This is a genomic window from Morganella sp. HMSC11D09, from assembly GCF_001807955.1.
Classification (GTDB): domain Bacteria; phylum Pseudomonadota; class Gammaproteobacteria; order Enterobacterales; family Enterobacteriaceae; genus Morganella; species Morganella morganii.
Genome location: NZ_KV791697.1, coordinates 63,684 through 121,001, shown reverse-complemented (window position 1 = coordinate 121,001; position 57,318 = coordinate 63,684). Strand labels below are relative to the sequence as shown.

The window sequence follows — 57,318 nt, the reverse complement described above, 5'->3', positions numbered from 1 at the left end:
AATGCTATCCCCACTGCGTCCGGCCGGGCTCACCTGCTTCGGTTGTTGTTATCGCTGTGATGCACAAAAGCGCCGTCAGGTTTCCCTGACAGCGCAAAGCACAGACGCGTCGTTAAAAAGTTTCCCAATTGTCATCATCTTGATGATTCTTCGATGATATTTTGCTGAGATCCGGGGTTTTCACGACATTGGAAATCGTTCTTGCCGCCGGTTCAGTGTGTTTATCGTCCCTGTGCTTCAAGGCCGGTAAGCGGAAAATGGCTATCAGCTGTGACAGTTTCGCCACCTGCTCTTCCAGCACATTTGCCGCCACCGCAGACTGCTCAACCAGTGAGGCGTTCTGCTGCGTCACTTTGTCCATTTCAGCAACTGCAATACTGACCTGTGAAATACCTTTGCTCTGCTCATCGGATGCCGTGGCAATGTGCGCCATGATGTCGGTGACACGGGTAACGGATTCCACGATTTTGGTCATGGTTTCGCCGGCATCTTCTGCCTGACGGGCACCGGTTCCGGTACGGGATACCGAGTCTTCGATGAGGATTTTGATCTCTTTTGCCGCATCCGCGCTGCGCTGCGCCAGGTTACGGACTTCATCCGCCACCACCGCGAAACCACGGCCGTGTTCACCGGCACGGGCTGCTTCAACTGCCGCGTTCAGGGCCAGGATATTGGTCTGGAACGCAATGCTGTCAATAACGGCAGTGATATCGGAAATTTTCTGTGAACTGTCAGCGATATTCAGCATGGTATTCACCACGTTGGACACCACTTTGCCGCCTTCACGGGCGATGTCAGAGGCCTGACCGGCAAATTCACTGGCCTGATGAGCGTATTCAGTGTTCTGTTTCACTGTCGCGGTCAGCTCTTCCATGCTGGCAGCGGTCTGTTCCAGACAGGCAACCTGCTCCTGGGTACGGGCAGACAGATCATTGTTACCGGCGGCGATTTCGCTGGTACCCTGATAGATGTTTTCGCTGCCGTCGCGCACACCGCGCACCGTATTAATCAGCTCCTGCTGCATGTGCTGCACACCGCGACCCAGATCAGCGATTTCATTTTTACCGTTCACCGCAACTGTCGGGGTCAGGTCACCGGCAGCAAAGATTTTGATGCGGTCTACCAGGCCATTGAGAGGGTGAATAATGCCGCGCTGTACATAGCGGTAACTGATAAGACTGATCAGCGCAAGGATAATAGCCAGGGCAATCAGCATATACAGGGATTCACTGAAGTTATCTTCCGCATTCTGTACTTCACCCCGGAACGCCGCAGAAATACTGTCGAAATACGAATTAAACTGCTCTTCGAACTTCATCTGATAACCGGATGTGGCATAGGTGTAGAACTGTTCCAGCTGATCTTCCCGGACATAGGACATCAGCCGGGTCAGTGCATTACGGTAGGTTTCATAGGTGGAGAGCAGCTTTTCAAACTTCGCCTTGTCGTAACTGGTGCCTTCCATCATTTTCATGTAGCGGGCATACGCAGCGTCTGCATCCGCTAACTGACGGGTGGCCTGTTTGATCAGCTCATCCGGGGTGGCATCGTCTTTAAAGGTGTGCTCTCTGAGCAAAAAGCCGTTTGCCGCCCGGTTTAAATTGGCGCGGGCCTGGATCAGATTAACCCAGCTCTGGGTCAGAACCTGTCTCTGACTCTGGAGTGAATCCAAAAAGTGAATACTGTCGCGGTTTTCACCCAGTTTGCTGAACATCAGCCCGCTGGATGCCAGCTGCAACAGTACAAATATAAGAATAACGGATAAAAGCCCTGATACAATTTTAATTCTGCTATACATAATTTTCTACTGGCATAGTGTTATTGTATTTTTGATATCGGTCACACGACAAAAAACTTTAGTGATGGCTTAACCAAAACCATTTGGCTGAATTATTATTCAGCCATGCTGTCGATGAGTGCCATTTCCTCGCTGGAAAGCAGCTTTTCGATATCCACCAGGATCAGCATCCGGTCACCGATGGTGCCCAGGCCGGTCAGATATTTGGTTGATAAGGTGACCGCAAAATCCGGCGCCGGGGCAATCTGCTCATCTTTGAGCACCAGCACGTCAGACACGCCGTCCACCACAATCCCCACCACGCGATCTTTCAGATTGACCACAATCACCACGGTGTTGTCGTTGTAAGTGACGTTCTGATGGGAGAACTTCACACGCAGATCGATAATCGGGATAATCACACCGCGTAAGTTAGTGACACCCTTGATAAAATCCGGGGTATTCGCAATACGGGTAACCTGCTCATAACCACGGATTTCCTGTACTTTCAGGATCTCAATGCCGTACTCTTCTTCGCCCAGGGTAAAAATCAGGTACCCTTCGCCGTTTTTCTCTTCATCGAGTTTGTTTAAATCTTCATCCATCATCGACATGGTTATTTACCTTTGTTTATTGCATCACGACGTGTGACGTGTTCATTTTCTTTTTGCACAAAATTTCGTTGTTCATCCGCTGCAGTTCCGCCACATCAATAATCAGTGCGACAGAACCGTCACCCATAATCGTGGCGGCAGAGATCCCCGGAATTTTGCGGTAATTACTTTCAACATTTTTCACCACCACCTGCTGCTGTCCGATCAGTCTGTCAACCAGCAGGGCGTAACGGTTACCGGCGTTCTGAACAATCAGGGCGATACTTTTCGCCAGATCACGCTCCGCCTCTTCGATACCGAAGACCTGATGCATTTCCACCAGCGGCAGATATTCGCCGCGCACCAGCAGCATTTTTTCCTCACCGGCAAGGCGGTAAATGTCTTCCTGACGCGGCTGGAGTGTGCTGATAATGGCGCTGAGCGGGACAATAAAGACATCATCGGCCACTTTGACGGACATACCGTCGAGGATAGCCAGAGTCAGCGGCAGCAGGATGCGGGTCACGGTGCCGCGCCCTTCGGTGAAACCAATCTGAATACGGCCGCCCATGTCCTGAATGTTCCGTTTCACCACATCCATACCCACGCCGCGGCCGGACACATCGGTGATCACTTCGGCAGTGGAGAAACCCGGTGCCATAATCAGCATCGCGATTTCATCGTTAGTCATGTTGTCGTGCACATCCATGCCCTGCTGACGGGCCTTGGCCAGGATCCGCTCCCGGTTCAGACCGGCACCGTCATCCCGCACTTCAATGCAGATATTGCCGCTCTGATGTTCCGCCGCCAGGGTCAGAGTCCCGGCTTCCGGTTTGCCGTTTGCCGCGCGGACGTCCGGTTTCTCAATACCGTGGTCGAGGCTGTTGCGCACCAGGTGGGTCAGCGGATCGATAATCCGCTCGATCAGGCTCTTATCGAGTTCGGTGGAGCTGCCCTCCACTTTCAGCTCAATTTTCTTATTCAGTTTTGAGGCGATATCGCGCACCATGCGCGGGAAGCGGCTGAAGACATAATCCATCGGCATCATGCGGATAGACATGACAGATTCCTGCAGCGCCCGCGAGTTGCGTTCCAGCTGAACAATCGAACTGAGCAGTTCCGCATATTCGGCCTGATCCACCTGCTGGCTGTGCTGAGTCAGCATTGACTGGATAATCACCAGCTCACCGACCAGGTTGATCAGCTGATCCACCTTTTCCACCGCCACACGGATGCTGCCGCTGTCACCTTTATTTTTTGCCGCCGCAGCCGGTGCTTTGCGCGCCGCCGGAGCAGATGACGATGCTGCTGCCGGTGCCGGTACAGCAACCGGTGCGCTGACGGTTTCTTCTTCCGCCTCTGCCGGGGTATTGTCTGCGGCCAGCATGGCGGTTAATTCCGCTGCCGGTGTTTCCTCATACGCAATCTGAGAATCATCCACCACAAAGCAGAGCACGCCGCTGATGTCATCAATCGCGGTATTGGTGCCCAGCCAGACTTTCAGGGTATCGGTACCCTGTTCAGTTTTGTATACCGTGCCGAACAGCGACAGCTCATCGGCCAGCAGAGCGACTTCGCTCTCCTTTAACTTACTGAGCGTGAACGTGAAATGATGTGAAAAACCGGTTTCCGGTACTGTGCTGCTCTCTTCTGAGCCGGCAGTAATTTCTGCGGTTTCACTGACCGGTTCCGGCGCGGCGGTTTCCGTGACAACAGCGGCGTCCGCCACACTCTGCTCCACATGCCCCAGTACTTCACAGATGCGGTTAAAGCTTTCTTCATCCGGCAGTGTGTCGCTCTTATAGGCATCCAGCTGCGAGCCCATCACATCTTTGGTATCAAGGAAGACATCAATGATATCCGGCGTCAGCGTCAGCTCATCATGGCGGGCTTTATCAAGCAGGTTTTCCAGGGGGTGTGTGGGTTTCTGCAACAGCGTGAATCCGAATGTTGCCGCACCACCTTTAATGGAGTGCGCGCTGCGGAAGATAGCATTGAGCTGTTCACTGTCCGGATCCCGGGGATCAAGCTCCAGCAGATGCTGTTCCATATCCCGGAGCAGCTCGTCGGCTTCATCGAAGAACGTTTGATAAAACTCGGTTATATCCATCGCGGTTATCCAATTTTTTTCTTGTGTTACGGCTGACAGGTACTGCCGGCAATCCGGCAGTACCTGTCCATCCTGTTTATTGTGTTGTATCTGCCGCCGCAGCGCTGTTCTGCGGCGGTGTCTGATCCGGTGCCGCCGGTTCCGGCACTTTTTCCGGCGGGATCTCCGGCGGAGCCGGTGTCTCTGTATGCGGCGCCGGTAACTGCTTCAGCTGCTGTAAATCGGTAATGGGAACAGCACCCTCATATTCATGGAGAATATTTGCCATCTCCGACTCATTCAGAACAATGATGCTGATACGGCGGTTCACCGGCGCAAGTCCGTCGTTTTTATCCAGATGGATAGAGGATGCCATCCCGACCACCCGCAGAATTTTGTTCTCGGCCATACCACCGCGCACCAGTTCACGGCGCGAGGCATTGGCGCGTTCGGCAGACAGTTCCCAGTTGCTGTAATTACCGCCGTTGGCATACGGCAGGTCATCCGTGTGACCGGAAATACTGATGCGGTTCGGCACGTCATTGAGGATCGGCGCGATAGCCCGCAGAATGTCCCGCATATACGGCTCAACATGAGTGGATCCGACCATAAACATCGGGCGGTTGGCACTGTCGACAATCTGGATCCGCAGCCCGTCATCTGTGGTATCAATCAGCAGATGCGGCTTCAGTTCATTCAGACGCGGGTCTTTGAGAATCGCCTGCTCCAGATCCTGTTTCAGTTTCTCAAAACGACCGGCTTCATCCTGCCCCTGCTCTTCCTGCATGCTGTCCGGGTCCGGCAGTGTGTCACCGTCTTTGTAAATGATGTCTTTGCCGCCGCCCGGAATCGGGTTAGTGGCATCCCCGGTTTTTGTTCCCGGGTTGATCGCTGTTTTCAGCGGTGTGCGGAAGTATTCCGCAATCTGAGTCAGCTCCTGCGGGCTGGAGATAGAAATCAGCCACATCACCAGGAAGAACGCCATCATGGCGGTCATAAAGTCAGCGTAAGCAATCTTCCATGACCCGCCGTGTCCGCCGCCGTGCCCGTGACCGCCCCGCTTTTTGACGCGGATAACATGCGTATTGCCCGGTTTCATCGTCGGTTTACTCCCCGTCCTGTGCTTCGGTACGGTGGCTGACTTTTACTTCACGGACTTTGTCTTCCAGCTCGGTAAAGGAAGGACGGTCGGCGCTGAACAGGACTTTACGGCCGAATTCAACCGCGATTTGCGGCGGATAACCCTGTAAGGATGAAAGGAAAGTGACTTTGATACATTCCAGCATTTTCAGCTGTTCACCACTGCGCAGACGAATCAGTGACGCCAGCGGTAAAATAAAGCCATACGCGACGAGAATACCGAGGAATGTCCCGACCATCGCATGCGCAATCAGCGCCCCCAGCTCACCGGCCGGACGGTCAGCAGAACCCAGCGCATTAACCACCCCGAGAACGGCGGCAACAATACCGAATGCCGGCATGGAATCCCCGACCATATTCAGGCCGGAAGCCGGCACTTCGCTCTCCTGACGGAAGGTTTCCAGTTCCTCATCCATCAGGGCTTCAATTTCGTGGCTTTGCAGGTTACTGGTGATCATCAGACGCAGATAATCCACCAGAAACATCAGTGCAGCCGGATCTTTGAGAATGCGCGGGTACTGGGAAAAAATATCGCTTTCCTGCGGATTTTCGATATCTTTTTCCAGGGCAAGCAGCCCCTGCTGGCGGGATTTATTGAGCAACTGGAACAACAGCGCCATCAGATCCATTGACATCGCTTTGTTGTAGGAGGAGCGCCGGAACAGACGCGGCAGTACTTTACCCAGGGCAACAATGGATTTTCCGCTGTTACCGACGACAAATGCACCAAAACCGGCACCTAAAATAATAACAAATTCAGCGGGTTGATAAAGTGCGCCCATATGGCCGCCAACCATCAGATAGCCGCCGATGACCGTGCCCGTAACAATGATGTATCCGATGAGTATTAACACACTATTCCCTTTAACTCAGTTAGGTATCGGATGGCAGTCAAAGGGAATTTTCAGGAAGGACAGGCAAAACGGATTTGCCTGTTTACCAAATCAATCCAGTCACATTACCGCTTTGGCAATGCCATCCTCTCGATATAGCGTAATATCGGCGGGAAGCGCGGAAAGTTTACGTTTTTTTATTGCCCGTGACGGCGGCTGGCACAAACTGCAGGTAAAACTGTTTTCAGGGATGTGCGCGTAGGTAACAAATGACCCGCTGCAGCAACTGCAGACCGAGCGCTGAAGCATCCCGCTCTCCACAAAACGCACCAGGGTCCAGGCGCGGGTCAGTGCCAGCAGCGGCTCTTCACCGGGCGCCGGAGGACACTGCTCCAGGTACAGCCGGTAAGCCTTTACTATCACATCAACACCGGTGCACTGTCCGCTGTTCATCAGAAACTCATAGGCGTTATAAAACATGGAGGCGTGAATATTTTGTTCCCACGTCATAAACCAGTCGGTGGAAAACGGCAGCATACCTTTCGGGGGCGGACATCCGCGCAGCTCTTTGTAGAGGCGGATCAGGCGTCCGCGGCTGATTTGCGTTTCGCTTTCCAACATCTGAAGACGAGCACCCAGAGAGATTAATTCCATCGCGAGACGGATATCCTGAGCCTCTTTGATGATACTTTTTTCGGCCATGATACTTATCTTTTTCTTGCGTGTGAGTCAGTGCCAGCCGCGCCGTGCGTTTGCAGCAGACGGGTTGACAGTAAAATTCCGGTATGAACCTGTTGTAATTCATCCACGCGGGAATCGCGTGTAAGTTTTTCAATGGTTTCGCTGCTTTCAAATCTGAACTGACAGATTAGCTGGTTGGTTTCCGCTAATTTGACCAATTGAGAGAGCGTAAGGTTTGCTAACGTAGTTGCCATTGCATCGTTAATGCCTAAGCGGAACATGGCAGAAGCTTTTTCCTGAGCAATAAGTTTTTGGGCTAACAGCAGGTATGAGAGGTTAATATCATAAATATGCTTCAGAAAATCAGTCGTCTGGCTCATTTTTTTTCCTTTCCGAATATCAGCAGCAACAAAGTACAGCAGAAACTATCTCCGGCGCTGTGTGATACCGGAGATCCTGTTTTACGTAATGTAATAAATACCGGAGAAGCTCATTCCATTGTTTACTGCCAATCCATATAAATATCCGGCATGCGTGCGAAACACACAAAAGTAAACTTAAATTAAATACATATCAGGAATACCTGTAAACAATAAAGGTAACGATTAAAATCAGCACCAGCTTATTTAATGTCTGAATCATCTTATATCATTTATAGACGTTATTTATTATGCACCACAAAATTAACTATTCAAGCCACTGATGTTTGTTTTTGGCAGAGAAAGATAAACATCCCACCATGCATTAGTACAATTTTACTATTAATTATATTTTGTCTCACCATATCCCAAATACTCACCGTACTTATCACTCCCATAAGTCAAATGTCAATAATCTTCAGGCGAATACGACTCAAAATGTGTGTGACTCAAGTCCATTGCACCAATCATATAATGTGACTGCCTATATTGATCCAGATCAATGAGCTTTATTGGGAAACTCTGCTTTACCCTATCTATCGAAGGTATACTTAGCAAAAATAGCGGTACAAAACTCTTATTTTTCACCTAAATGGTTATATAAAGTTCGATTTTGTTCATTTTCACCCGGTTTATGACCCTGCAATAACAATGTGAAATTGTGAGCATTACATAACATCCCCGCTGATCAATGTTTAGTTATTTTTAACAAAAAATAGCCATTCATGATGATAAATCATAAGATAACTTTATGATATAGCCAAGGGGTTATTTGGAAGGAAGGTAACTGAAGATTAAATGAATTTAATTCATTGTTGTGGTTTTCAATTCAGGCTGTCTTTATTTCTTTTTAAAAATAATGGCTCTCTCTTTTTATATGCTCACTTATTTGTCTTTCCGGAGCTGATAAGGTTATGTATATACCTTCGGATGATACTTTTATAAACTCGCCGCCTCTTTGATAAACCGGTTACTGTTCTGAAAAACACACTGACATGCTTCTGTCACAGAAATGGCATCATACCATCACAATCCCGGCATTTTCCTATTAGCAAAGTCGTTAATTAAATGTAGCATTAAAAGATAGGATCGTGTCTGAAGTAATAACCTACAATATAGTAACATATAGTTACTATATACTTTTGTTTTTACAAATTAAAAGTGTATCGCAGTCATGTGACGATTCAGGGTAATTATTTCACGCTATTCAGTCCCGCAGAACAGTGCTCTTTATCCCGCAGCACTGAAAATCAGTAAGCAGATCAAAATTTGCGATCCTGCGCTTTTTACACCACCACCTGATTAGCGATAAAATGTTATCAAATTGTGATTACCATCACGGTTTATTGCTGATTTTCTGAAAAGTTTCTGAAATCCGGGCCGATATTTATGACAGACGTCACGCTCTCCACCCCGTAACCTCACTTTACTGCCACAAAAAATCTGCCGTAGTGTGACACTAATCCGGCACTTTCCATCAAGCGGATAGCTGAAGATTTAGTTCTTTATTCTTAAAATAAGCTAAAAATCCTCTGCCTCTTCCATCAAAAATTATCACTAAATATAAATATTCTGTTGATACACAGAATAAAGCCGGTGGAATAACCACCGGCACAAACCTTAAGGCTTTATTAAAAAAAGATCGATAGTTGCTGACCCGCGTACAGAAAGGCATCAGACCGGCAGTTCAGAGGCAATCATCCAGTTGACCGCACTGACACTTCTCTCCAGACTGACCCGGCAAACAATGCCTTCTATCTCCTTCTGCTCTGCCGGTGTGGCACGCACTTCCGCACAAACCTCCAGTTTTCCGCCGGAAGTATCCGCACTACTGAGTGAGTGCAGCCGGACATGTGAACCATTCAGCGCCTGAAGGATCACGGTTCTGACCAGAATTTCATCTTTTTCATGACAAACGGCACGGATTTTATAGTCCTGCACCAGGTCCGTGGCGTGAATGACCGGCCGGGCATTGATGCGCTGCGCAGCTTCCCGCAGCAAAATATTGGCACATAAGATAACCAGTGCTGCCGTCACTGCCGGGCCAAATTCCCCCAGTCCGCACAGCACACCTATACCGGCTGAGCACCATAATGTCGCGGCGGTATTCAGCCCGCGGATATTCATGCCTTCACGCATAATAACGCCGGCCCCGAGAAAACCGATGCCGGAAACCACCTGTGCGGCTATACGTCCCGGGCTGTCCGGTGATGTGGTCACCGAACTTAAGATAAATACAGCGGCACCTACAGCCACCAGCGCATTGGTACGCAGACCGGCCATCCGCTGACGCCACTGGCGCTCCGCACCAATCAGGGCGCCGAGTGCCAGCGCAGCCAGTAAATTGAGTAAATAAGGAATTGCAAACAAAGTAACCTCCACCCGAAAGACGCAATGGCGTCAGGTGTTAACAGCAGAAAAAGTAAAAATGACTGAAAATTCTGCTCAGTAACCAGGAGGAAAAAGTGCGTGAGAAACAATAAACATACTGCATACCTGTAGCAGTGATACGACCGGGAACCGGCGGATCATCTGTATCAATAAAAAAGTGCAGTACCGCAGGAAAGGTGCTGCCCGCCATTATCATTCCGGCAGACAGGTTTCAGAAGAGAAAGGTGTGCCGGATCAGTTAATTGAGTTATAACTGTGACTGTCCAAATCCGGGTCCTCTGTTCAGAAAAGATGCGCGGAGTATAGGATGTCCGCGAAAATATGTAAAGTCAGAAATTATTTTTCGGCGTGATGAATACACCATCCCCGCCCTCTTTTTCATTGAAAAACCAAATCCCCTCCGGATATTCCGGTAACGCCACCAGATACATCACACCTTCACTGAACGGTTCGATCAGCAATATCCGGCCTTCACGCGGCTCATCCGCATCGGTTTTGACATAAACTGTGTCGTCAATCTGCATCATCCGGCTCCCGGTCGTCACGATAGTGTGATTAGCATAAAAATTAAGTATAAAAAAAGCCCGCCACTTACGCGGCAGGCTTGGAATTCGGTTTGGCTATATCTTACAGCGGAGTTACGTTAGCTGCAGCCGGGCCTTTAGCACCATTCTCGATGGTGAATTCTACTTGTTGGCCTTCGCCCAGGGTTTTGAAACCTGCGCCCTGAATGGCAGAGAAGTGAACGAAAACATCTTTGCTGCCATCAGCTGGAGTGATGAAACCAAAGCCTTTAGATTCGTTGAACCACTTAACTTGACCTTTCATTTTGTCAGACATGTGACTTTCCTATATATAAATAAATGCATTGCCATTTTGGCAGGTACTGGCCGGAAGCAAAAACTAAATGGAGGCACACAGCATATGAAACGGTCAAAGGCTATCCTGGATAACACTCAACTTAAACGCTCAAACTCAGTTGTCATACATAAAGCTGCTCTTTTTAGGGCCGCAAGCATTAACTCATGAGTAGGGATGAATAGCAACTGATTTATTGCCGTGAATTTTAAAAAAAGTGAAAGAGCTCATATTTATTAACTTTTGTTTGGTTAATTGTCTGCGATTTCAGCGTATTGAACTGACAATCAGGCCAGACTTAAGCCAAATAAGACTATTCTTAATAATCCCCGCATCATAACAGTTATCCCTCACAAAGCCCGTAACTGTTCTGCGCGGTTGTGTACCGGACATGTTAATATAATGTATCAGAATAGTCAGCAGACCTGCGGAGGTCATTCATATGGATGTCGTCAGAACACTTATTACCGGCGCTCTTGATAATATCAACCAGCGTGAGAAACGGGACGGAAAACCCCGTTTCAGCAGTCATTTTATCCGCACCTATCCTTATTTATGTCTGGCGATGGTGGTGTCCTATCTTGTTCTGGGTGTTCTTATTTATTATGCACCCTACTTCGGCTTTTACTGGCTGCTCGGTTTCAGTGCTCTGTTCCTGGTAATGGCTGCGGTTCTGCTGTTTGAGGTCAGACCGGTTTACCGCTTTACGGATATCGGCGTGCTGGATCTGCGGGTGTGCTACAACGGCGAATGGTTTGTCAGTGAAGTTGTGCCCCCGGAAACCCTGGCGGCGTTACTTGACCACCCGCAGGTCAGTGATTCACTGAAACAGGAGATCCGCCATATGACAGAAACAAAAGGTACCGTGTCATTTTATGATCTGCATCTGATGGCGTACCCGGAAGCGCATCCGGAAAAACCACGCTCTCACTGGATGAAAGGTGCAGCTTAAGCCACTGTTTATGCCTGTTTTTCACTCACCCGGGTTACTTGCTGAGCAAACAGAATAAAATTGCCTTTTTCCCGTTGACACAACCGGGGCACCCCGTTAATATGCGCCTCGTTCCCAAGGGAACACGCTTCCTCCATAGTTCAGTCGGTAGAACGGCGGACTGTTAATCCGTATGTCGCTGGTTCAAGTCCAGCTGGAGGAGCCATATTTAAGAGCCCGCTCACTGAGCGGGCTTTTTCGTTTTTGTCCCTGCTTATCCGCAATTGCTCAAGCCTTAGCCACTCAGTCATTTTTTTGCATTTTGCCCTTTACAAGCTGCCGCAGGATAGCTATGATTCACCCCGTTCTCACGAGAACGCGATTCCTCCATAGTTCAGTCGGTAGAACGGCGGACTGTTAATCCGTATGTCGCTGGTTCAAGTCCAGCTGGAGGAGCCAAATTTAAAAGCCTGCTCACTGAGCAGGCTTTTTTCATTTCTGCTGTTCTTCTTTTTCCGCACGGTTTCTGATGAATTCCCTGAGGGTGAAAATCCGGATTTATACCTATTAAGCCCGTGATTTTGATGGTTATTCCGCCGGAATGCTCATAAGTACGGCAAACAGATCACAATCTCTGATTTTCGCTTTGACAATCCGTTCTGACCACATTACTATGCACCCCGTTCTCACAGAGAACACACTTCCTCCATAGTTCAGTCGGTAGAACGGCGGACTGTTAATCCGTATGTCGCTGGTTCAAGTCCAGCTGGAGGAGCCATATTTAAGAGCCCGCTCACTGAGCGGGCTTTTTCGTTTATGCCATCCGGTAATTTCTGTCTGCCTGTTTTTATTTTTCATGACTGACTGATTTACAGGCAGAAATTATGCTTTTTGCTGTTATTTCCTGCAAAGTGATCACAAACAAAGCAAACGATTCAAAAAGTCATTTTTCATTTTGACAAACCGGCCCCGCCGCACTACTATGCACCCCGCGTTGAAGATGTTCCTCCATAGTTCAGTCGGTAGAACGGCGGACTGTTAATCCGTATGTCGCTGGTTCGAGTCCAGCTGGAGGAGCCAACGTTTACCTCTCCTGTTTATTTCTCTGTTTTATCCGCAGTATCCCGTATCAGACCCGGAACATATAATGCGTGCCGTCCGGCAGTTCAACATCAATATTCAGTTTTCCGCCGATGGCATCCACATAGCGTCTCAGCGTGGATAATTTGACATCACGCCCCGGTTTTTCCATCCCTGCGACTGTCGGCTGTTTTATTCCCAGTGCCTGCGCCATTTCCACCTGTGTTTTCTTCACTTTCTCCCGCAGCTCCGCCAGATGGATATTCAGCAGGATCTCATCCGCCTGAACCCGTGCAGCAGCCGCGACTTCCGGCTTTTCCTCAGCCAGCAGTTGTCTGAGTGACTTTCCCATTGTTAACTCCTGTTTTTGCAAACCACGCTGCAAAATTATCTGTTGTGACTATCTTCCGCACGTTATGTCCCTCCAATATAGATCAGATGCTATATAGGTGCAAAGCAATAAGCACCACAGAGCGCAAATTAACATGGTATTTACCGGCGAATCGTTCTATCATTCTTTTCCGGCTTATGGCACCCGCCATCAGGTTATCCTTTACTTATTTCGGAGCCGGTTCAATGACTCATCCTGTTACTTCCCTGAAAATCCGCCGCCCTGACGACTGGCATATCCATTTCCGTGATGGTGCGATGCTCGGTACTGTTGTGCCTTTCACCAGTGAATTTTTCGGGCGCGCCATTGTGATGCCGAACCTGGTTCCGCCGGTCACCACCACCGATGCCGCCATTGCGTACCGCGAACGCATTCTGGCCGCCGTACCGCAGGGGCACAGTTTCACCCCGCTGATGACCTGCTATCTGACCGATAACGCAGACCCGGCTGAGATTGAACGCGGTTTCCGCGAAGGTGTGTTTACCGCCTGTAAACTGTATCCGGCGAATGCGACCACCAACTCCGCACACGGCGTGTCAGATATCCGCAATATTTATCCGGTGCTGGAGATGATGTCCCGCAATGGTATGCCGCTGCTGGTACACGGTGAAGTGACACACGCCGATATTGATATTTTCGACCGTGAAGCCCGTTTTATTGATGATGTGATGATCCCGCTGCGCCGTGATTTCCCGGCACTGAAAGTGGTGTTCGAGCATATCACCACCAAAGAAGCTGCTCAGTATGTGCTGGACGGGGATGATAATGTCGCCGCCACACTGACACCGCAGCATCTGATGTTTAACCGCAACCATATGCTGGTCGGCGGTGTACGTCCGCATCTGTTCTGCCTGCCGATTCTGAAACGTAATGTACATCAGGAAGCACTGCGTCAGGCAGTGGCCGGCGGCTGCAAACGGTTCTTCCTCGGCACGGACAGCGCTCCGCATGCCCGTCACCGCAAAGAGTCCTCCTGCGGCTGTGCCGGGGTGTTCAATGCCCCGACCGCACTGGCCGCTTATGCCACGGTATTTGAGGAGCTGAACGCGCTGGAGCACTTTGAGGCATTCTGTTCACTGAACGGCCCGGCGTTTTATGGTCTGCCGGTCAATGACGGCTTTATCGAATTAACCCGTCAGGAAGTCATCACCCCGGAAACCATTAACGGTGCAGAGGATGTTTTAGTGCCTTTCCTGGCCGGAACTGATACCCGCTGGGATGTTAAAATCTGTCGTTAAGCAAAATAAACCAGGTATAAACACTCAGGCTTTTAGTGCAATAAGGTAAAAACCATCTTATTGCACTACTATTATGTTCAGAGAAGGCGTTTTTGCCGTTTTTTGCATAATAAAAGTCTGATCCCCCCTTTTTACTTTGCAAAAAGACCTTATACTGATATCACCCGTTGTTAACGGGACGTTAGCTCTTAGTCAGAGATACTTAACCATCTTGCCGTATGATTAGGAGGTTCCATGAACGATAAAAAAGCCGTGATCCAGACTCATCCGGTTATCGGATGGGATATCAGTACCGTCGACAGTTACGACGCCATGATGCTGCGCCTGCATTATCTGCAGGATCAGTCCCAGTCTCCCGAACATGCAGAAGTGGATAAAACTATGTGGCTGACGACCGATGTCGCCCGCCAGTTGATTGACATACTTCAGGCCGGTATCGATAAAATTGAGTCCGGCGAATATTATAATCAGTCAGACAATATCAGACACTGACACGCAAAGACTGCACAAGAGGGACACCATTTGGTGTCCTTTGTGTTTTCTGCGGTAAAAAAAAAGACCACCCGGAGGTGGTCAGAGGTATTGCATTACGACTTATTATAATTGTTGGATGATGGGTTGAGGCAGACAGTGTTATCAGGCTGCGGAAATCCGTTCCACTTTCGCCGGCAATCCCTGCCGTACAGACGCTCCGGTTACCCAGTCCAGCCAGGTGTTAGCCACCTGACGGGTCGGATCAGCGAAGCCGAGGTCGTTGATATTAATACCGGACGCGATGCGTTTATCCATCGCCAGCGCTTCGCCGTCAAGATAGTGCTGACGCGCACCCATTTCGTGATGTCCGTAACCGTGTTCAATCGCCACCACACCCGGCATCACACCGGTCAGCAGGCTGATCTGCGCTTCGACACTGCCGCCCGGCGTGGTGATACGCACCAGATCCCCGTGCTGCACGCCGAACTTCTCGCCGTCCGCCGGGTTGATCGCCACCAGGTTTGACGGTTTCACATGGTGCAGACGCTCAATCATGGTGGTTGAACTGCTCATCACATGGGATTTAAAGGACATCAGTTTCAGCGGCCAGCTTTCCGCCGGATAGACACGGTCAATATCACTGCCGTCAGACAGGCGCGGCGGATAATAGGCCGGACACCCGCTGAAACGCTCGCCGGTGATGGCATGGCGGTTCTGCGCCACTTCCGCGTTCCAGATCTGCAGCGGCTGTTTCCACTGCGGCCCGGTTTTCTCCCCGTCCCAGCCTTTTTCATACGGCGCAAAACGGCCGCCGCGGCTGAAGAGATAAGCAACACGGCTGATTTCCTCTGCTTTCAGCACCTGCTGCATGGCAGGCATGATGCGATCCACCCCGGACAGGCGGATATCCGCCTCTTTGGCTTCCGGCCCCGGTTTCTCGCCCATAAAGGCGGTATTGGCCGCCACACGCAGATAGTAATCCTCCGCCGTATTCAGCGGATAAGTGTTACCGTCATTGTCCGCGATAGCATTGTCACCAAATCCCGGCAGGTTCAGGGCTTTCGCCACCGCAATACAGAAGGATTCCATCGCTACCGGCTGGCCATCCGCTGTTTTTGCCACACGGGGCTCAACAACCGGCCAGCGGGCAGTGGTGGCTTTGGTCTGCACACCGGACCACGGCGCACTGAATCCCCAGCTTTCAAAGTTGTGGGTATCCGGCACAATGTAATCCGCCAGCGCGGTGGTTTCATTCATAAAGGCATCGATACCGATAATCAGCGGCAGATGCGCCGGGTCTTTCAGTTTCTCTTCCATCACCTGACGGATCCCCGCAATGCCGTACAGCGGGTTGGTCATATTGGTGATCCAGGCTTTCAGCTTGTGCGGATACCCTTCCAGTGCAGAGCCGAGCTGTTCGGTCAACTGACCGGCTGCCAGCGGATACCACGGTGCTTTGGCCGGATACGGGTTCTGACCGGCGGAAACCTTGTTTTTGTATTCATCGGATTTTTCATAGACCGACTTACTGCGCGCCAGGTTCATGCCTTTCGGCTTCACTTTGCCCGGGAAGCTGTCCATTTTGTAGCACGGCCCGTCATTAGCGCCGTTAAACTTGCCGCCGCCGACAGACACGCCGCCTTTCAGGTTCATGTTACCGATCAGCGCATTCAGCATGATCACCGCCCAGGCGTTATAGAATCCGTTACCGGACATCATCCCGCCGTGCGAAATGACCGCCGCCTGACGGCCGTATGAGGTCAGTGTTTTCGCCAGTGCGGCAATCGTTTCTTCCGGCACACCACAGCGGGCGCTGTATTCTGCCGGGGTAAAACGTTGTGCGGATTCTTTCAGCAGCAGGAAACTGCTCTTCAGATTCACCATGGTGCCGTCTGCCAGCGTGACCGGCTGGCTGACTTCAAGTACCGCACGGTCACAATTGTCCGCCGGAACCAGCTCACCCTGCTCTGTCAGTACCATATACACCGGCTCTTCGGATGTTTGTCCGCTCAGGGCTTCGGCTGTCAGATGCTGACCGGCCAGCGGATGCGCATCATCGGTGATGACAAGATGAGCCGCGTTTGTCCAGCTGCTCTCACCGGCACGCTTCATGGAGGCTTCCCCCGGAACGGCGAGATACTCCGCGTTATAGCGGTTATTCTCAATCATCCAGCGGATCATACCCATGACCAGCGCGGAATCGGTGCCCGGTGTGATTGGGATCCAGTGTCCGTGGTCATTGGCAAGCGTAGTGGTCAGCGGCAGTGCCGGTGAAACCACCGCATAGTTAAAGCTGTCGCGGATCCGCGCATTGGCCAGCTGACGCCCCTGGCGTTTGAACGGGTTACCGGACTGCGCCGGAGAGGTGCCGAGGAACAGGGCAAACTTCACATAATCCCAGTCCGGTTTGACGTGGGCGTTTTTGTCCAGGTCGTTCATCAGCGCACCGGAGCCGGCGCGATAGGCCAGTCCGCAATAAGCGCCGTGTGCGCCGAAGTTTTTGCTGCCGAAGGCATTCTGGGCAAAACGGCGGATAAAGGTATCGCGCCCGTCATCCCCGGCGTTGGTCACCAGTAACTGGTTTGCCACCGGGCCGAGTGCAGGCTGTGCCGGGTCAATCAGCGTATCGAGGTCACGGATAGCACGCAGCCCGTCCACATGACCTTCGCCGAACAGATCACCGCCTTCCGTCACTTCTTTTATCAGCTGTTCAAAGCTGATGCGCTGCCATTTACCTTCGCCGCGTTTACCGGCGCGCTTCATCGGCTCCAGGATACGCAGCGGGCTGTGCAGCCCTTCCATCAGTGTCGCACCACGGGCACAGGCGGTGGAACGTCCTTCCAGGCCGCTTTCGCCGCCCATGTTTTTCAGGGCTTCCGCCAGCGGCGTGTTATAGGCGATGTGGTGGTCGTGAGAGAGCGGATGATACGGGTTACCGGCAATGCGGATCACCTGATTGGTTTCGCGGTCAACACGGGCACGGATCCCGCACTGCGTCCAGCAGCCGAAGCACTGGGTCATCGATACCGCCTGTGCGTTTTCCGCCTGCCAGCCTTTCAGGGCATTCCCTTCCGGGATCAGCGAGTTACCGTTAATGCGGTGCAGAGTCACTTTACCGGAAGTACCGTTCATCAGCCCGTCGACGGCGCGTTTCGCCACATCGCGGTAACTGTAACCGAACGCTGCCAGTCCGCCGATCGCCAAACCTGCTTTTAACCACTGACGTCTTGTTGACTTAGCCATGTTGTACACCCCCGTCCTGCGCGACTTTCTGTTGATTCTGTACTTTGTTATTAACCCAGCGGATACCTTCACGGAATATAATCACCAGAGCTATCCATAAACCGATCGTGCCGATAATGGCCTGAATACCATCCGTGCCCATCGGCAGGCTGTACGGATTGTGCATGACATTGTATTTCGGCAGCGTCTGTACCTGCATCAGCAGCAGCCAGCGCAGCGACCAGGTCAGGAACAGTGTCAGCAGCGCATGAACGGTGATATACGCGACTGAGCCACGGCGGGTCAGCAGACGGACCGCCAGCACCATCAGCGCAATCCACAGAACGATTTCACCCATCGCCAGTGTCCACCCGGTTGTGCCGAAACGGAGCTGTGCGCGGATAGCGGCACCGGAAATGGTGTCACCGGCGATCCAGAAGCCCATGCATACCGCCAGCAGCAGTAAGGAAACCACCTGTAAACGCGCCAGTTGTGCCTGATACTGCGGCTCACGGCGGGCACCCAGCATCATCAGGGCAGGCAGTGCCTGTAATGCACTGAAAAAGAGCAGCACCGGGATCCAGTAACTGAACCAGATCGGATGCGCACGCACCACTGAAACCTCACGGCCGGTATACAGCAGCAGGCCGATGGCGAATGCGGCACTGCCGAGTGCCACCCAGCGGGTCAGTTTAAATTGCTTATACCAGATTTTGTCCGCCACCAGCGCCAGGAAATAGAGACCGATACAGCCGGTAAACGCCGGCAGGAACAGAGCGCCCCACGGCATCCACGACCACGGCGTCGGATAAGCATAGAAATGCCAGACACGGGCGGTCTGATGCAGATCCGCTGTCAGTGCCATCGGCGCGGCGATCCCGAGGGTGATGCTGATAAAGACCGCGAGCATCTCGAGGCGGGCATCCCGTTTGTCTCCCCGCCAGCGCTGCCAGCAGGCGTACAGGGCTGCACAGGCGGCGATCCCTATCATAAAGAAGTATTGCACCGCCCACGGCAGCCAGGTGATTTCCTGCGGCCGGGCCAGCACTTCCTGAATTAACATCGTTTGTTCAGTCATCAGTGGATCTCCTGCCATAATGCGGGCTGTCCGCGGTTTTCCAGCGGATGGACGAAAGCCTCATCCAGTCCCAGATAGAACACCTGCGGCAGTGTGCCGTTTTCCGGTTTCAGCACTTTAATCGCGGCTTCATGCTCCCTGAGCATTTTGCTGATGGTGCCGGACGGATCTTTCAGGTCACCGATAATACGTGCGCCGCCGACACAGGATTCCACACAGGCCGGTAACAGCCCCGCTTCCAGACGGTGGGCGCAGAAGGTGCACTTATCTGCGGTCTGTGTGCTGTGGTTAATAAAGCGGGCATCGTACGGACAGGCCTGCACACAATAGGCGCAGCCGACACAGCGGGTGTTATCCACCACCACAATGCCGTCTTCGCGCTGGAAAGTGGCCTGCACCGGACATACCGGCACACACGGCGGATTATCACAATGGTTGCACAGACGCGGCAGAAGCACGTTGGTGGTCGCCTCTTCATTGCGGATCTGAATCTGATACTGGCTGACACTGGTGCGGAACTGCCCCTGCGGGCTCTGGTTTTCAACTGAACAGCTGACGGTACAGGACTGACAGCCGACACAGCGGCGTAAATCAATCAGCATACCGTAGCGCTTTGACGGGTCGCCTTCACGGCGGGTCGGCGAAAAATGCAGACCTGCCTCCGCCATCGGAACCAGGGCCGTACCTGCTGTCAGGACGCCCAGGTTTTGCAGAAATTTTCGTTTGCCAAGATCCATACTGCTCTCCGGTGTATTTGGAACTTCATTGCTCGTCGTATTCAAACTCAACCAAAAAGGAATAAACATGTTGTTGAGTAAAGGGATATGTCATTATGGGGATTGTAAAAATTGCCGGAGACTCCCCCTATTGTGGTTAACCACATAACGGGGAATACATTGATCTAAAACAACAGATTTTTCTCAGAAAACGGACACAGGACGCACTGACCCGGGGACACATGCAGATAGCCGCACGCACAGGTTTGCTGACCGCACTGTTATTTTTCACCTCTTTTTCATTTGCCGCACAGTGGACCATCGGTGTGCTGGCACTGCGGGGGGATGCACCGACACGTCATTACTGGGAGCCGCTGACAGAGCAGCTCAACCGCGCCCTGCCCGGTGAACACTTCACCCTGCTGCCGCTGACGCTGGATCAGATGCGGGAAGCGCTGCACAATAATGAGATACAGTTTGTCCTCACCAATCCGGCACAATTTATCCAGCTGGACAGCAACTTTCCCCTGCGCTGGCTGGTTTCCCTGCGTTCGGCTTATGAGCCGGATAACGCCACCCGTAATGTGATCGGCAGTGTATTACTGGTGCGCAAAGAGAGCCCTTATCAGACTCCGGCGGATCTGACCGGTAAAAAAGTCGGGGCGGTCGCGCCCGATGCCTTCGGCGGCTATTTATTAGGCTATAAAGCCTTGCGTGATGCGGGTATCGACCCGCCGCGTGATTACCATCTTCAGTTCTCCGGTTTTCCGGCCGATGCCCTGCTTTATCTGCTGCGGGATAAGGCAATTTCCGGTGCGATTGTTCCGGCCTGCCTGATTGAATCCATGGATAAAGAGGGACTCATTCACCAGGATGATTTCCGGCCGCTTCTCGGACGGGACAGCACCATTCCCTGCTGGACCAGCAGCGAGCTATACCCGAACTGGTCATTTGCGGCGGGCAGCGGTGTACCGGACGAACTGGCGGATGAAGTCACCCGGGTGCTGCTTAACAGCCACGGCGAAAAAACCATGCGCTGGGGTGCGCCGTCATCCACCCGCCAGGTGGAAAATCTGCTGAGGGAAGTCAATCAGCACCCGCAGCAGCGGCAGTTCTGGCAGGAGATTATCAGCTGGAGCCGGAAAAACAGCTGGCTGTTAGGCTCGGTTGCCCTGGTTTTTCTGCTTCTCGGTATCAATCATGTGTGGATTGCTTTCCGGGTGCGCCGCCGCACCCGCCAGCTGGAAGCCGCCCATTCACAGTTACAGCGCCAGCAGCAGGATCTGGAAAAAGCCCAGCAACTGAGTGTGCTTGGGGAGATGGCCTCCGGTTTTGCGCATGAGCTGAATCAGCCGCTGTCCGCTATCCGCCATTACGCCCAGGGCTCGCAAATCCGGCTGGAGCGGGAAGATCCCGCACATCCGCTGCTGCCGGTCATGTCGCAGATTGACAGCCAGGCCGAACGCGGTGCCAGTATTATCCGCAACCTGCGGCTGTGGGCGGGAAACAGCCCGTCCTCCCCGGAAGGTGCACCTGTGCCGCAGAATGTGGCGGCGGTACCGGAACTGGTCTGGAAACTGCTGCGGGTTACAGAACGATATCCTTCTGCAGTTTTATATAACACCGTTGCTCATGATGCCGTATTACACTTACCGCCGGCACTGCTGGATCAGGTGCTTTCCAACCTGTTCAGTAACAGTTTGCAGGCCGGGGCGGACTGCATCCGTGTGATGCATCACCACACCCCCGGCGGACAGATTCTGGTGGTGCAGGATAACGGCGGCGGGATGGATGAAACACAGCTGACGCAACCTTTTGCCCCGTTCCGCTCCACCCGGGCCGAAGGACTCGGGCTCGGGCTGGTGATCTGCCAGCGCCTGATGCGCGGCCAGGGTGGTGATATTCATATGGAAAATTGTTCCGGCCCGGACGAACAGCCCGGCTTATGTGTTACCCTTATCTTCAGTGAACCGACAAAGGAATCCCCATGCCCGTGATCCACCTGGTTGATGATGATGTTGCTGTGACACAGGCGTGTCAGTTTTTGCTGGAGAGCCTCGGCTATGAGGTGTGTGTCTGGAATGACAGCCGGACATTTGTTGCACAGGCACCGCTGCACACTTACGGTATTGTGTTACTGGATATGCGCATGCCGCATTTTGACGGCTGCCGTGTGCATCAGATCCTTCAGGAGCGGCACAGCACGCTGGCGGTGATATTCCTGACCGGCCACGGCGACCTGCCGATGGCGGTTGAACAGATGAAACTCGGTGCGGTGGATTTTCTGCAGAAACCGGTGGCCACACAACCGTTGCAGGCAGCACTGACCCGCGCCGCCGCGGTAACCGGCAAAGCCGTGGCCTGTGCCCGAATCCGTGACCGTTTTCAGACTCTGACGCCGAAAGAGCGTCAGATCGCCGGTTTTGTCGCACAAGGACTGATGAACCGGGAAATCGCTGATATTGCCCATGTTGCGGTAAGAACCGTCGAAGTGCACCGCGCCAAAGTGATGGAAAAAATGGCGGCGGGCAGCCTCGCGGAGCTGGTCACGCAGCTCAACAGCATTACGGACGCTGAAAACAGCACCGCAGAGCACTAACATCTGCAACCGATACCACGTATAATTTAGTGTTATATCATTTACATGAACCCGCATCTACTGATGCTTTAAACAATAACGATGTCTGACTATGATTACAGCTCCTGAATTTCAACGCTCGTTTCTGCATCCCCGCTACTGGCTGACCTGGCTTGGCCTGGGTGTACTGTATGTGCTGGTGTTGCTGCCGTATCCGGTGATTTACCGGCTGGGCACCCGTCTGGGTCGTCTGTCCATGCGTTTTCTCAAACGCCGCGCGGAGATTGCTGACCGCAATCTGCAGTTGTGCTTTCCGGATATGCCGGAAGAAAAGCGCAAAGCGATGGTGGTGGCAAATTTTGAATCCGTCGGCATGGGGCTGTTTGAAACCGGCATGGCCTGGTTCTGGCCGGACTGGCGGGTAAAACGCTGGTTTAAGGTGGAAGGCCGCGAACATATTCAGAAAGTACAGGCATCCGGACAAGGTATTATCGTGATAGGCATCCATTTCCTGACCCTGGAACTGGGCGCACGGATTTTCGGTATGCTCAATCCAGGCATCGGGGTTTACCGTCCGAACGATAACCCGGTGATGGACTGGATGCAGACCACCGGTCGTTTGCGATCCAACAAATCCATGCTCGACCGCAAGGATGTCAAAGGGATGATCCGCGCCCTGCGTGACGGACAGATTTTGTGGTATGCACCGGATCACGATTACGGCCCGCGCAAAAGTGTGTTCGCACCGCTGTTTGCCGTGGAGAAAGCCGCCACCACCACCGGTACGTCTATTCTGGTCAAAGCCGGTCGTGCAGCACTGATCCCGTTCACACCGCGCCGTCTGCCGGACGGAAAAGGCTATGAACTGCTGATCCAGCCCCCTGCGGACGGTTTTCCGGAAGATGATGATGTGGCTGCCGCAACCTTTATGAACCATGTTGTGGAAAAAGAAATTTTACGCGCCCCGGAACAATATATGTGGCTGCATCGGCGCTTCAAAACACGGCCGGAAGGTGAACCGTCCCTCTATCATGACCGGGACAAAGTCCATTAAAAAAGGAATTAAATTACTACCCTGATGCAGAACAAAGCCCCCAACCGTAACTGGAAACGAAATCTTTATGTTGTGTGGTTCGGCTGTTTTCTGACCGGCGCCGCCTTCAGCCTGATCATGCCCTTTCTGCCGCTCTATGTGGAAGAGCTCGGGGTGACAGACCATGAGGAACTCAATCTGTGGACGGGGGCGGCATTCAGTATTACCTTCCTGTTTTCCGCCATCGCTGCCCCTTTCTGGGGCAAACTCTCTGACCGCAAAGGCCGTAAGCTGATGCTGCTGCGCTCCGCGCTCGGTATGGCGATTGTCATGCTGCTGATGGGCTTTGCACAGAATGTCTGGCAATTGCTGTTCCTGCGCGCCCTGCTGGGGCTGCTGGGCGGCTTTGTGCCGAATGCCAATGCCCTGATTGCCACTCAGGTACCGGTCAAACGCACCGGCTGGGCGCTGGGCACACTCTCCACCGGCGCTGTCAGTGGTGCACTTATCGGTCCGCTTATCGGCGGTTTTCTGGCGGATCACACCGGACTGCGTCCCGTCTTCTATATCACTGCCAGCGTTTTGTTTATCTGCTTTTTTGTGACACTGTTTTTTGTCCGCGAAAACTTCACGCCGGTGTCACGCAAAGATGCGCTCAACACAAAGCAGGTTTTTGCGGCGATAAAAAATCCGCGCCTGGTGATCTGCCTGTTTTTCACCACCATGTGTATTCAGATTGCGGCGGGCTCGGTCAGCCCGGTTATCACCCTGTATATCCGCGAGCTGGGCGGACATACTGAAAACCTGGCGTTTATCAGCGGGTTAATTGCTTCTGTGCCGGGGCTGGCCGCGCTGATCAGCGCCCCGCGCCTCGGAAAACTGAGTGACCGGATAGGGCCGGATAAGGTACTGATCGCCATGCTGGCAGTGTCTGTGTTTGTTATTCTGACGATGGCCTGGGTCACCCATTACTGGCAGCTGGGTGTCCTGCGTTTTCTGCTCGGCGCCGTCAATGCCGCTCTGCTGCCCGCCGTCCAGACCCTGATTATTTATCATATCACCCATGAAATTGCCGGACGGATTTTCAGCTATAACCAGGCACTGCGCGACGCCGGTAATGTTACAGGACCGTTAATGGGCGCCTGGGTGGCTGCGCATTTCGGCTTCGCATCTGTCTTTTATTTCACCGCTGCGGTTGTACTGTTTAATCTGTTTTATTCGTGGTGGTGCATAAAATCGCAGAGCGCCCCGAAAATTAAACCGGCCGATATCGGGTAGATATCGCCGGTTTTCATCCGGTTACTTTTGGCTGTCAGCAATTTGTTACTGAAATTTCATCTTTCCGTTATGAGTCAACTTTAACTGGTTGATTTAAAATAATTTTGCAAATATACGTAAGCCTCATAATCCACATCTTCTGTCAATAGACCTCATCACATTTTGTATAAATAAGTCTTGTGAAATGAGATTTTTGTCGACATTTCATCTAAAAAATGGTTTATAAAATAGAAAACGTGCTTTAAGTGAATACGATTCACGATAAGTGTGTTAATAATACTTTAATAAGACAGGATGTTTATTGATACACAAAAGTATCATTTTGTTAACAGGAACTGTTTATCCTTACCATTTTCAGGCTTATTCTCCGGAATAAACCTTTGGGAAATTACAGATGCAATCAACAACAAACAAAAAACGTACTTTCTTCGGGCACCCTTACCCGCTCAGCTCGCTGTTCTTTACCGAGATGTGGGAACGCTTCTCCTTCTACGGTATCCGTCCGTTACTGATCCTGTTTATGGCAGCCACCGTCTATGAAGGCGGGATGGATATTCCGCGTGAACAGGCTTCCGCTATCGTCGGTATTTTTGCCGGTGCGATTTACCTGACCTCCCTGCCGGGCGGCTGGCTGGCGGATAACTGGCTCGGGCAGCGCATGGCGGTCTGGTACGGCTCAATCATTATTGCACTCGGTCACCTCTCGATTGCCCTGTCGGCAATCTGGTCACCAAAGCTGTTCTTTGTCGGTCTGCTGTTTATCGTTATCGGTACCGGGTTATTTAAAACCTGTGTGACGGTCATGGTCGGTACGCTGTACAAACAGGACGATACACGCCGTGACGGCGGTTTTTCCCTGTTCTACATGGGGATTAACATGGGCTCCTTTATCGCGCCGCTGGCGACCGGCTGGTTAGTCCCTAACTTCGGCTGGCACTGGGGCTTCGGTATCGGTGGTCTGGGGATGTTAGTGGCCCTGCTGGTGTTCCGCTTCTACGCGGTACCGCTGATGCGTCAGTATGACGGTGAAGTGGGTCTGGACTCCAGCTGGGATCGCCCGACTGTCGCGCGCAAAAATGTCGGTAAGTGGGTTGGCCTGGCGGCTGTGGTTATCGCCGCTGTCACTGTCCTGATCGCCTCCGGCGTTATCCCGTTCAACCCGATGCTGGTTGCCACCAACATGGTTTACCTCATCTCCGGGATGGTTATTCTCTACTTCATCTACCTGTTTGTGTTTGCCGGTCTGGAAAGCAGTGAACGCATCCGGTTATTTGTCTGTTTTATTCTGTTAGTCACCGCCGCCCTGTTCTGGTCTGCGTTTGAACAGAAACCGACGTCATTCAACCTGTTTGCGAAAGATTACACTGATCGTAACCTGTTCGGTTTTGAAATCCCGACCGTCTGGTTCCAGTCCATCAACGCCCTGTTTATCATTATACTGGCCCCGGTGTTCAGCTGGTTATGGCCTGCCCTGGCGCGCCGTAATATGAACCTGAGCAGTATCACCAAGTTTATGTTCGGTGTCCTGTTCGCTGCGGGTGGTTTTGCAGTGATGATGATGGCGTCCGAGCGCGTGATTGAAACCAGCGCCGGTGTCTCCCCGATGTGGCTGACCTTCAGTATCCTGCTGCTGACCCTGGGTGAGCTGTGCTTAAGCCCGATTGGTCTGGCGACCATGACACTGCTGGCACCGATGAAAATGCGCGGCCAGGTGATGGGTCTGTGGTTCTGTGCCAGTGCGCTGGGTAACCTTGCAGCCGGTATCATGGGCGGTAATGTCCGTCCGGATCAGCTGATGAACCTGCCGGGCTTCTTCTCACACGTTTCTGTTGCCCTGCTTATCTGTGCCGCAGTGCTGTGTGTGCTGATTGTGCCGGTACGCAAAATGCTGCAAAGCGCAGACAACAAATCTGCCTGATTGAAATAATGTACAAAAGCAAAAAGGGTGAGCTCCGGCTCACCCTTTTTTTATGCGCAGGCTGGCCGGTGTATCGCCGTAAAAGCGGCGGAAAGCACTGGTCAGGGAAGATTGAGTACTGTAACCACAGCGCAGGGCAATTTCCGGCAGTGTCAGCGGAGTATGGCAGATAAGATGATGTGCCCGGCGCAGACGTATTTCAGTCAGAAAAACCGCCGGGGTTTTACCGGTGGCCGTCAGCAGACGGCGCTGAAGAGTACTGGCCGATAGTGCACAGCATGACGCCATTTCACTGACCGTCCACGGGTAATCAGGACGCGCGGTCAGCTGTTGTGTCAGAGTATGCAGCCAGCGCCTGTCCTGCCCGTCCGGCTGCAGTTGCGCCGCAAGCTGCTCTGCCAGCAGAATACGCGCACTTTCCGGATGCTGTTTAATCATCTGCGGATAACTGATAAGCCAGTCTACATAAGCACGGGTGGCATCCGGCAGCACAGACCACAGAGAATCAGGGGAAGTGAAGAAGAGGCTGTCCGCAGGCAGTTCAAGTACCACCTGGCGGTTATGGCCGGTGCCGCAGAAACGGTGGTGATACCCCGGCGGGATCGCCGCCATCCGTCCCTGCTCCACCGAACCGCTGTCGCTGCCGACAGTCAGTTCCATTGCGCCGCTGCCGCCCAACACCAGTTGCCACATGTCATCATGACTGTGCTCCAGGGTTTCCTGCCGGTAGGTACGTAATGAGATAACAGGTCGTTTCATGGAATACCCCCTGAGAGTACGGAAAACGACAGGCGGCGGGGTGTTACATCAGGCGGTGACCGGCAGGTACCGGCAGGGAAAACTCCGCGAGAACGATATCCCCGTCCGCATTAGCGGCACCGGTGATCAGCACTTCCGATTTCACACCGGCCACCCGTTTCGGGGCAAAATTACACACACATAATACCTGACGCCCGGTTAATTCTTCCGGTTTATATAATGCGGTAACCTGTGCGCTGGAGGTTTTCACACCGTACTCCCCAAAATCCACAGTAAAGATATAAGCGGGTTTGCGGGCTTTCGGGTTAAGCTCTGCGGTCAGTACCACACCGACACGCAATTCCACTTTTTCAAAATCGGCCCATTCAATTTCTGCTGATGTCATCGGTCTCTCCGGCTGCTGTACAACGGTTAATCAGGGTAATATTCCGCATCATTATACCGGTGATCAGACACCGCCGCTGTTGCCGGACAGTCAGATTTTATCGCCGGACAGGCAACTCAGCGGTAAGCCTCTGAGCCCGGCAGCGATTCACGGGTCAGCCCGAGAGAGCGCATCATCTCCTCAACCTCTTCATCCAGACGGCTGAGATGCAGCACACGATCCACAATAATGTCTTTCTTATCATTATTCAGCAGAACCACCGGCACCGCGCGGTAGCTGTTGATCATCTCAATCGCTTCTGACAGCGGGATATTATTCAGCACCAGTGAGCCGGATAACCAGTCGATATCGGTGTACTGGCGCTGAAATACTTTTGCCCGGCCTTCCGGCAGAATTTCCAGACGCTGTCCCGGCCCGACCGTTTCGGTTTTACCGTTAAAAAACGTGGTTACGGTTTCATCCAGCGGGCAGACGGAGACTTTATTATCCGCAATATCCACCACAAAGTTGCCGTTACCGGACTCCACCCGCACACCATTGGCGGTGACCCGGAACGGACGCTGTTCCTCACGGTTTTCGCTGACGGCAAAACGCGCCCGTCCGGACAGCAGTTCTACCGCCCGGCTGCCGTTATCATAGGCCACCACAGCACGGGATTCGGTATCCAGCTTCAGCTGGCTGCCGTCACGGAGAGAATACTGTTTAATCTCTCCGCGGTGAGTGTAATGTTCTTCAACGCCTTTTGCCTTCATCAGAATGGCGTTGTATACCCCGTAACCTGCCAGAATCGTCAGGAAAACAAGTAATATGATGAGCAAACGGCGTCGCCGTTGTCTGAAAAATAGGCGTTTCAACTGCAATCTCCTGCGGATTGTAAGCGCCGGAATCTGTTTTTCCGGCGTCACATATATCGTCGGGTAACCGACGGCTTCCGGTCACCCGTTGATAAGAAATTCCGATTAATCACTGCCGTTATTGTCACTAATCAACGGTATCAGGTTGTTATTATTGTTTATCCGCATAAACCGCGCATACAGTGATAAGTATCAGATAATTATCATTTACAATGAAAAATAAGTTCGCAGATATCCGGCGATATCCACAATAAAAACAAGGCCAAAAGTAAAATATCATCTTTTAATTCAGCTAATTAATTGATGATACAGTACCATTGGTGCAGCTGAGTATAATACACTTTACCGGATGTAAAGCCGTGCTTTTACGTTTTGTTACACTATCTGCCATCCGGAAACACTCTTTTGATGCGTACTCTTTTTCCGCCCGTTTTTTAACACTGATAAATTATAAAGTGAGTAATTCATTATAAATATTGAACAAGTTTATATAATTCAGCAAATCAATATACGCGTATAAATAACCGGCAAAAATGTCATTTGCCAGCGGATCATACTTAATGGCATTATATCCGCCATAATATAACGTTTTCTCTGACTCCGGAGGGCTGTCACATGCTGGATATTATCCATTACCCGCTGTTTTTACTGTCCGTTTTTATCTTTGCAGTAACGCCGGGGCCGGATATTGCCTATGTACTGGGACAAAGCCTGGCCAACGGCCGCAAAGCCGGTATTTTGTCCGCGCTGGGGGTGATGCTCGGCAGCAGTGTGCATGCTGTTGCCGGGGCTGTCGGGCTGGGGGCGATTATTGCCGCATCGCCGACACTGTTTACCGTGATTAAGTATCTCGGTGCGCTGTACCTTGCGTTCCTCGGCGCCAAAATGATCCTCGGCACACTCAGAAAGCGCGGGCAGACCGCTGATGATAATGAAGAAGTGGTGATTCAGAAGGCAGCCGCAAAATCGATTCTTATCCGGGGGTTTATCACCACACTGACCAATCCGAAAGTGCTGCTGTTTTTTATTGCCTTTTTCCCGCAGTTTATTGCGGCAGGCGGCAGTTATTATGCGGAATCTTTCCTGCTGCTCGGCGCAACCTATGCCCTGCTCGGGTTCTGCACTGATACCACGCTGGCACTGATTGCCGGGACACTGGCTGCACGGATCTCCGGCAGCACGAAAGCGCATTACTGGATTGACCGCCTCGTCGGTACCACCTTTATCGCTCTCGGTCTGCGCCTGGCATCAGTGGCCCGCTGAGGGTTCAGCCTGCGATATTCACATCCAGGTGAGCCAGATAGCGGCAAATATCCGCATCAATATGCGGGTTTTTAACCACGTCAAAACAGGAAAATGTCGGCAGTGATGTCATCCCGGTAAACTGATTGGTTTTGTGGAGCGGGAAATACACACTGTCGATACCCCGCCCCTCAAAGAACTGCTTTTCATCCTCAAAGGCTTCCTGCGGTGCGTTCCAGGTCACGGATAACATGTATTTTTTACCGGTCAGCACACCGCCGGAGCCGTATTTTTTACTGCTGTCACGGCGGCTGCGCCCATCATTAATATGAAAACGGTCATCAGACTGTGTAAATACCTCATCAATGTATTTTTTCACAATCCACGGCCCTTCCATCCACCAGGCCGGCATCTGGTAAATAATCACATCCGCCCACAGGTAATTCAGTACTTCCAGTTCATCGTCATAACCGTCATCAATACGGGTAACGCGGACATTCATGCCTTTTTCTGTCAGATGGCGGCGGGCGATATCGGTCATATGGTCGTTCAGTTTGCCATCAGAGCCGCCGAATTCTTTTGAACCGTTAATAATAAAGATGTTTTTCATTGTGTTACTCACTCAGGAATGATGTCGTCAATCCCGTTATCCTAACCGGCCTGTCCCGCAAATACGTTAGCCTGTCCGCTCTGATGTTTGCCTGATCCTGTCATTTTGCCCGGAAATCACACACCGGTCAGAGAAGAACCCGCTTTTTATCCTGTCCGGGAGGTAACCCGAATAACCGCCGGTATTCACGGTTAAACTGAGAGGCACTTTCATACCCGACACGAAAAGCCGCTTCCGAGGCATCCGCCGATTCCACCAGCAGAAGGCGACGGGCTTCATTCAGCCGCAGCCATTTCTGATATTGCAGCGGGCTCATCCGGGTGACCCGGCGGAAATGGCGGTGAAAAGAAGATTCGCTCATCTGAGCATGAAGACAGAGTGTCTCCACCGACACCGGCTGATCAAAATGCGCTTTCAGGTAACTAAGTACGCCGCTTATCTGGCGGCACTGTTTATTATGTGCGGCCATCAGCTGGAGCCGTGCGCCCTGGCCGCTTTTCAGCAGGTAATAGAGAATTTCTTTATGGATAAGCGGAGCCATGACCGGGATATCGTCCGGTTTTTCCAGCAGCGCCACCAGGCGGCAGACCGCACTGAGCAACGCTTCTGTGACCGGACACACTGCCTGCGGTACAGCGGGTTCTGAAGTCAGCAGCTGAAAACCGCTTTCCTGCATCAGTACCGGAAGGTCGCTGAGGTTAAGACTGACCAGCAGAGCCAGAAACGGTGCCTGCTCTGATGCCTCACAGACCTGCGCAATCGCAGGGATATCCACGGATGTCAGCAATACATCCCCGGGGCGGTAACAATAGGTGTTATCTCCGAGTGTGATCCGTTTTGCGCCCTGAACCGCAAGTGCGATACCCGGCTCATAAGTCCAGGTTTGCGCCTGTGACGGAGCCGTCCACCGGCACAATGCGAGACCGGGAACGGTCGTATCCCACCCGCCGCTGCGCTCTGCGGTGTAAGTCTGTAACAACTGTTTCAGGCAGCGCAGGCGATCATCCGTTTCCATTATATTCTCAGCGACTGATTAACAGGGCTACAGCATAACGGAAAAGACCGTACCGTGCTGTATTTTGCATTACGGTACCGGTTATCAGACTCAGCAGCATATCGTGCAGAGAGAGACCGCCGGAGGGATATTTACTTTATCTTTTAAAAACAGAAATATACCTTTATATGCAGTAAATTATTTTTCCTGTCTTTCATAAGCAGAATTATTATTTTAATTTCATTCATTATTTTGTGATCTGCTGCTGTTTATTTTTATTGAATTTGCGCGGCAAAATAAAAATAATAATCCGCCCTGAGAGCTTATTCAGGACAAAACTCGGCCTGCGGTGAAATAATCACCGCGTTTGCATAATGTGGTTAACTATCATGAGCAATGTAATTGCGTTTACTGATGCGGACACCAATCCCTGTATGCAGTGCGGGGCGTGCTGTGCCTATTTCCGGGTCTCGTTTTATCACGGGGAAACGGACAGTACGGGCGGCGTGGTGCCGGCAGAGATGACAGAAAAAGTGAATGACTTTATGGCCTGTATGAAAGGCACTGATCAGAAATCCCCGCGCTGTATCAATCTTCAGGGGGAAGTCGGTCAGTGTGTGGCGTGCAGCGCTTACGCACAACGCCCGTCGCCATGCCGTGAGTTTGATCAGTCGTGGGTCAGCGGTGTACACAATGCCGCCTGTGACCGGGCAAGAGCCGCACACGGCCTGCCGCCGCTGGAGCCGCCGTCCCGCCACAATGATCACGCGGCCTGACCACCGCCGTTTTGCACTAACGCTTTTACCGCTGTTCAGGTAGGATAACCGCATTATTATCAGACTGAATAAGGACAGCCGTATGAGCGATTATGCACAGAGTGTTGCTGATGTGGAAAAAGCCATTGAGAGTAACAGTATCACTGAAATGAACGAACTGATGGTCAGCCTGGGTGACAGCAACCCGCTGCCGTATGAACAGCGTTATGAATTACAGCAGCGCCTCCGTCAGGCGATAATGGATCACGGAAAAATACATCACTAGTTAATTCTTATTCCGTACCGGCTTATTGTCAGAATAATATACCGGTATGGAGTGTCATGTTTATTCCGTTAATGTCAGCTTTTGCAAAAGTCACGTTCATTCCTGTACTAACCGCCTTTTAATCCGCTATGCTTTCCCTGTCAGCTATCTCATTCATTCATCTGATTATTGTTTATAACAAATCAATCTTATCTGCCTGTTAATTAAAAACTAAAATAAAACACCCTATTGTTTTGTTTTATATGACAGTTTTATGAACTTTTTAATTTTTTCACCGGCTGAAAAATTCCTTATTTATCTGTAGAGGAAAGAGAATAATCGGCATATGATATTGAATACATTTCACTGACGTGACTATTTACACGTGCGTTGTATCCGGGTTTGTAAGGAATGCTTATTATGGAAGTATCAAACTATTCACCGTTACTGAGCTATTACGCGTACATCAAAAAGTTTATTGCATCGCCGGCCACGATGGGAACAATTACCCCTTCATCACGCTGGCTGTGCCGTGCAATGGTTCGTCACGTCGACTGGAGCGGTGTGCAGCATTTTGCTGAGCTGGGTGCCGGTACCGGGGTAATTACCCGTCAGATTCTGGATCAGATGGATCCACTGGCTAAACTGGATGCCTATGAAATTGACCCCTATTTTGTCAGCCTGCTGAATAAATTTCAGGATGGCCGGCTGGGGATTTTTTCTGACTCAGCAGAGAAACTGAACCGCCCGTATAATGTGATTTTCTCCGGTCTGCCGTTCCTGTCAATTGACCGCCGCACCGGGCTGCGTATTCTGAAAGCGGTGCGTGACAATATCGAACTCAGCGACGGGCAGTTTATTCTGTTTCAGTACACCACCAAATTTGAGAAATATCTGCGCCGTTATTTCCATTTCCGCAAAGAGCGTGTATTGTTCAACGTTCCGCCAGCCTGGGTGTATATCTGCACCCCGAAGAGACGTTATACCAATAACTGATCACCCGCAGCGTGTCCCGGGATACCGGGACACCGGCCATTCTCAGTATCCTCTGTTTACGGATTTCTTTATGTTAATTATCACCCCCGCCAAACCGGATCATTTCCCGCGCCTGGTTGCCATCTGGGAATCATCTGTCCGCGCCACTCACGATTTTTTATGTGAGGCTGATATTGAAAAACTGCATCCGCTGCTGCTCAATACCTATCTGCCGAACCTGAATGTGGTGGTGGCGCAGGATGAAAACGGTGTGATCCTCGGTTTTCTCGGCACAGACGCGAACCGGATTGAGATGCTGTTTGTGGATGCGGCTATTCGCGGTAAAGGCACCGGTAAATTCCTGCTGAATTATGCCGTTGAGCAGTTACAGGCAGATGAGCTGGATGTGAATGAACAAAACCCGCAGGGTGTCGGTTTTTACCGCCATATGGGTTTTACACAGACAGGCCGTTCTGAACTGGATGGGGAGGGAAATCCGTTCCCGCTGCTGCACATGAAATACACCGGCAAAACAGCGGGATAATGTCTCAGCCGAAAACGCCGGTCGAGAGATAACGGTCGCCGCGATCGCAGATTACGGCGACAATCACCGCTCCCGGGTTCGCTTTTGCAATTCTCAGTGCACCGGCCACCGCGCCGCCGGAACTGACCCCGCAGAAAATGCCTTCCTGTTGTGCCAGCTGGCGCATCGTATCTTCTGCTTCCTGCTGTGTGATATCCAGAATATCATCCACCAGCTGCGGCTGAAAAATCCCCGGCAGATACCCCGGTGACCAGCGGCGGATCCCCGGAATCTGACTGTTTTCCGCCGGTTGCAGACCGGTGATATTGATCTGCGGTGCGACCTCTTTCAGATAACGCGCCACCCCGGTAATGGTGCCGGTAGTGCCCATAGCTGAGACAAAGTGCGTGATACGCCCGTCCGTCTGCTGCCAGATTTCCGGGCCTGTTGTCCGGTAATGGGCCAGCGGGTTATCGGGATTATTAAACTGATCAAGCACATAACCTTCCCCGTCCGCTGCCATCTGCTGCGCCAGGTCCCGCGCCCCTTCCATGCCCTGTGCCCGGCTGACCAGCACCAGCTCCGCGCCGTAAGCTTTCATGGCGGCCTGACGTTCGGCACTCATATTTTCCGGCATCAGTAACTTTAATTTATAACCGCGAATCGCTGCGATCATCGCCAGCGCAATACCGGTGTTACCGCTGGTGGCTTCAATCAGCGTATCCCCGGGACGGATCTCCCCGCGCTGTTCAGCACCTTCAATCATACTTTTCGCCGCACGATCTTTTACAGAGCCGCCGGGGTTATTACCTTCCGGTTTGACCCAGATTTCTGCGCCACTGCCTTCCCCCAACCGTGCAAGCCGGAAAAGCGGGGTATTACCGATCCCATTACTGATAGATGCCACGTTGTTCTGCCTCCTGAGCCATAAACGGAAACCATACCGCCGCCGCAAGGCAGTATGCAACCGGAATTATTTTCATCTTTATGCGCACTGTGCCTGCGGCAGCAGCGCCAGTTCGTCTTCGCCGCGAAACAGCCGTAACTCCCTGATTGTCAGCCAGACAGAATCACCGGCGGCGGCACGGGTGTCCGGCGGTAATATCACCGTCACTTCATCTTCAGCCGCTTCCGTGGTTACCACCGCAGTGCGGTAATGCCCGTGTGAACGGATGGTCACAACCCGGGCAGCAACCGCATCGGCTGAAAAAGTGTGCTGCAATGTCAGCGACCAGGGGCGCACAAATACCGATACCGGCCCGAAACCGGCTGTCAGTGCGGCAACCGGCTGGCGCACACCGCCAATCCGCACCCCGCCATCCGTACCGATATCACCACGGAAAATATTTATCTGACCGAGGAATTCTGTTACAAAGCGGTTGCTGTCATCATTGCCGAGGCTTTCAGGTACCGCGACCTGCTCGATATGTCCGCCACGCATCACCACGATGCGGTCAGCCACCTCCAGCGCCTCTTCCTGATCGTGTGTCACGAACACAGCAGTAAATCCCAGCGACTGATGCAGCTGACGCAGCCAGCGGCGCAGTTCGGTTCTCACCCCTGCATCCAGGGCACCGAACGGCTCATCCAGCAGCAGAATGCGCGGCTCTGCCGCCAGCGCTCTGGCCAGTGCCACCCGCTGTTGTTGTCCGCCGGAAAGTTGTGCCGGATAGCGATCCGCCAGGTGCGGCATCTGAATCTTTTCCAGCAGTGACATCACTTTAGCGCGGATTTCTTTTTTTGACGGACGTGTTTTGCGCGGCAGTACCGTCAACCCGAATGCAATGTTGTCAAACACCGTCATATGCCGGAACAACGCGTAATGCTGAAAAACAAATCCGGCCCGGCGCTCCCCTGCCGCCAGCCCGGAAACCTCTTCCCCGCTGATATACAATTCTCCGGCGCTATGAGGGGTCAGCCCGGCAATAATCCGCAGCAGTGTGGTTTTCCCGGATCCGGACGGCCCCAGCAACGCCACCATTTCGCCGTCCGCCACCGACAGCGAGATATCCTGTAATACCGGCTCCGCACCGAAATGGTGTGTCAGATGACGGATTTCAATGCTCATATTTCCTCCGGGATCCCTGATATGCCATCACGCCATGGCGGATGCACAGGGTCGCAACAGCCATCAGTGCCAGCAGACCGGATGCGGTAAATGCCGCCACGGTCTGATAATCCTGATGTAATAATTCCACCTGCAACGGCAGGGTGAAGGTTTCCCCGCGAATCGCCCCGGAAACCACTGACACTGCACCGAATTCCCCGATAGCGCGGGCGTTGGTCAGGATCACGCCGTAAAACAGCGGCCAGCGGATATTCGGCAGTGTCACCCGCCACCAGATCTGCCACGCACGGGCCCCCAGCAGCACGGCGGCCTCTTCTTCCTGTGCACCCTGACTGAGCATTACCGGCACCAGTTCCCGCACCACATAAGGACAGGTTACGAAAATCGTCACCAGCACAATTCCCGGCAACGCAAACATGATTTGGGTATTCAGCGAGTTTTCGAGAAAGCCCCCCAGCCAGCTGTTTGAGCCGTACAGCAGCAGATACAACAGCCCGGCAATCACCGGCGATACTGCAAACGGCAGATCCGCCAGTGTCAGCAATAACTGGCGGCCGGGAAAATGAAACCGTGTTACCAGCCACGCCAGCAGTGTGCCGAAAATCAGATTCACCGGCACGGTGATCAGCGCTACGATCACTGTCAGCCAGATAGCATGCAGCATATCCGCCTCCGCCAGTGCGCGGATCACACCGCCGATGCCATCAGACAGCGCGGTCACAAAAATCCACACCAGCGGAATAATCAGGATGAAAAATGTCAGCAGCAGCCCGGCAGAAATCAGCAGCCACTTCTGCCACGGGAAACGCCGGCGGCGCAGTGTATCAGCCATGAGACCTCCCGGTACGCAATCCGGCGCGGCTCTGAATAATATTGACCGCCAGCAATAACACCAGCGAAGTCATCAGCACCACCGAGGCAATCGCCGCAGCCGCCGGGTATTCAAACTCCTGGAGGCGGACAAAAATCAGGAATGACACCACTTCCGTCTGCCATGCCAGGTTACCGGCGATAAAAATCACCGCACCAAACTCACCAAGGCTGCGGGTAAAGGACAAAACGGTTCCCGCCAGCGCTGCCGGGGCGATTTCCGGCCAGATCACACGGCGGAATATCTGAAAGCGCGAAGCCCCCAGCGTTTCTGCCGCTTCCTCATACTCCGGTTTCAGAGTTTCCAGCACCGGCTGTACCGTGCGGACCACAAACGGGATACTGGTAAACATCATCGCGACCGCAATACCAATCCAGGTATTCACCACGGTGATATTAAACGAATCAAAAAAACGGCCGTACCAGCCGTTCGGGGCAAAGAGAGTGGCGAGTGTCAGCCCCGCAACCGCCGTGGGCAGCGCAAAGGGCAAATCCATCAGGCCGTCGAGAATGCGGCGGCCGGGAAAGCGGTAGCGGGTCAGGATCCAGGCCATCAGCACACCAAACACTGCATTAAACAGACTGGCAGCAAGGGCGGCGAGCAGTGTGACTTTATAGGCGGCGACCACCTGCGGGCCGGTAATGACCTGCCAGTACTGCGCCCAGCTCATCTGCGTCAGCTGTAACACCAGTGCAGTGAGGGGCAGCAGCAGGATCAGCCCGCTGTAGAGCAGCGTAAACCCGAGGGACAGGCCGAATCCCGGCAACACCCGCCTTGCCATATCAGCGTCCCTGAGCCATCAGGGTGTCAAATTCACCGCCTGAATTGAACCGGCTTGTCATCACTTCAGACCATGAACCGAACTGATCTTCCACTTTAAATAAGGTCACCGGCGGGAAATCGCCTTTATTGGCGGCCATCACATCCGGATCAGTCACCCGGTAATTAAACTGCGCCATTTTTGTCTGCGCCGCCGGGCTGTACAGGAAAGTCAGATAGGCATCAGCAACAGCCTGTGTGCCGTTTTTTTCCGTGTTTTTATCCACCCGTGCCACCGGGAATTCCGCCAGGATATTGGACGCCGGGACAATAACGTCATAATCATCCGCGCCATATTCATTGCGGATATTATTCACTTCTGATTCAAAACTGATCAGCACATCGCCCAGCCCGCGATCAATAAATGACGTCGTGGCTCCCCGGCCGCCGGTATCAAATACCGCAACATTGCTGAGGAATTTTTTCATCTGTTCCTGTGTTTTGGCACTGTCTTTACCGTTTTTCTGCTGCCAGAAACCTTCCGCAGCCAGGTAGGTGTAACGGCCGTTACCGGAGGTTTTCGGGTTCGGAAAAACGATTTTTACATCATCACGCAGCAGGGAATCCCAGTCTTTGATCTGTTTCGGATTGCCTTTGCGCACGAGGAAAGCCATGGTGGAATAATACGGGGAACTGTTATTCGGCAGACGCGCCTGCCAGTCCGCTGCCAGCAGATTGCCTTTGTCATGCAGAACCTGCACATCGGTCACCTGGTTATAAGTGACCACATCTGCCCGCAGTCCCTGTAAGATCGCCAGCGCCTGTTTTGAGGAGCCGCCGTGAGACTGGCGGATAGTCAGCGGATCGTCCGGATGTTCCGCGTTCCACTGTTTTTCAAACAGCGGGTTGATTTCCGTGAACAGCTCACGGGCAATATCATAGGAGCTGTTCAGCAACTGAGCAGCACCGGCAGCGCCGCTCCATACAGCAGAAAGGAGCAGCAGACCGGCAGGTAATACAGCGTTGACAGACAGTTTCACGGCGGAGAACCTCATTATGATGATGCGTTTCAGGTAACTCCGGCCAGTGTGCATATATCCGTAAAATGACACAAGCCATTTACTTATATCATTATGGAATTATATATAGTGATTATTTACTTCACGATATTATGCATCGATATGTTTCTTCTCTTCCTGTGACGCAGGTGCTTTTTCGTTATGCTGATTATGCTCACAACCGCCGTGTGAACCGTGTCCCCGGTGCATAAAGAAGTGCATCAGCGGACAAATCAGCAGCATAAGCAGAAACCAGTTTTCTCTGAAAAACTCAAGCATGGGAACCTCCTGTGTGGTGTATACACGGAGGATAGAGGTTGCCCTCAGGGGAAGGTACAGCGGAATAGTGTCATTTAACCTTTGTTTTTGTAAGGATAAAAACAGACACAAAAATGTGCATCACTGCGGGAAAAGTATGACGGTGATAACGGGCAAAGGAAACGAAAAGCATGCGCGCCACGGATGGCGCGCCTGAGCTTACAGGGATGTATTCACAGCGACTTTTCGTTTTTGCCCGTTATCAGCCGGTTCCGGGCTTAAAGTGACACCCTCTTACAGCGCACTCAGTTGTTCCAGCGACGGCGCATAATAATAAGCCCCGGTTTTCGGTTTGCTGAACCGCAGCAGATCATCAAATTTACCGTCGGTTTCGCCGAACATACTCAGCAATTGCTGCTCAATATTGTGCAGACGACCGCAGTACGCGATAAAGAACAGGCCGTGCTCACCGCTGGCAGTACCGTACGGCAGGCTCTGGCGCAGAATGGAAAGCTCTTCGCCCTCTTCCTCAATCACCACGCGGGAAACATGAGAGGTTACATTGCGCACATTTTCATCCAGCTCTGTGCTGTCTGCTTTGGTGCGGCCAATCATTTTTTCCTGCTGCTCTTCAGAAAAACGGGTCCATTTATTCAGGCTGTGTGCCCAGCGCTGAGTCAGGATATAACTGCCGCCCGCATCTTCCCCTTCTGCGATCAGTGCCACGTCCGGGCGCTCATCCCCTTCCGGGTTTTCGGTGCCGTCGATAAAACCGCTCAGGTCACGCTCTTCCGTCCAGCGGAAGCCGTGGGTTTCGCCCTGAATCTCAACCGCATCCGCAAATGCCGCCACCGCTGCCTGTGCCAGCGAGAAGTTGATATCATGACGCTGAGAATGAATGTGGATCAGTAAATCATATTGTGTGGCCGGCGCCAGGCCGCGCCCCAGTTCACGGAAGTTTTTCAGCTCCGGTGCACTGCTCTGACTGCCCAGCTGACGCCACAGGTCATGACCGAATGCCACCGTGGCACTCAGTTGATCAGCCGCAAACTGTGTCTGTAACTTTTTCAGAGCTGCCAGGAAAACCTGACAACCACGCCGGATCGCCGGTAAATCACCTTTGGTGTTTGCTTCAATAAAAATACCGAAACGGCAGTGTTCCGGCAGAATACCGCTTTGTGCTTGTGACATATTGCTCCCTTTGCATCGTCAGTCTGATCAGGAAATGGCCTTATCATAAATCACTGACGCGGAATTACTTTGTTATTCCGCAAGTTCATTTATTTTTACGGATTATTTATTGGCCCAGACGATATAACTGACTGTCCAGTTTTTCAGAATATCATCTGACGGCATCAGTGTTTCAGGGCCGTTCCAGGTTCCGCGGAAAACATAGGAAACACGCGGGGTTTGCGGTGAACGGCAGATAACCTGTGCGCTGTCATCAAATTCAGTGGTCAGGGTACAGGCACCGGCAACGGCCTGCGGATAGATGTCCGAAAAGAGGGTTCCTGTTTTGGTGTCCCATTCCGTGCGGATATCCGCATCATTGGCAACAATGCGCTGCACAGTGCCATTTTCCGGCCCGGACAGACGGATAACCGTTTTATCATCTTTCCGGCCTTCAAAAATTTTAACGATCTGCCCCTGCTCGGTCTGCATACCACCGCGCAGTGTGTATTTATCGTCCAGTCCCTGACTGATCGCCGTTTCGGTCATGGCCGTCTGATTATTCACACCACCGACGCCCTGTGCCGTTACCGTCAGCCCACTGCTGCTGAACCAGCTTACCGGCGATAATGATGACCATGAAAACGAACTGCACCCGTTCAGCATCAGTACGGCACCGGCCGCGGCGGCCAGCTTCATTGCCTGATAACACTTCATTCATTGCTCCTTTGCATTCGGTTCAGATATCAGACTCCGGAATTGACAAAACATTCATTCTGAATTATTACATCAAATAATTTTAACGAAATAGGTATGTTTACCAATTCAGTAACGTAACATTTCCGATAAGATATCTCCTGGTATATAACCGACATTTTTCATTTACCGGCGTCGTAAGCTATGGCTGAAATGACATTCACATCATCGACTTTTTACCTGTTTTCAGCGGTTGTTCTGACAGGTACATTCTGGTTTCAGCCTGCTGCGGCTCTGCCGTCATTTTCTGCCTATGAGTATCATCAGAGCACAGTAAAATGTGAAACACCACAGCGCTTTATCATCAAACAACTGCCCTATCTGCAGGATAACAGCCGGGTGATTCTGGAAGGTAATATTCAGTCTCAGATTTCAGCGGAGCACTATCTGCTGGGGGATTACAGCGGTATCGTCGAGGTAAAAATTCCGGCGGAATTATGGGGGAAAAAGATTATCACCCCTAATGATACCATCCGCATTGAAGGCGGAATGGAAAAAGACCGCCATGCGATTGTGGTAACCGCCGATACACTCAGTGTGGTCAACCCCGGCAGTTAATATTCCGGGTCGGTGATCAGCCGTTTGCTGTAGGTTAGGCTGTCCTGCTGACACTCGTCGTAGGCCAGCTTGTCAAACATGCTCAGCGTGGCGGTATTATCATCCGGAATCGACAGCAGCAACTGCGGACATCCCCGCGCCAGCAGTTTTTTTTCCAGCCTCGCCACCATAGCATTGGCAATCCCCCGTCCCTGAAATTCCGGATGTACTGCCAGATAATAGGCATAGCCCCGGTATCCGTCATAACCGCCCAGCAGTGTGCCCACCACTTCGCCGTTGACTTCCGCCACCAGGAACAGGGCCGGATCATGTGCCATTTTCCGCTCAATCACGGTTTCCGGGTCATCCGGGGGGGTGACCAGATCACAACGCTCCCAGAGCGCAACAACCTCTTCAAAATCACCTTGCTGAAATGTGCGAATGTCCATACCGTTACCTGTCTGCCGGTTGTCTGCCCGTGTCCGTGACGGAACGGGTGTGATATCTTATAAAAACAAAATGATATACTAAAGTTTATCAGCAGCTCAATGGTCGTGATGTAATGAATATCCCTGATAGTGACAGTGTTAAAGATTTTTTTCTCAGATTACAGGATTCCCTCTGCGGACAACTCGCCGCCTGTGACGCCGGTGCTGAGTTTACCGAAGATAAGTGGCAGCGGGAGTCCGGCGGCGGCGGACGCAGCCGGGTACTGAAATCCGGTGCACTGTTTGAACAGGCCGGTGTTAATTTTTCACATGTCAGCGGGGACAGCCTGCCGCCGTCTGCCACGGCACACCGCCCGGAACTCGCCGGGCGCCACTATCAGGCCACGGGGGTTTCGCTGGTGCTTCATCCGCATAATCCGTATGTCCCGGCCGCACACGCCAACGTACGCTTTTTTATTGCCGAAAAAGCCGGCTGTGACCCGGTCTGGTGGTTCGGCGGCGGTTTTGACCTGACTCCTTTCTATCCTTTCACAGAAGATGCCGTACACTGGCACAGTGTCGCCCGGGATATCTGCACGCCGCTGGGCGAAGATGCCTGGCCGCGTTATAAAAAATGGTGCGACGACTATTTTTATCTGAAACACCGCAGCGAAGCGCGTGGTATCGGCGGCCTGTTCTTTGATGATCTGAATAAACCCGGTTTTGAGGAATGCTTTGCCTTCACACGGGCTGTCGGCAACGGCTTTACCCGGGCTTATCTGCCGATCGCGGAAAAACGCCGTTCCATTCCTTATGGTGAGCGCGAACGGCAGTTTCAGCTCTACCGGCGCGGCCGTTATGTGGAGTTTAATCTGGTGTGGGATCGCGGCACACTTTTCGGTTTACAGAGCGGCGGGCGGACCGAATCCATCCTTATGTCGATGCCGCCGCTGGTGCGCTGGGAATATGACTACCAACCGCAGGCCGGTTCTCCGGAAGCCGCACTGAGTGATTTTCTTATTCCCCGTGACTGGGTCTGACAACCCTTCACAGTGTGCTGACTGAAAAGCAGGCTGATAGTCTGCTGCGGTAAATATTTTTCTCCGTAAAGATGGTCATTCCAACCACAGGAGAACCGCCTATGTCAGCACATGCCCCGCGCTATTCATTTTTACCGCCCTGGATCCTGAAAAAACGCCTGCTTCATGAAGGGGATCACGAAGAGACACAGTTATGTTATCAGCATATGCAGCGGTTGCTCGGTTACCGACGCCTGCCGGAAACAGAAATGATGCCTCTCAGTTATGCTGCTCTGCCGGAATCCGGATGTACTTCGCAGGCACACCGCCGGGTGATGCATCTGAAAAACCTGACCACCGTTCCGGACCTGTATTACCGCGAAGACCGGAAAGCAGAAAACCCACAGCCACATATGCCTGTGCGGCAGGATACAGATACCGATAATATGTTTGAGTATCTTGATATCATTTACGGTTTTTTTGATGATGTCTTTGATTACAAATCCTTTAATGACAACAATGCCACTATCTCCGCCATGACACATTACGGACGCGGCTACTGCAATGCCTTCTGGAACGGCGCACATCTGGTGTTTGGTGCCGGGGATGCCGGAATGAGCGTCACTCCCCTGTTTCTGAGTTTTGCCCAGCTGGATATCGCCACACACGAATTTTCCCACGCTGTGATTGATCACCTTTCCCCACTGACTTACAGCCATCAGTCCGGTGCTCTGAATGAATCGGTCTGTGATGTGTTTACCGTCATGCTGGGTCATTACCACCGCCGTCACGCCAGCCATCAGGGGGACTGGCATATCGGCAGAACATTGTTTAATAAACAAAGCGGAATTAAAGCACTGCGCTCCCTTTCGTCACCGGGAAATGCCTATAATCACCCGGTGATCGGCAAAGATAAACAGGTAGCACATATGAGAGATTATATTGAGCTGCCGGATGACCCGGAGAATGATAACGGCGGCGTTCATTGTTACTCCGGCATCCCGAACCATGCATTTTACCACTTCGCCTCCGCCCTCGGCGGGTACAGCTGGGAAGTGGCCGGACAGATCTGGTTCGACACGCTGCGCAGAGGCAACCTGCCACCGGAATGTAATTTCCTCACCTTCGCCCGCGAAACCCTGACTATCGCTGATGAGAACTATGATGAGGAAGTGACTGCTGTGCTGATGAACGCATGGAAAGCCGTCGGGCTGGAGCCGTAAAATGCCGGAAAATAAAAAACCCGCATTAAAAAATGCGGGTTTTCCTGATTAACGGCCTTTTTTGATATGAGACATCAGGCGTTTACGTTTCCGCAGCTGGGTCGCTGTCAGCACGTTTTTCTTATCCGCAAACGGGTTTTCACCCTCTTTAAACTGGATGCGGATAGGCGTTCCCATCACTTTCAGTGACTGACGGAAATAGTTCATCAGGTAACGTTTATAGCCATCCGGTAAATCCGAAACCTGGTTACCGTGGATAACAATAATCGGCGGGTTATAACCCCCTGCATGCGCATATTTCAGTTTGACACGGCGGCCGCGAACCAGCGGCGGCTGGTGATCTTCCGCTGCCATTTTCATGATACGGGTCACCAGTGCGGTACTGACACGGCGGGTCGCGCAGTCATACGCTTCCTGCACTGAGTCAAACAGGTTACCGACACCGCTGCCGTGCAGCGCGGAGATAAAGTGAATACGGGCGAAATCGACGAAGCCGAGACGCAGTTCCAGCATATCTTTGACGTGCTCACGATCGTCTGCGGTCATGCCATCCCATTTGTTGATGGCGATAACCAGAGAACGGCCGGCATTGAGGATAAAGCCCAGCAGTGACAGATCCTGGTCTGAAATCCCTTCACGGGCATCAATCACCAGCAGCACCACGTTCGCATCCTCAATCGCCTGCAGTGTTTTGATAACGGAGAATTTTTCAACCGTTTCAGTCACTTTACCGCGTTTACGCACACCGGCAGTATCGATAATAATATACTCACGTCCGTCGCGTTCCATCGGGATATAGATACTGTCACGGGTGGTACCCGGCATATCGTAAACCACCACACGCTCTTCACCGAGGATGCGGTTGGTCAGCGTGGATTTCCCGACATTCGGACGCCCGACAATCGCCATTTTAATCGGCTGATCAATCGGGTTGAAATCATCTTCCTCTTCGCTGTCTTCCGTTTCTGCTGCCTGTGCCAGGGCTTCCTGCTCTGCCCAGTAAGCGGCGTTAGCCTCTTCTTCGGTTAACTCGCGATCATCATCCTCACTTTCCGGCTCGCCGTAGAACGGCACCAGTGCGCGGGTGATCAGCTGACTGACACCACGTCCGTGCGAGGCGGCGATAGGCACCACTTCACCCAGACCCAGGCTGTAGAATTCACCCAGCGCCTGATCCTGATCGATACCGTCGATTTTGTTCGCCACCACAAAGGTGGTTTTGTTATCGCGACTGCGCAGATGTTTGGCAATACCGCTGTCCGCCGGCATCAGGCCGGAACGGGCATCCACCATAAACAGCACGATATCGGCTTCTTCAATCGCCAGCAGCGATTGTGCGGCCATGTGGGTTTCAACGCCCTCTTCCGTGCCGTCAATACCGCCGGTATCGATAATAATAAATTCCTGTCCCTCAACCTCTGCACGACCGTACTTACGATCCCGCGTCAGGCCGGGGAAATCAGCAACCAACGCATCGCGCGTACGCGTTAAGCGGTTGAATAATGTGGACTTCCCGACATTGGGACGCCCGACCAGAGCAACGACAGGTATCATGCTTTTACTGCCTCATAACACTGAAAAAATCCCCTGCACCATACAGGAGATTAAAGACGAAACGGCTCCTGTCATTCAGGAGCCGTCAATGAAACCACTCCGCAGTCAGTTACCCTGCCGGAGTGATGCCGGAAACAGCGGTTTACTGTCAGCGGCGGAGCAGGTACAGGCGTCCGTCACGGGCCTGCACCATCAGTTTATCACCGGCAATCGACGGACGGCTGAGAATACCGGAACTGTTCAGTTTATTCTGCGCCACGAACTGTCCGTTGGAGGTATCCAGCCAGTGGAGATAACCTTCACCGTCACCCACGACCAGATAGCCGTTAAAGATTTCCGGTGCGGAGAGATTACGGTGCAGTAATTTATCCTGTGACCACATGGTGACGCCATCCGCTGCGCGCAGACCATAGACGTTATCATCCTGGTCAACAACATAGAGGGATTCGCCATCCAGCACCAGTTCGTTGACTGAACCGAAATCGCGTTTCCACAGAATCTGACCGCTGCGCATATCCATCGCCACCAGATTGCCGTTATACGCGATAGCGTAAACACGACCGTCAGCAACAACCGGGGTCATATCCACGTCATTCAGACGGCTGATTTCGGTGGTACCGGTTGTCTGGGAAATACGCTGCTGCCAGATAATCTGACCCTGGCCGAGCATAACCGCACTGACACGACCGTTGTCACCACCGACAAATGCCGCACCCATGGCCACAGCCGGGGCTGATTCACCACGGACAGACAGGCTTGGGGTATCCAGGTTCAGGCTCCAGCGCTGTTCGCCGGACGCGGTATCAAATGCCTGTAACAGGCCGTTACCGGTATGCACCAGCACCAGGCCGTCACTGACTTCCGGACGGGACAATACTTCACCACCGGCGTTGGCTGTCCATGCGATTTCACCGTCGTTCGCGTTCAGGGCGATCAGCGTACCGCGCTCTGTACCCACATAAACGTGTTCACCGGAAACGGTCAGACCGCCGGATAACATCGCCGGGATATCCGCGGATAAGAAACCGGTTTTTTCCGCCAGATTCACTGACCAGATTTCAACACCGGAATCGGTATCCAGGGCTTTGACCAGGCCATTGCGGTCAGCCGCATAGACACTGGATCCTTCCCATGCCGGGGAAAGATGAGAGTAGTATTTACCGACACCGTCACCGACGGATTTATCCCACACGGTTTCCGGGGTGAACTGACTTGTCACTTCCGGCAGTGGTGACATCACGATAGTATCCTGTTCACTTGAACAGCCGGCCAGCAGCACAGAGGCGACTAATCCTACCAGCAGTGTTTTACGCAGTTGCATTATCGAGAGTCCCCTCACCCGGCTAAGTTATCGAGTTTGAATGTCATAACGGATTTGATAGTCCCGGCACCTTCACTCTGAATACCGGTGGTGTAGGCTTCCTGCGCGCCTTTCACATCCCCTTTCTGTAACAGGGCGTCACCGCGGATATCCTGTGCGTAAGCCGCCCAGCCTTTCCCTTTCACTGCCGCAACGGTCGCCAGCGCGGCATCCGGTTTTTTCTGACCCAGCTGTACACGGGCCAGACGTGCATTAATCAGATCTTTTAAATCTTCATTATCGGTTTTTGTCAGCGCCTGGCTCAGGGCATTTTCTGCCGCCGGGAGGTCGTTGCTGTCAACCGCTTTCATCGCCAGATCAAGACCGGCGATAGCACCGTAGTTGTTATTGGCTTCTTTCGCAAAAGCCTGCAGACGGGCGGTCTGCTCCGCCGGGGTGCCTTTTGCTGTGATCGCCGTTTCATAGGCAATCGCCGCATCCTGTAATTTGCTGACCTGGTGAGACTGATAGTAGTTCCAGCCGGCAATACCGCCGATACCGATGATCAAACCTGCCGCGATTGCTTTGCCGTTTTCGACAAAGAAATTCTTCAGCGCTGATACCTGTTCATTTTCTGTGGTATAGACTTCCACACGTCTCTCCTTAACCTAAAAGTTCGCTCAGACGAGCGGAAAGCCCGCTCTGTGCCAGCGTCTGCTGCTCACCGGTGGCCAGTTCTTTGACAGTGACTGTCCCGTTGGCAATTTCATCCTCACCTAAAATCAGGGCGATGCGCGCACCGTTTTTATCCGCACGGCTCAGCTGACGTTTAAAGTTGCCGCCGCCGTAGTTGGTCATGATACGCACATCCGGCAGGCTGTCGCGGATCTGTTCCGCCAGCATCATTGCCGCAACCTGGCTGCCTTCACCGAAGGAGGCCAGATAAATATCGGTCACTGCAGTTTCGCTCACAAAGTCCGGATTGACGGACTGAACCAGCAGTACCATACGCTCCAGACCCATGGCAAAACCCACCGCCGGGGTATTATGACCGCCGAGCTGTTCAACCAGCCCGTCATAACGGCCGCCCGCGCAGACAGTTCCCTGCGAACCCAGTGCGGTGGTCACCCACTCAAACACGGTGCGGTTATAGTAATCCAGACCACGGACCAGACGCTGATTGATGCGGTACTGAATACCGGCAGCATCCAGGATGGCACACAGGCCGTCAAAGTGGGCTTTTGATTCTTCATCAAGATAATCAAACAGTGCCGGTGCATCGTTCAGGAGTTCCTGAACAACTTTGTCTTTGGAATCCAGCACACGCAGCGGGTTGGTGTACATCCGGCGTTTGCAGTCTTCATCCAGTTTGTCTTTGTGCTGTTCCAGGAAGGCAACCAGTGCTTCACGGTAGTTTGCACGCGCCTGTAACGAACCGATTGAGTTCAGTTCCAGGGTAACATGCTCCGCAATGCCCAGCTCACGCCACCAGCGGGCGGTCATCATAATCAGCTCAGCATCGATATCCGGACCGCTCAGGCCGAAAACTTCCGCACCCAGCTGATGGAACTGACGATAGCGGCCTTTCTGCGGACGCTCGTGGCGGAACATCGGTCCGATATACCAGAGGCGCTGTTCCTGATTGTACAGCAGGCCTTTCTCGATCCCGGCACGAACACAGCCCGCTGTTCCTTCCGGCCGCAGTGTTAAGCTCACATTTTCTTCGCGGTCCTGAAAAGAGTACATTTCCTTTTCAACAACATCAGTCACTTCACCGATGGCGCGCTGAAACAGGGGGGTATGCTCGACAATCGGCGTACGGATTTCACTGATCCCGTAGCTTGTCAGAATGCGTTTAAGCGTGTTTTCAATACGCTGCCATACCGCAGTATCAGCAGGCAGATAATCATTCATACCACGAACAGATTGGATTTTTGTCGCCACGTTAATTCTCTTAACTCAATGAAATATGTTTCCGATTATAAAAGCGACCCTGTGCGGGTGCAATATCGGGAGGCGGATATATCGTCTTAAAACAGCATATCTGCCAAAACAGACAAAACCGGCTCATCAATAATGAGCCGGTCCGCGATTATTCTTTCTCAACCAGACTGATATCAATCCGGTTATTCTGATCCAGCATGGCCGCTTTGGCACGGATTTTCGCTTCCAGCTGATCAATCATATCGGTGTTATCCAGGCGCTCTTTCTGACGGACACCATCTTCATAGAACCCGCTGCGGGTTTTCGCACCGGTCACACCCAGTGTGGAGACTTCCGCCTCGCCCGGACCGTTAACCACACAGCCGATAATCGACACATCCATCGGAGTGATGATATCTTCCAGCCGTTGTTCCAGGGCATTCACGGTGCCAATCACGTCGAACTCCTGACGGGAGCAGGTCGGACAGGCGATAAAGTTAATGCCGCGCGAACGGATACGCAGGGATTTCAGGATATCAAACCCGACCTTCACTTCTTCCACCGGATCCGCTGCCAGCGAGATACGCAGCGTATCACCGATACCTTCCGACAGCAGCATACCTAACCCGATAGCGGATTTCACAGAACCGGCACGTGCGCCGCCCGCTTCGGTAATACCCAGGTGCAGCGGCTGATCAATTTTCTGTGCCAGCAGACGGTAAGCACCGACTGCCAGGAACACATCTGACGCTTTTACACTGACTTTAAACTGGTCAAAATTCAGGCGATCAAGAATGTCCACATGACGCATGGCAGATTCCACCAGCGCTTCCGGTGTCGGTTCGCCGTATTTTTCCTGGATATCTTTTTCCAGTGAACCGCCGTTAACCCCGATACGGATAGGGATATTATAATAACGGGCGCAATCCACAACCTGACGGATACGCTCCTCGCTGCCGATATTACCCGGGTTGATACGCAGACAATCCACGCCGTATTCCGCCACTTTCAGCGCAATGCGGTAGTCAAAGTGAATATCCGCCACCAGCGGTACAGAGACCTGCTGTTTAATCAGTTTAAATGCTTCCGCCGCATCCATGGTCGGTACTGACACGCGGACAATATCCACGCCGACGCGTTCCAGGGATTTAATTTGTCTGACGGTCGCCTCAACATCCGTTGTCCGGGTGTTTGTCATTGATTGTACGGCGATTGGTGCACCATCACCGACCGGCACATTTCCCACGTAAATTCGGGTGGATTTGCGTCTTTTTATCGGGGATTCATTATGCATAAGTCTTTCTCCGGAACATCCTTGTGTCCTTAATCATTGCTGTGTTTATTGTGTAGTAAAGATTTAATTTATAAACCAATTATTCACCGGCTTTCGGCACACTCAGGTTTGCCACCCGGTTTGCCTTAACAAAATGACTCAGGTCAACACTCTGACCTTTGAACTGCACATCCACGGCAGCCGGTGCGCCGATTTTCAGACGGTAAGGTTCTGCGCCCGCAAATTCCAGGGTATCCCCTTTCTGTTTGGTGCCGCTGAAAATTTTTGTACCTTTGTTATCTGTCACTTCCAGCCAGCAGGTGTTTTTAAAGGTCAGAACCAGACCATCCTGTGTCTGTGTGGTGGTCGGCAGCGTGCCGCCTTCACTGTCTACGGCACGGTTAACAACCGCCGGTACGCGGTCACTGCCCGGCAGCGGCACAATCTTGCTGCTGTCAATTTCCTGATCCTGCGGGGTGGCTGCCGATAATTCCAGTGCAGCGGTATTGGTATTACCGGCCGGAGCGGTGTCCGGCGTCCCGGCAGGGGCATTCAGTGTCTGTGGTGCGGTGCTGTCTGCCGGATCGGTACCCGGAACATCTGCCGGAGCATTCACGGTGACATCATTCTGTTGTGCCAGTGAAGCAATATCAGCCTGTTGTGCCTGATACTGCTGCCACCACCACACGCCAACCAGCGCCAGAACCACCAGCAGTACCAGCCAGGTGAACTTCATCAGCCAGCCTTCGCGTTTTTTACGCTGGCGGCCGATAGTCACACTTTTCATCGGCTGGACTTTGGTCATCTGAGCGGGGGCGATTTTATCAAGATAAGGCATGATCGCAGATTCAGGGATCTGCAACAGCTTGGCATACGTACGGACATAACCGCGGATAAAGGTCGGGTTGCCTTCTTTCAGTGCATCTTCTTCGATTTCACGCACTGTAGTCAGTTTAAGACAAAGTCTGTCGGCGACTGTTTCCCGTGATAACTGAAGTTGTTCCCGACGTTGTGTTAAGAATTGGCCAAGAGTGAGTTGGAGATTATCTTGAGATTGAGAGTTATTCATGAGTTTCAGGACACAAACAGTTCTGGTTACGAGAAAGCGCGGAGATCTGCCCTTCCGCGCACCGAAGTTCCGTATTCCGGCATACTGCATGCCACCCGTAATGATAAAAATAATCCTGAAAACAACATCACTTTTATATTGTTTTACAGACTGTTATCCGGCGGACACTCATAAGCCAAAATGTACTGTACCACACTATCACTGCCTGACGGGGAATTCACGGCTAAATTCAGGTATTTTTCCGCAATTTCAGGCTGCTGATCGCATTTTGCACTCAGCGCCGCACCTGTCAGCGCACCGGTATGCTGCGGCTGTGCTTTCAGTACCCGGTCAAAATGATACCGTGCGGCATCATACCGGCCGGCCTGAAGATAAGCCTCACCCAGTGCAAGACGGGTACCGGTCGCAGCCGGTACGGTCTGTGTCACGGGTGCTGTCCGGCATCCTGCCAGCAGCATTACTGCAATTAATCCCGGGGAATACGTCCTTATCATACTGCCTCCTTGTCTGTAAGGCAGGTATATTAACGTAAACAGTCACCGGGGAGTGTTACTTAATATTACTGTCAGACTGCTTTGACAGAGATTGGTTCACCGGCCATGCGTTTTTTCAGTGTCCGTTTGGTCCGGTCGATAACATCACCGGCCAGCTGTCCGCAGGCAGCGTCAATATCATCACCGCGTGTTTTGCGGACAATGGTGGTGAATCCGTATTCCATCAGTACCTTGGCAAAACGGTCAATCCGGCTGTTTGAGCTGCGCCCGTAAGGGGCGCCCGGGAACGGGTTCCACGGGATCAGGTTGATTTTGCTCGGCGTGTCTTTCAGACAGGCCGCCAGCTGATGCGCCTGATCAGTGCTGTCATTGATATGATCCAGCATGACATATTCCACAGTCACACGGCCGCCGTTCGCATTGGATTTTCCGAGATAACGGCGCACAGATGCCAGGAATGTCTCAATGTTATATTTTTTGTTGATCGGCACGATTTCATCACGCACATCATCCGTCGGTGCGTGCAGGGAAATAGCGAGCGCCACATCAATCATATCGCCGAGTTTATCCAGCGCCGGAACCACACCGGAGGTGGAAATCGTCACGCGGCGTTTGGAGAGCCCGAAACCAAAGTCATCCAGCATGATTTCCATCGCCGGGACAACATGGGTCAGGTTCAGCAGCGGTTCACCCATCCCCATCATCACCACGTTGGTGATAGGACGGCGGCCGCTGGATTTCAGGGAGCCGATGATTTTCGCGGCACGCCAGACCTGGCCGATAATTTCTGATACACGCAGGTTGCGGTTAAAGCCCTGCTGTGCGGTTGAGCAGAATTTACATTCCAGCGCACAACCGACCTGGGAAGAGACACACAGAGTAGCGCGGTCATCTTCCGGGATATAGACGGTTTCCACTTCCTGGTCGCCGACACGGATAGCCCACTTAATGGTACCGTCTGCAGAGCGCTGTTCTTCCGACACTTCCGGGGCACGGATTTCTGCCACCGCTTTCAGTTTGGTGCGCAGCACTTTGTTGATATCGGTCATCAGATCGAAATCATCATAGCAATAGTGGTAAATCCACTTCATCACCTGATCAGCACGGAAAGGTTTCTCGCCCATATCGGCGAAAAACTGGCGCATTTCTTTGCGGGTCAGGTCGAGTAAATTAATTTTTCCGTTGATTTTTTCAGGAGCAATCGGTGCGGAGCCTGTTACACAGGCGTCTTGAGTGGTCAGTTCTGACATTGTTAACATTGCCTCGTTGTTACACTTTCGGCGGTGACACGCGGCGCGCATCACAGATACAGGAATAAGGATAGCCGCTGAAACGGACTGCGTCACGGATACGGCGGAAATATAAAAGCCCCGTATCATAACGGGGCGCGGCATTGTACAAACATTAATGGTGATATGGCAAATTAAAACACGTAAATGTAAATCGATTTATTGGATAATAGTACTTGTTTAAATCATTTTTTCAGATATTAATAATATTAACACTCATCTTTTACAGGTCATTTAATCTGAAATAAAGGAGTTGTTATGCATAAAATTATACTGGTTCCGATCGATCTGAATGCCGGTGCGTTATCTCAGAACGTCATTACTGAGATTAACGACTATGCCAAAGATAAAAATGTGAAATTTCATTTCGTTACGGTAATTCTTCCGTCTGAACAGCTTTTTGACTATGGTCTGACATTCCCTGTGATGACCGAAAATGCCAAGTCAGAAGACCAGCGCATCAAAGCTCTGCTTGAAAAACTGGATGCCGCCACCGAAAAATTTGCTGTACAGAAAGAACAGATTTCCACCGGTGTACTTATCGGAAGTGCGGCAGAGGCCATTCTTGATAATGCAGAAAGAATTAAAGCCGACCTGATTGTTATCGGTTCCAAAAACCCGACCATGAAAAGCCGTTTCCTGGGCTCCACCGCGTCCGCACTGATCCACTACGCCAATATCTCAGTCCTTGTTGTCCGGTAAAAAAGCAAAAGCCCGGATTACCGGGCTTTTGAGACTGAATTCACTGATAAAGCAGGATAACACAGGTTTTTTCCTGCTTTGTGTTATCAGCGTGGGCAGATCTCATCTTCAGTGAAGAAATAGGCAATTTCACGGGCAGCGGATTCTTCCGCATCAGAGCCGTGTACGGCGTTTTCAGTGAAACTGTCGGCGTAATCTGCGCGGAGTGTACCGGCCAGGGCGTTATCCGGATTGGTGGCGCCCATCAGATCACGGTGACGCTGCACGGCATTTTCCCCTTCCAGTACCTGTACCATAATCGGGCCGGATGTCATAAATTCCACCAGACCATCTAAGAACGGGCGGCCTTTGTGCTCAGCGTAGAATCCTTCCGCCTGTTCGCGGGTCAGGTGCAGCATTTTGGCGGCGATAATACGGAAACCGGCGCTTTCAAAACGGTGATAAATGGCCCCGATAGCATTTTTCTTTACGGCGTTTGGCTTAATGATAGAAAATGTGCGTTGTACAGACATGAATTGACCTCATTGTGCGCATGTGCGCTGTTGTCATTGTTATTTGCGGCTGACGGCAGACCGGTCCACACCTTGTGGTAAGGCAGTGATTATAAGGGCTCACCTCTGTTTTTCCTACAGTTACGCAACATTTTTGCAAAGTATTCCGCATGACAGATCACAGATTTTCCGTCTGTATCACACTTTTTCCGCTGCGGTTCCCGCCGTTTCTGCTATTTCAGGGTAAAACTGACTGAACTGACCTGGCCGCTGAGATCCAGCACCGTCAGCTGATAACGCCCCGGGGTGTCCAGCGTCAGCAACAGCGGCTCACCGGACTCAGTACTGCCCGCCTGGTCGCCGTTAAGAAACCACCACTGAGTGCCCTCTCCGCCCTGCGTCACCACCCGCAGATCGAGGGTTTTCGCCAGCGGCAGACGGCGCAGCACATCCCCTTCGCGGATCCCGGAAATCAGCAGCGGAGCCGCTTCCACCCGCAACGGCGGACAGGTTTTACTCACCGGCGGCAGACGGTGGCTGCGGCGTTCACCCGGCGGCAGCCAGCTCTCCAGCGCAATCGGCCACAGCGCCACGGTTTTCTCCTGTGCATCCGGACAATCCGGCGACACCCGTTCCCCCTGTCCGTTAACCCAGATCACCGCATTGGTGCCGGACAGGCTTTCCTGCCCTGCGGACGGCAGTGTCGGCGGCACAGTATTGTCCAGCACCAGCGCTATCCGCTGCTGGCGGCAGTTCGGATCCTGTTTGTCCGCCGCCAGCCCTGACGGCCAGCAAATCATCTTACTGCTGACACTGATGGGTTTCGGATCCGGCAATTTTTTGCCGCCGCGTGCCCGCAGATAACTGTCCACCTGATACAGGATCGGGATCGCGGTCGCAAACCCGGCCTGGCCGGCCACCGGGGTACCGTCAGGACGACCGACCCACACCCCGATGGTGTAACGGTTATTCACCCCCAGCGCCCAGGCATCACGGTAGCCGTAACTGGTACCGGTTTTCCACGCCAGCGGCACATCCTGCGCCAGCCGGTCATCCGCCAGCGGCCGTGTCTCTCCGGCCATCACCCGGCGCGTGATCCATGCCGCGCCCGGGGAGATCAGCTGCCGCTCTGCCAGCGGATCTTCCGGACGAAAACGCACCGGTGCCACTTTACCCTGACGGGCAAACGCGCTGTAGGCCGCAATCAGCTGATCCATCCGCGCCCCTGTCCCGCCCAGGATCAGCGACAGATTAGGGTCACTGCCAAGCGGAAAACGCAGTTCCAGGCCGACATTGCGCAGTTTGGCACTGAACCGTTTCGGACCGTAAACATCCAGCAACTGAACCACCGGCAGATTCAGAGAGCGGCGCAGTGCCTCACTGACACTCACCGGCCCGCTGAACCCGGTATCAAAGTTGCCCGGCCGGTAATCATTAAAACGGCGCGGCACATCCTGCAGCAGGGATTCACTGTGGATCAATCCCTCATCCATCGCCAGGGCATATAAAAACGGTTTCAGTGTGGAACCGGGCGAACGCCAGGCGCTGTTCACATCCACATGTCCGAAACGGGTGTCATCGGAGAAATCGATAGAGCCGACATAGCCCTTCACACTCATATCGCGGTTATCCACCACCATAATGCCGAGCGAGGTTTTTTCCGGCAGCTGATATTTGCGGTTGCGGGCCATCTCCTCCAGCTGACGCTGAATGGCAGGATTGATGGTGGTGCGGATCACCGGGTCTTTCACCCCCTGCGCCACACGCCGTGCCAGCAGCGGCGCGGAATGCGGCACCTGGCGGGGTGCCAGCCAGATACTCTCCTGCTTTAAATCATTCACTTTTGACTGCGGCCACACCTCAAATTCGGCCAGCCGGTCGAGCACCTTATTACGGGCCGCTTCCGCGCGCTGCGGATAACGATCCGGCCGCAGGCGGCTCGGTGCCTGCGGCAGTACCGCCAGCAGTGCCGCTTCCCCGGCGGTCAGTTCCGACGGTGGTTTTCCGAGATACATCCAGCTCGCCGCCCCAATACCCTCTACCGTGCCGCCGTACGGGGCGCGGTTAAGATACATCTCCAGAATCTCATCTTTGGAATAGTGCCACTCCAGCTGAATGGTGCGGAAAACCTGTTTCAGTTTGCCGGTCAGCGTGCGGTCATGGGGATCGAGCAGACGGGCGACCTGCATGGAGAGCGTGCTGCCGCCGGAGACAATACGTCCGGAAGTCAGATCCTGCAACGCCGCGCGGCCGATAGCCACCGGGTTGATGCCCGGGTGCTGATAGAAATAGCGATCTTCGTATGTCAGAAGCGCTTCAATAAATTCCGGTGATACATCCTTCAGTGTGACCGGGTAGCGCCACACGCCGTTACTGTCGGCGAAACGCCACAGCGGTGACCCGTCCTCAGCCGTAACCGTACGCGCCATCACCACCTCATCCAGCGGTAAAGGCCAGATTTTATCGGCCAGCCAGAGCAGCGGCGGTGTCAGAACAATTGTTATCAGGCCGGTCAGCGCGAGACGTTTAAACCACACTTTCATGTATCAAACCGCATTATCAGAATTCTTAAGATAAAAATGCCCTTATAGTTTGTTATAAGGGCATAAAACATATTTTGCTGCCGCAGCCCGGAGGCTGCGGACAACAAACGGTGCTGTTAACGAACCACTTCCAGTGTCGCCGGTGTCACACCGGTGGCACGCCAGGACGGAATATACATCGATTCCACCTGTGGTGCCGGAACACTGTATTTACCCGGTGTAACCGCGCGGGCCAGATAGACCAGCGTAACCGGACGGTACTCTTCCACCGCCACCTGGGAGACAAAGCGATCATCACGGTACTCGGTATGACGGATATTGGCCTGCTGCATATCCTGGATAGCTTCAGCCAGGTTCGGCGCACTGTCCGCCAGACTTGCACTGGCTGCCGCCAGGTTCTGGTTTTCCAGCTCCAGACCGGCCGGTAACAGATCTACCACCAGCGCATCCGGC

Annotated in this window: 56 protein-coding genes and 4 tRNA genes (1 of these 60 cut by a window edge); 21 read left to right on the top strand and 39 right to left on the bottom strand. The window is 52.6% G+C overall.

Going from position 1 to position 57,318, the window contains the following annotated elements; all coding sequences use genetic code 11:
- Positions 1–112: 112 nt before the first annotated feature.
- From HMPREF3119_RS14015 to cspE, 10 genes are all read right to left on the bottom strand, one after another.
- Positions 113–1,798, bottom strand: a complete 1,686-nt coding sequence (locus tag HMPREF3119_RS14015) for a methyl-accepting chemotaxis protein (RefSeq protein ID WP_004236861.1) — start codon at positions 1,796–1,798, stop codon at positions 113–115.
- Positions 1,799–1,893: 95 nt separating this feature from the next.
- Complete coding sequence (gene cheW / locus HMPREF3119_RS14010; RefSeq protein WP_004236862.1) at positions 1,894–2,391, bottom strand: chemotaxis protein CheW; 498 nt, start codon at positions 2,389–2,391, stop codon at positions 1,894–1,896.
- Between the two features lie 16 nt (positions 2,392–2,407).
- Positions 2,408–4,480: a chemotaxis protein CheA gene (gene cheA, locus HMPREF3119_RS14005; RefSeq protein ID WP_070580054.1), complete on the bottom strand. Its 2,073-nt coding sequence runs from the start codon at positions 4,478–4,480 to the stop codon at positions 2,408–2,410.
- 76 nt (positions 4,481–4,556) lie between these two features.
- Entirely contained in the window at positions 4,557–5,558 is a 1,002-nt protein-coding gene (gene motB, locus HMPREF3119_RS14000; protein ID WP_032098587.1) for a flagellar motor protein MotB, read from the bottom strand.
- Positions 5,559–5,565: 7 nt separating this feature from the next.
- A complete protein-coding gene (gene motA / locus HMPREF3119_RS13995) occupies positions 5,566–6,453 on the bottom strand; it encodes a flagellar motor stator protein MotA (RefSeq protein ID WP_004240017.1) in 888 nt (295 codons plus the stop codon).
- A 99-nt stretch (positions 6,454–6,552) separates the two neighbouring features.
- The gene (flhC, locus tag HMPREF3119_RS13990; RefSeq protein WP_004236866.1) at positions 6,553–7,134 is read right to left on the bottom strand and encodes a flagellar transcriptional regulator FlhC; all 582 of its coding nucleotides are present in this window, start codon (positions 7,132–7,134) and stop codon (positions 6,553–6,555) included.
- Between the two features lie 5 nt (positions 7,135–7,139).
- Entirely contained in the window at positions 7,140–7,493 is a 354-nt protein-coding gene (gene flhD / locus HMPREF3119_RS13985) for a flagellar transcriptional regulator FlhD (protein WP_004240016.1), read from the bottom strand.
- 1,713 nt (positions 7,494–9,206) lie between these two features.
- A complete protein-coding gene (locus HMPREF3119_RS13980; protein WP_004240015.1) occupies positions 9,207–9,902 on the bottom strand; it encodes an MgtC family protein in 696 nt (231 codons plus the stop codon).
- A gap of 350 nt (positions 9,903–10,252) precedes the next feature.
- Positions 10,253–10,447: a protein DsrB gene (dsrB, locus tag HMPREF3119_RS13975; RefSeq protein ID WP_015422621.1), complete on the bottom strand. Its 195-nt coding sequence runs from the start codon at positions 10,445–10,447 to the stop codon at positions 10,253–10,255.
- A 103-nt stretch (positions 10,448–10,550) separates the two neighbouring features.
- Complete coding sequence (gene cspE / locus HMPREF3119_RS13970) at positions 10,551–10,763, bottom strand: transcription antiterminator/RNA stability regulator CspE (RefSeq protein WP_004240014.1); 213 nt, start codon at positions 10,761–10,763, stop codon at positions 10,551–10,553.
- Between the two features lie 460 nt (positions 10,764–11,223).
- Here cspE and HMPREF3119_RS13965 point away from each other — a divergent pair, with 460 nt between their 5' ends.
- The 5 genes from HMPREF3119_RS13965 (at position 11,224) to HMPREF3119_RS13945 (ending at position 12,792) form a co-directional block, all read left to right on the top strand.
- A complete protein-coding gene (locus tag HMPREF3119_RS13965) occupies positions 11,224–11,733 on the top strand; it encodes a YlaC family protein (RefSeq protein ID WP_004240013.1) in 510 nt (169 codons plus the stop codon).
- Between the two features lie 129 nt (positions 11,734–11,862).
- A tRNA-Asn gene (locus HMPREF3119_RS13960) sits at positions 11,863–11,938 on the top strand.
- Between the two features lie 157 nt (positions 11,939–12,095).
- A tRNA-Asn gene (locus tag HMPREF3119_RS13955) sits at positions 12,096–12,171 on the top strand.
- Between the two features lie 243 nt (positions 12,172–12,414).
- A tRNA-Asn gene (locus HMPREF3119_RS13950) sits at positions 12,415–12,490 on the top strand.
- Positions 12,491–12,716: 226 nt separating this feature from the next.
- Positions 12,717–12,792 (top strand) — tRNA-Asn (locus HMPREF3119_RS13945).
- Positions 12,793–12,841: 49 nt separating this feature from the next.
- Here HMPREF3119_RS13945 and HMPREF3119_RS13940 read toward each other — a convergent pair.
- Positions 12,842–13,144, bottom strand: coding sequence for a helix-turn-helix domain-containing protein (locus HMPREF3119_RS13940; RefSeq protein WP_004236876.1), 303 nt, complete (start codon positions 13,142–13,144; stop codon positions 12,842–12,844).
- 224 nt (positions 13,145–13,368) lie between these two features.
- On the opposite strand from HMPREF3119_RS13940, the gene pyrC reads away from it, so the two are divergent.
- Positions 13,369–14,421, top strand: a complete 1,053-nt coding sequence (pyrC, locus tag HMPREF3119_RS13935) for a dihydroorotase (protein WP_036414412.1) — start codon at positions 13,369–13,371, stop codon at positions 14,419–14,421.
- Between the two features lie 234 nt (positions 14,422–14,655).
- Entirely contained in the window at positions 14,656–14,913 is a 258-nt protein-coding gene (bssS, locus tag HMPREF3119_RS13930) for a biofilm formation regulator BssS (RefSeq protein ID WP_024473889.1), read from the top strand.
- A gap of 144 nt (positions 14,914–15,057) precedes the next feature.
- Here bssS and ttrA read toward each other — a convergent pair whose 3' ends face one another.
- Genes ttrA through ttrB form a run of 3 tightly spaced genes read right to left on the bottom strand, consistent with a single transcriptional unit; the run spans position 15,058 to position 19,932 of the window.
- Complete coding sequence (gene ttrA / locus HMPREF3119_RS13925; protein WP_070580052.1) at positions 15,058–18,138, bottom strand: tetrathionate reductase subunit TtrA; 3,081 nt, start codon at positions 18,136–18,138, stop codon at positions 15,058–15,060.
- Positions 18,131–19,195, bottom strand: a complete 1,065-nt coding sequence (gene ttrC / locus HMPREF3119_RS13920) for a tetrathionate reductase subunit TtrC (protein WP_070580051.1) — start codon at positions 19,193–19,195, stop codon at positions 18,131–18,133. Before ttrC ends, ttrA begins: the two co-directional genes overlap by 8 nt.
- On the bottom strand, positions 19,195–19,932 hold the full coding sequence (gene ttrB / locus HMPREF3119_RS13915) for a tetrathionate reductase subunit TtrB (RefSeq protein WP_004236883.1): 738 nt from the start codon (positions 19,930–19,932) through the stop codon (positions 19,195–19,197). Before ttrB ends, ttrC begins: the two co-directional genes overlap by 1 nt.
- Before the next feature lie 221 nt (positions 19,933–20,153).
- On the opposite strand from ttrB, the gene ttrS reads away from it, so the two are divergent.
- From ttrS to HMPREF3119_RS13890, 5 genes are all read left to right on the top strand, one after another.
- The gene (gene ttrS, locus HMPREF3119_RS13910; protein ID WP_070580049.1) at positions 20,154–21,908 is read left to right on the top strand and encodes a tetrathionate respiration histidine kinase TtrS; all 1,755 of its coding nucleotides are present in this window, start codon (positions 20,154–20,156) and stop codon (positions 21,906–21,908) included.
- Complete coding sequence (gene ttrR / locus HMPREF3119_RS13905) at positions 21,899–22,510, top strand: tetrathionate respiration response regulator TtrR (protein ID WP_070580047.1); 612 nt, start codon at positions 21,899–21,901, stop codon at positions 22,508–22,510. Before ttrS ends, ttrR begins: the two co-directional genes overlap by 10 nt.
- 91 nt (positions 22,511–22,601) lie before the next feature.
- Positions 22,602–23,543, top strand: coding sequence for a Kdo(2)-lipid IV(A) acyltransferase (locus HMPREF3119_RS13900; protein WP_004236886.1), 942 nt, complete (start codon positions 22,602–22,604; stop codon positions 23,541–23,543).
- A 24-nt stretch (positions 23,544–23,567) separates the two neighbouring features.
- Positions 23,568–24,800, top strand: coding sequence for a multidrug efflux MFS transporter MdtG (gene mdtG / locus HMPREF3119_RS13895; protein ID WP_070580045.1), 1,233 nt, complete (start codon positions 23,568–23,570; stop codon positions 24,798–24,800).
- 394 nt (positions 24,801–25,194) lie between these two features.
- On the top strand, positions 25,195–26,718 hold the full coding sequence (locus HMPREF3119_RS13890) for a peptide MFS transporter (protein ID WP_004236888.1): 1,524 nt from the start codon (positions 25,195–25,197) through the stop codon (positions 26,716–26,718).
- A 39-nt stretch (positions 26,719–26,757) separates the two neighbouring features.
- Here the strand turns inward: HMPREF3119_RS13890 and HMPREF3119_RS13885 are convergent, their stop codons facing one another.
- From HMPREF3119_RS13885 to HMPREF3119_RS13875, 3 genes are all read right to left on the bottom strand, one after another.
- The gene (locus HMPREF3119_RS13885; protein ID WP_070580044.1) at positions 26,758–27,477 is read right to left on the bottom strand and encodes a helix-turn-helix domain-containing protein; all 720 of its coding nucleotides are present in this window, start codon (positions 27,475–27,477) and stop codon (positions 26,758–26,760) included.
- Between the two features lie 43 nt (positions 27,478–27,520).
- The gene (locus HMPREF3119_RS13880) at positions 27,521–27,862 is read right to left on the bottom strand and encodes a tRNA-binding protein (RefSeq protein ID WP_032098577.1); all 342 of its coding nucleotides are present in this window, start codon (positions 27,860–27,862) and stop codon (positions 27,521–27,523) included.
- Positions 27,863–27,978: 116 nt separating this feature from the next.
- Positions 27,979–28,680 (bottom strand): FecR family protein, encoded by a 702-nt coding sequence (locus tag HMPREF3119_RS13875; RefSeq protein WP_004241462.1) that lies wholly within the window; start codon positions 28,678–28,680, stop codon positions 27,979–27,981.
- Positions 28,681–29,331: 651 nt separating this feature from the next.
- Between HMPREF3119_RS13875 and HMPREF3119_RS13870 the strand changes: the two genes are divergently transcribed.
- Positions 29,332–29,979 carry a LysE family translocator gene (locus HMPREF3119_RS13870; RefSeq protein WP_070580042.1) on the top strand — a complete coding sequence of 216 codons (648 nt, stop codon included), beginning with the start codon at positions 29,332–29,334 and terminating at the stop codon, positions 29,977–29,979.
- A 4-nt stretch (positions 29,980–29,983) separates the two neighbouring features.
- On the opposite strand, the gene HMPREF3119_RS13865 is transcribed toward HMPREF3119_RS13870, so the two are convergent.
- Together HMPREF3119_RS13865 and HMPREF3119_RS13860 are read right to left on the bottom strand one after the other, a co-directional pair.
- Positions 29,984–30,568: an NAD(P)H-dependent oxidoreductase gene (locus HMPREF3119_RS13865; protein WP_070580040.1), complete on the bottom strand. Its 585-nt coding sequence runs from the start codon at positions 30,566–30,568 to the stop codon at positions 29,984–29,986.
- Between the two features lie 127 nt (positions 30,569–30,695).
- The gene (locus tag HMPREF3119_RS13860) at positions 30,696–31,583 is read right to left on the bottom strand and encodes an AraC family transcriptional regulator (RefSeq protein ID WP_070580038.1); all 888 of its coding nucleotides are present in this window, start codon (positions 31,581–31,583) and stop codon (positions 30,696–30,698) included.
- 368 nt (positions 31,584–31,951) lie between these two features.
- On the opposite strand from HMPREF3119_RS13860, the gene HMPREF3119_RS13855 reads away from it, so the two are divergent.
- The 4 genes from HMPREF3119_RS13855 to HMPREF3119_RS13840 all read left to right on the top strand — a co-directional run bounded on the left by HMPREF3119_RS13855 (position 31,952) and on the right by HMPREF3119_RS13840 (position 34,101).
- Positions 31,952–32,338, top strand: a complete 387-nt coding sequence (locus tag HMPREF3119_RS13855) for a YkgJ family cysteine cluster protein (protein ID WP_004236896.1) — start codon at positions 31,952–31,954, stop codon at positions 32,336–32,338.
- A gap of 82 nt (positions 32,339–32,420) precedes the next feature.
- Positions 32,421–32,603: a DUF2526 family protein gene (locus tag HMPREF3119_RS13850; RefSeq protein WP_004241466.1), complete on the top strand. Its 183-nt coding sequence runs from the start codon at positions 32,421–32,423 to the stop codon at positions 32,601–32,603.
- A 399-nt stretch (positions 32,604–33,002) separates the two neighbouring features.
- The gene (locus HMPREF3119_RS13845) at positions 33,003–33,578 is read left to right on the top strand and encodes a class I SAM-dependent methyltransferase (RefSeq protein ID WP_004236898.1); all 576 of its coding nucleotides are present in this window, start codon (positions 33,003–33,005) and stop codon (positions 33,576–33,578) included.
- A gap of 70 nt (positions 33,579–33,648) precedes the next feature.
- On the top strand, positions 33,649–34,101 hold the full coding sequence (locus HMPREF3119_RS13840) for an acetyltransferase (protein WP_004236899.1): 453 nt from the start codon (positions 33,649–33,651) through the stop codon (positions 34,099–34,101).
- Between the two features lie 4 nt (positions 34,102–34,105).
- Here HMPREF3119_RS13840 and cysM read toward each other — a convergent pair whose 3' ends face one another.
- From cysM to HMPREF3119_RS13805, 8 genes are all read right to left on the bottom strand, one after another.
- Complete coding sequence (gene cysM / locus HMPREF3119_RS13835) at positions 34,106–34,987, bottom strand: cysteine synthase CysM (protein ID WP_036418534.1); 882 nt, start codon at positions 34,985–34,987, stop codon at positions 34,106–34,108.
- 78 nt (positions 34,988–35,065) lie between these two features.
- Positions 35,066–36,148 (bottom strand): ATP-binding cassette domain-containing protein, encoded by a 1,083-nt coding sequence (locus HMPREF3119_RS13830; RefSeq protein ID WP_070580036.1) that lies wholly within the window; start codon positions 36,146–36,148, stop codon positions 35,066–35,068.
- Positions 36,138–36,980: a sulfate/thiosulfate ABC transporter permease CysW gene (gene cysW, locus HMPREF3119_RS13825; RefSeq protein ID WP_070580034.1), complete on the bottom strand. Its 843-nt coding sequence runs from the start codon at positions 36,978–36,980 to the stop codon at positions 36,138–36,140. Before cysW ends, HMPREF3119_RS13830 begins: the two co-directional genes overlap by 11 nt.
- Positions 36,973–37,800 carry a sulfate/thiosulfate ABC transporter permease CysT gene (gene cysT, locus HMPREF3119_RS13820; protein WP_049242949.1) on the bottom strand — a complete coding sequence of 276 codons (828 nt, stop codon included), beginning with the start codon at positions 37,798–37,800 and terminating at the stop codon, positions 36,973–36,975. Before cysT ends, cysW begins: the two co-directional genes overlap by 8 nt.
- Position 37,801: 1 nt before the next feature.
- On the bottom strand, positions 37,802–38,833 hold the full coding sequence (gene cysP, locus HMPREF3119_RS13815) for a thiosulfate ABC transporter substrate-binding protein CysP (RefSeq protein ID WP_070580032.1): 1,032 nt from the start codon (positions 38,831–38,833) through the stop codon (positions 37,802–37,804).
- 114 nt (positions 38,834–38,947) lie between these two features.
- Positions 38,948–39,115, bottom strand: coding sequence for a DUF2933 domain-containing protein (locus HMPREF3119_RS18865; protein ID WP_081113474.1), 168 nt, complete (start codon positions 39,113–39,115; stop codon positions 38,948–38,950).
- Between the two features lie 273 nt (positions 39,116–39,388).
- The gene (locus HMPREF3119_RS13810; RefSeq protein ID WP_004236906.1) at positions 39,389–40,285 is read right to left on the bottom strand and encodes a Dyp-type peroxidase; all 897 of its coding nucleotides are present in this window, start codon (positions 40,283–40,285) and stop codon (positions 39,389–39,391) included.
- Positions 40,286–40,387: 102 nt separating this feature from the next.
- Positions 40,388–40,981: an RpoE-regulated lipoprotein gene (locus tag HMPREF3119_RS13805; RefSeq protein WP_036414390.1), complete on the bottom strand. Its 594-nt coding sequence runs from the start codon at positions 40,979–40,981 to the stop codon at positions 40,388–40,390.
- A 183-nt stretch (positions 40,982–41,164) separates the two neighbouring features.
- Here HMPREF3119_RS13805 and HMPREF3119_RS13800 point away from each other — a divergent pair, with 183 nt between their 5' ends.
- Complete coding sequence (locus HMPREF3119_RS13800) at positions 41,165–41,578, top strand: YgiW/YdeI family stress tolerance OB fold protein (protein WP_004236908.1); 414 nt, start codon at positions 41,165–41,167, stop codon at positions 41,576–41,578.
- Here the strand turns inward: HMPREF3119_RS13800 and HMPREF3119_RS13795 are convergent.
- Entirely contained in the window at positions 41,575–42,006 is a 432-nt protein-coding gene (locus tag HMPREF3119_RS13795) for a GNAT family acetyltransferase (RefSeq protein WP_004236909.1), read from the bottom strand. The two genes, HMPREF3119_RS13800 and HMPREF3119_RS13795, sit on opposite strands and share 4 nt — an antisense overlap.
- A gap of 113 nt (positions 42,007–42,119) precedes the next feature.
- On the opposite strand from HMPREF3119_RS13795, the gene hemF reads away from it, so the two are divergent.
- A complete protein-coding gene (gene hemF / locus HMPREF3119_RS13790; RefSeq protein WP_070580030.1) occupies positions 42,120–43,025 on the top strand; it encodes an oxygen-dependent coproporphyrinogen oxidase in 906 nt (301 codons plus the stop codon).
- A gap of 101 nt (positions 43,026–43,126) precedes the next feature.
- Complete coding sequence (locus tag HMPREF3119_RS13785) at positions 43,127–44,227, top strand: M4 family metallopeptidase (protein WP_049246214.1); 1,101 nt, start codon at positions 43,127–43,129, stop codon at positions 44,225–44,227.
- Between the two features lie 48 nt (positions 44,228–44,275).
- Here the strand turns inward: HMPREF3119_RS13785 and der are convergent, their stop codons facing one another.
- From der to HMPREF3119_RS13745, 8 genes are all read right to left on the bottom strand, one after another.
- The gene (gene der, locus HMPREF3119_RS13780) at positions 44,276–45,781 is read right to left on the bottom strand and encodes a ribosome biogenesis GTPase Der (RefSeq protein ID WP_015422614.1); all 1,506 of its coding nucleotides are present in this window, start codon (positions 45,779–45,781) and stop codon (positions 44,276–44,278) included.
- 148 nt (positions 45,782–45,929) lie between these two features.
- Positions 45,930–47,102 (bottom strand): outer membrane protein assembly factor BamB, encoded by a 1,173-nt coding sequence (gene bamB, locus HMPREF3119_RS13775; RefSeq protein ID WP_004236914.1) that lies wholly within the window; start codon positions 47,100–47,102, stop codon positions 45,930–45,932.
- A 14-nt stretch (positions 47,103–47,116) separates the two neighbouring features.
- On the bottom strand, positions 47,117–47,734 hold the full coding sequence (locus tag HMPREF3119_RS13770; protein ID WP_004241983.1) for a YfgM family protein: 618 nt from the start codon (positions 47,732–47,734) through the stop codon (positions 47,117–47,119).
- 10 nt (positions 47,735–47,744) lie between these two features.
- Positions 47,745–49,025 carry a histidine--tRNA ligase gene (gene hisS / locus HMPREF3119_RS13765; RefSeq protein WP_015422613.1) on the bottom strand — a complete coding sequence of 427 codons (1,281 nt, stop codon included), beginning with the start codon at positions 49,023–49,025 and terminating at the stop codon, positions 47,745–47,747.
- A gap of 148 nt (positions 49,026–49,173) precedes the next feature.
- On the bottom strand, positions 49,174–50,298 hold the full coding sequence (ispG, locus tag HMPREF3119_RS13760; RefSeq protein WP_004236917.1) for a flavodoxin-dependent (E)-4-hydroxy-3-methylbut-2-enyl-diphosphate synthase: 1,125 nt from the start codon (positions 50,296–50,298) through the stop codon (positions 49,174–49,176).
- A 79-nt stretch (positions 50,299–50,377) separates the two neighbouring features.
- Positions 50,378–51,346, bottom strand: coding sequence for a cytoskeleton protein RodZ (rodZ, locus tag HMPREF3119_RS13755; protein WP_036414380.1), 969 nt, complete (start codon positions 51,344–51,346; stop codon positions 50,378–50,380).
- A 143-nt stretch (positions 51,347–51,489) separates the two neighbouring features.
- Positions 51,490–51,840, bottom strand: a complete 351-nt coding sequence (locus HMPREF3119_RS13750) for a tetratricopeptide repeat protein (protein ID WP_004241978.1) — start codon at positions 51,838–51,840, stop codon at positions 51,490–51,492.
- A 71-nt stretch (positions 51,841–51,911) separates the two neighbouring features.
- On the bottom strand, positions 51,912–53,090 hold the full coding sequence (locus tag HMPREF3119_RS13745; RefSeq protein WP_004241977.1) for a dual-specificity RNA methyltransferase RlmN: 1,179 nt from the start codon (positions 53,088–53,090) through the stop codon (positions 51,912–51,914).
- 297 nt (positions 53,091–53,387) lie between these two features.
- Between HMPREF3119_RS13745 and HMPREF3119_RS13740 the strand changes: the two genes are divergently transcribed.
- On the top strand, positions 53,388–53,831 hold the full coding sequence (locus HMPREF3119_RS13740; protein WP_004241975.1) for a universal stress protein: 444 nt from the start codon (positions 53,388–53,390) through the stop codon (positions 53,829–53,831).
- An 86-nt stretch (positions 53,832–53,917) separates the two neighbouring features.
- On the opposite strand, the gene ndk is transcribed toward HMPREF3119_RS13740, so the two are convergent.
- From ndk to HMPREF3119_RS13725, 3 genes are all read right to left on the bottom strand, one after another.
- On the bottom strand, positions 53,918–54,343 hold the full coding sequence (gene ndk, locus HMPREF3119_RS13735; protein WP_070580028.1) for a nucleoside-diphosphate kinase: 426 nt from the start codon (positions 54,341–54,343) through the stop codon (positions 53,918–53,920).
- A 212-nt stretch (positions 54,344–54,555) separates the two neighbouring features.
- On the bottom strand, positions 54,556–56,865 hold the full coding sequence (gene pbpC / locus HMPREF3119_RS13730) for a peptidoglycan glycosyltransferase PbpC (protein WP_004236925.1): 2,310 nt from the start codon (positions 56,863–56,865) through the stop codon (positions 54,556–54,558).
- A gap of 116 nt (positions 56,866–56,981) precedes the next feature.
- Positions 56,982–57,318, bottom strand: the 3' end of a protein-coding gene (locus HMPREF3119_RS13725) for an alpha-2-macroglobulin family protein (protein ID WP_070580026.1). 4,688 nt of this gene lie beyond the right edge of the window; only the last 337 of its 5,025 coding nucleotides appear in the window; its start codon lies off the right edge, out of view; the stop codon is at positions 56,982–56,984.

Coding starts and splice junctions, on each gene's coding strand:
- cysW (WP_070580034.1), bottom strand. CDS start 36,980: ATGGCTGATACACTGCGCCGCCGGCGTTTCCCGTGGCAGAAGTGGCTG.
- HMPREF3119_RS13830 (WP_070580036.1), bottom strand. CDS start 36,148: ATGAGCATTGAAATCCGTCATCTGACACACCATTTCGGTGCGGAGCCG.
- HMPREF3119_RS18865 (WP_081113474.1), bottom strand. CDS start 39,115: ATGCTTGAGTTTTTCAGAGAAAACTGGTTTCTGCTTATGCTGCTGATT.
- flhD (WP_004240016.1), bottom strand. CDS start 7,493: ATGAGCCAGACGACTGATTTTCTGAAGCATATTTATGATATTAACCTC.
- ispG (WP_004236917.1), bottom strand. CDS start 50,298: ATGCATAATGAATCCCCGATAAAAAGACGCAAATCCACCCGAATTTAC.
- cspE (WP_004240014.1), bottom strand. CDS start 10,763: ATGTCTGACAAAATGAAAGGTCAAGTTAAGTGGTTCAACGAATCTAAA.
- pbpC (WP_004236925.1), bottom strand. CDS start 56,865: ATGAAAGTGTGGTTTAAACGTCTCGCGCTGACCGGCCTGATAACAATT.
- HMPREF3119_RS13750 (WP_004241978.1), bottom strand. CDS start 51,840: ATGATAAGGACGTATTCCCCGGGATTAATTGCAGTAATGCTGCTGGCA.
- dsrB (WP_015422621.1), bottom strand. CDS start 10,447: ATGCAGATTGACGACACAGTTTATGTCAAAACCGATGCGGATGAGCCG.
- cysT (WP_049242949.1), bottom strand. CDS start 37,800: ATGGCAAGGCGGGTGTTGCCGGGATTCGGCCTGTCCCTCGGGTTTACG.
- HMPREF3119_RS13850 (WP_004241466.1), top strand. CDS start 32,421: ATGAGCGATTATGCACAGAGTGTTGCTGATGTGGAAAAAGCCATTGAG.
- HMPREF3119_RS13800 (WP_004236908.1), top strand. CDS start 41,165: ATGGCTGAAATGACATTCACATCATCGACTTTTTACCTGTTTTCAGCG.
- rodZ (WP_036414380.1), bottom strand. CDS start 51,346: ATGAATAACTCTCAATCTCAAGATAATCTCCAACTCACTCTTGGCCAA.
- cheA (WP_070580054.1), bottom strand. CDS start 4,480: ATGGATATAACCGAGTTTTATCAAACGTTCTTCGATGAAGCCGACGAG.
- pyrC (WP_036414412.1), top strand. CDS start 13,369: ATGACTCATCCTGTTACTTCCCTGAAAATCCGCCGCCCTGACGACTGG.
- flhC (WP_004236866.1), bottom strand. CDS start 7,134: ATGGCCGAAAAAAGTATCATCAAAGAGGCTCAGGATATCCGTCTCGCG.
- HMPREF3119_RS13845 (WP_004236898.1), top strand. CDS start 33,003: ATGGAAGTATCAAACTATTCACCGTTACTGAGCTATTACGCGTACATC.
- ndk (WP_070580028.1), bottom strand. CDS start 54,343: ATGTCTGTACAACGCACATTTTCTATCATTAAGCCAAACGCCGTAAAG.
- ttrC (WP_070580051.1), bottom strand. CDS start 19,195: ATGACTGAACAAACGATGTTAATTCAGGAAGTGCTGGCCCGGCCGCAG.
- hemF (WP_070580030.1), top strand. CDS start 42,120: ATGAATATCCCTGATAGTGACAGTGTTAAAGATTTTTTTCTCAGATTA.
- HMPREF3119_RS13880 (WP_032098577.1), bottom strand. CDS start 27,862: ATGACATCAGCAGAAATTGAATGGGCCGATTTTGAAAAAGTGGAATTG.
- HMPREF3119_RS13965 (WP_004240013.1), top strand. CDS start 11,224: ATGGATGTCGTCAGAACACTTATTACCGGCGCTCTTGATAATATCAAC.
- HMPREF3119_RS13940 (WP_004236876.1), bottom strand. CDS start 13,144: ATGGGAAAGTCACTCAGACAACTGCTGGCTGAGGAAAAGCCGGAAGTC.
- mdtG (WP_070580045.1), top strand. CDS start 23,568: ATGCAGAACAAAGCCCCCAACCGTAACTGGAAACGAAATCTTTATGTT.
- ttrA (WP_070580052.1), bottom strand. CDS start 18,138: ATGGCTAAGTCAACAAGACGTCAGTGGTTAAAAGCAGGTTTGGCGATC.
- cysP (WP_070580032.1), bottom strand. CDS start 38,833: ATGAGGTTCTCCGCCGTGAAACTGTCTGTCAACGCTGTATTACCTGCC.
- ttrS (WP_070580049.1), top strand. CDS start 20,154: ATGCAGATAGCCGCACGCACAGGTTTGCTGACCGCACTGTTATTTTTC.
- HMPREF3119_RS13855 (WP_004236896.1), top strand. CDS start 31,952: ATGAGCAATGTAATTGCGTTTACTGATGCGGACACCAATCCCTGTATG.
- HMPREF3119_RS13890 (WP_004236888.1), top strand. CDS start 25,195: ATGCAATCAACAACAAACAAAAAACGTACTTTCTTCGGGCACCCTTAC.
- HMPREF3119_RS13885 (WP_070580044.1), bottom strand. CDS start 27,477: ATGAAACGACCTGTTATCTCATTACGTACCTACCGGCAGGAAACCCTG.
- HMPREF3119_RS13740 (WP_004241975.1), top strand. CDS start 53,388: ATGCATAAAATTATACTGGTTCCGATCGATCTGAATGCCGGTGCGTTA.
- HMPREF3119_RS14015 (WP_004236861.1), bottom strand. CDS start 1,798: ATGTATAGCAGAATTAAAATTGTATCAGGGCTTTTATCCGTTATTCTT.
- ttrB (WP_004236883.1), bottom strand. CDS start 19,932: ATGGATCTTGGCAAACGAAAATTTCTGCAAAACCTGGGCGTCCTGACA.
- HMPREF3119_RS13860 (WP_070580038.1), bottom strand. CDS start 31,583: ATGGAAACGGATGATCGCCTGCGCTGCCTGAAACAGTTGTTACAGACT.
- HMPREF3119_RS13840 (WP_004236899.1), top strand. CDS start 33,649: ATGTTAATTATCACCCCCGCCAAACCGGATCATTTCCCGCGCCTGGTT.
- HMPREF3119_RS13805 (WP_036414390.1), bottom strand. CDS start 40,981: ATGAAGTGTTATCAGGCAATGAAGCTGGCCGCCGCGGCCGGTGCCGTA.
- motB (WP_032098587.1), bottom strand. CDS start 5,558: ATGAAACCGGGCAATACGCATGTTATCCGCGTCAAAAAGCGGGGCGGT.
- HMPREF3119_RS13870 (WP_070580042.1), top strand. CDS start 29,332: ATGCTGGATATTATCCATTACCCGCTGTTTTTACTGTCCGTTTTTATC.
- cheW (WP_004236862.1), bottom strand. CDS start 2,391: ATGTCGATGATGGATGAAGATTTAAACAAACTCGATGAAGAGAAAAAC.
- HMPREF3119_RS13900 (WP_004236886.1), top strand. CDS start 22,602: ATGATTACAGCTCCTGAATTTCAACGCTCGTTTCTGCATCCCCGCTAC.
- der (WP_015422614.1), bottom strand. CDS start 45,781: ATGATACCTGTCGTTGCTCTGGTCGGGCGTCCCAATGTCGGGAAGTCC.
- bssS (WP_024473889.1), top strand. CDS start 14,656: ATGAACGATAAAAAAGCCGTGATCCAGACTCATCCGGTTATCGGATGG.
- bamB (WP_004236914.1), bottom strand. CDS start 47,102: ATGCAACTGCGTAAAACACTGCTGGTAGGATTAGTCGCCTCTGTGCTG.
- HMPREF3119_RS13810 (WP_004236906.1), bottom strand. CDS start 40,285: ATGTCACAAGCACAAAGCGGTATTCTGCCGGAACACTGCCGTTTCGGT.
- HMPREF3119_RS13785 (WP_049246214.1), top strand. CDS start 43,127: ATGTCAGCACATGCCCCGCGCTATTCATTTTTACCGCCCTGGATCCTG.
- ttrR (WP_070580047.1), top strand. CDS start 21,899: ATGCCCGTGATCCACCTGGTTGATGATGATGTTGCTGTGACACAGGCG.
- HMPREF3119_RS13745 (WP_004241977.1), bottom strand. CDS start 53,090: ATGTCAGAACTGACCACTCAAGACGCCTGTGTAACAGGCTCCGCACCG.
- HMPREF3119_RS13795 (WP_004236909.1), bottom strand. CDS start 42,006: ATGGACATTCGCACATTTCAGCAAGGTGATTTTGAAGAGGTTGTTGCG.
- HMPREF3119_RS13865 (WP_070580040.1), bottom strand. CDS start 30,568: ATGAAAAACATCTTTATTATTAACGGTTCAAAAGAATTCGGCGGCTCT.